We start from the raw sequence: 55,795 nt of genomic DNA on the forward strand, positions 1-55,795 counted from the left end.
CTGCCACGGGGCCCACGCCGGCACCTGCCACGGGGCCCACGCCGGCACCTGCCACGGGGCCCACGCCGGCACCTGCCACGGGGCCCACGCCGGCATCTGCTGCGGGGACCTGGGGCCCGCGCTGGTGCCTATCGCGGGGACTGGAGTCCCACGCCCCCACCCCGGCCGGCGTGGGGTGGATTGTCCTGGGGGGATGTTTGCCGGTGGTGGTTGGCGTGGCAGGTGGGAGGTGTCGTCTTGGGGGATGGGGTTTACCTCCGATGTATTTGAGGGCGTTAATTCGTGTATGTGAATGCAGCCATCGGAGCGGTAAAGTCGCTTCACAGGCATCGACCACCCCCAGGGGGTGTCTTTCGAGGTCACGGATCGGATGTATCCGTCTTGTCACACTTGACATGCTCTGCCCGATCGCACGAGCATCATGAATCGAGACATCCGATGTATATGAGAAGGATGCGGTGTGAAGCTGCTGCGAGTAGGACCTGTCGGCCAGGAGCGTCCGGTGGTCATGGATGACGCCGGTCACCTGCGCGACATCGGGGAGCCCGAGATTGACGGGGCTTTCCTCGCTTCCGGGGGAGTGGCGCGCGTCCGGGACGCGCTCGAGCGTGGTGCCCTGCCCGTCGTCGACGCCGAAGGGCTGCGGATCGGCGCCCCGATCGCTCGTCCGGGAAAGATCGTTTGCATCGGCCTGAACTACAGCGACCACGCCGCCGAGTCCGGGCAGGATGTCCCGGCCGAGCCGGTCGTGTTCATGAAGGCCGCGAACACCATGGTCGGCCCGTACGACGAGGTGCTCGTGCCCAGGGGCAGCGTGAAGACCGACTGGGAGGTGGAGTTGGCTGTCGTGATCGGCCAGGAGGCCCGCTACCTGGGCAGCCGGGAGGAGGCGCTCGGCGTGATCGCCGGGTACGCGATCTCCAACGACGTCTCCGAACGCGAGTTCCAGCTCGAACGCGGTGGGCAGTGGGACAAGGGCAAGTCGTGCGAGACGTTCAACCCGCTGGGCCCGTGGCTGGTGACGGCGGACGAGGTGGGCGACCCGCAGAGCCTGCCGCTGCGCCTCTGGGTGAACGGTGAGCTGCGCCAGGACGGCGACACCAAGAACATGATCTTCGACGTGGCCGAGATCGTGCGCTACCTGAGCCAGTTCATGGTCCTGGAGCCGGGTGACGTGATCAATACGGGTACGCCGGCCGGCGTGGCGATGGGCATGCCGGGGCAGCCGTACCTGCGTGAAGGTGACGTGATGGAGCTGGAGATCGAAGGGCTCGGGCGGCAGCGCCAGATGGTGGGGCAGGCATGACGACTCCTGGCGCGTACCGGATCGTCGGGATGGAGACGCACGACGTGCGGTTCCCGACCTCGCGCGAGCTCGACGGCTCGGATGCGATGAATCCGGATCCCGACTACTCCGCGGCCTATGTCGTGCTCACGACCGATGACGGGTTCGAGGGGCACGGGTTCGCCTTCACGATCGGGCGTGGCAACGACATCCAGACCACGGCCATCAGCGCGCTCGAGCCGTACGTGATCGGCAAGGACGTCGAGGACCTCGGCGCGCTCTACAAGGACATGGTCAACGACTCGCAGCTGCGCTGGCTGGGGCCGGAGAAGGGCGTCATGCACATGGCGATCTCCGCCGTGGTCAACGCCCTGTGGGACCTCAAGGCCAAGCGGGCGGGCAAGCCGTTGTGGCGGCTGCTGTCCGAGATGTCCCCCGAGGAGATCGTCGACCTCATCGACTTCCGCTACCTGAGCGACGCGCTGACGCCGCAGGAGGCCCTCCAGATCCTGGAGAGCCAGGAGGCGGGCAAGGAGGAGCGGATCAGCCGGCTCATCGAGGTCGGCTACCCCGCCTACACCACCTCCCCCGGATGGCTCGGGTACGACGACGACAAGCTGCGCAGGCTCTGCAAGGAGGCACTGGAGCAGGGCTTCAAGCAGATCAAGCTCAAGGTCGGCGCCGACCTTGAGGACGACCGGCGCAGGTTCAGGGTCGCCCGCGAGGTCTGCGGCCCCGACTTCCCGATCGCCATCGACGCCAACCAGCGCTGGGACGTCGGATCGGGCATCGAGTGGATCAACGCGCTGGGCGAGTTCCACCCCCATTGGGTCGAGGAGCCGACCAGCCCCGACGACGTGCTCGGCCACGCCGCCATCGCCAGGGGCATCGACCCCATCCCCGTGGCCACCGGCGAGCACGTCCAGAACCGCATCATGTTCAAGCAGCTCCTGCAGGCCAACGCCATCTCCTACCTGCAGATCGACTCGGCCAGAGTCGGCGGCGTCAACGAGAACCTGGCGATCCTGCTGCTCGCGGCCAAGTTCGGCGTGCCGGTGTGCCCCCACGCGGGCGGCGTCGGGCTGTGCGAGCTGGTGCAGCACCTGTCGATGTTCGACTACGTCGCGATCACCGGCTCCATGGACAACCGCGTGATCGAGTACGTCGACCACCTCCACGAGCACTTCGTGGACCCCGTGGTCATCCGCAACGGTCGTTACGCCGCACCGTCCGCGCCAGGCTTCAGCGCGGAGATGCACGCGGTGTCGATCGCCGCCCACACATTCCCCGGCGGCGAAGTATGGAGGGACGCGTGAGCCTGAAAGCGATCGTGACCGGCGGCGGGTCCGGCATCGGACTGGCCGTGGCCACCCTGCTCGCCGAGCGCGACATGACCGTTGCCTGCCTCGACCTCAATCCGCCGGGCGAGCCGTTCATCGGGATCAAGGTCGATGTCGCGGATGACGCACAGGTACGGGCGGCGGTGGCGGAGGCCGCCGAGCGGCTGGGCGGCATCGACGTGCTCGTCAACAACGCGGGCATCGGCGCTCAGGGCACCATCGAGGACAACCCGGACAGCGAGTGGCAGAGGGTGTTCGACGTCAACGTGCTCGGCATGGTCCGGGTCGCGCGGGCGGCGCTGCCGTACCTCAGGCAGTCAGAGCACGCCTCCATCGTCAACACGTGCTCGATCGCGGCCACCGCGGGCCTGCCAGAGCGCGCGCTCTACAGCGCGACCAAGGGCGCGGTGCTCTCGCTGACCCTCGCGATGGCCGCGGACCACATCCGTGAGGGCATTCGCGTCAACTGCGTCAACCCCGGCACCGCGGACACCCCGTGGGTCGCGAGGCTGCTCGACAAGGCCGACGACCCCGAGGGAGAGCGGGCCGCACTGAACGCCAGGCAGCCGATGGGCCGTCTGGTCAGCGCGGAGGAGGTCGCCGCGGCGATCGCCTACCTCGCCAGTCCCGAAGCCGGCGCCACCACCGGGACCGCACTCGCGGTCGACGGGGGCATGCAAGGGCTCCGGCTGAGGGCGTCCAACTAAGGAAGGTACCCCCCCATGAAGTTCGGATCGGCGGTCGCGGCGGCGGCCCTCTTGGCGGTCGTCACCGCGTGTGGCTCGGGCACGACAACAACCGGAGGAGGGAGCGGCGGCGGGAAGGTCGGCATCGACCACCCGCGGGCCGACTCCAACTTCTGGAACTCCTACATCAAGTACGTCCCGCAGATGGCCGGCGAGTACAAGGTGGACCTCATGCCACCCACGAACTCGCAGAACGACGTCTCCAAGCTGGTCAACAACGTGCAGGCGCTGGTGGGTCAGGGTGCCAAGGCGATCATCATGGCCCCGCAGGACACCGGTGCCATCGCCAACACGCTGCAGCAGCTGGAGAACAAGAAGATCCCCGTCGTGACCGTCGACACCCGTCCGGACAAGGGAAAGGTCTACATGGTCGTACGCGCCGACAACCGCGCGTACGGGACCAAGGCCTGCGAATTCCTCGGGGAGAAGCTGGGGGGCAAGGGCAAGGTCGTGCAGCTCCAGGGCGCGCTCAGCTCCATCAACGGCCGTGACAGGTCGGAGGCGTTCCTGGAGTGCATGAAGTCCAAGTTCCCCGGCATCACCGTGTTCAGCGAGCCCACGGAGTGGGAGGGCACCAAGGCCGCGTCCATGCTGCAGACCCGCCTGGAGCAGAACCCCGACGTCAAGGGCATTTACCTGCACGCCGGCGGCGTGCACCTGGCGCCGACGCTGCAGGTGCTGAAGCAGAAGAGCCTGCTCGTCCCGCCGAGCGACCCCAAGCACGTCTTCGTGGTATCGAACGACGGGATCCCGGAGGAGCTCGAGGCGATCCGCAAGGGCGACATCGACGCCACGGTGTCGCAGCCGGCTGACCTGTATGCCAAGTACGCGGTCTTCTACGCCAAGGCCGCGCTGGAGGGCAAGACGTTCAAGCCCGGCCCGACCGACCATGACAGCAACATCATCCAGCTCCCGAACGGCCTGGAGGACCAGCTCCCCGCGCCGCTCGTGACTAAGGACAACGTGGACGACAAGAGCCTTTGGGGTAATCAGATCAAGTGATGAAAAATCACGTTGAAGCCCGAAACGTCGTCAAGCGCTTCGGCCCCACCGTCGCGCTGAACGGTGCGGGGATCGCGATCGCCGAGGGCGAGACCCATGCGCTCGTCGGCAGGAACGGCGCGGGGAAGTCCACCCTCGTGTCGATCCTCACCGGGCTCCAGCCGGCCGATGAGGGCGAGGTGCTGTTCTCGGGAGAGGCGGCGCCCGCCCTCGCCGACCGCGACGCCTGGCGGCAGCGCGTCGCCTGCGTCTATCAGAAGTCCACGATCATCCCCGCGCTGACGGTCGCCGAGAACCTCTTCCTCAACCGCCAGTCGGCCAAGGGCGCCAAGATCAACTGGCGCGCGCTGCGGGCCAGGGCGCGCGAGCTGCTGGACACGTACGAGGTGGACGTCGACGCGCAGGCGCTGGCCGGCGACCTGACCGTCGAGCAGCGCCAGCTCGTCGAGATCGCCCGGGCGCTGTCGTTCGGGACGAGGTTCATCATCCTCGACGAGCCGACCGCCCGGCTCGACGGCCCGGCCATCGAGCGGCTGTTCGCGCGCATGCGCTCGCTGCGCGAGCAGGGCGTCACGATGATGTACATCTCCCACCACCTCGACGAGGTCTACGAGATCTGCCAGAGCGTCACGGTCTTCCGCGACGCGCGGCACATCGTGACCAGGCCGGTCGCCGAGCTTCCCCACGACGAGCTGGTCGCCGCGATGACGGGGGAGGCCACGACGGCGTACGAGTCCCGCTCCCGCACGCCTGGCGACCGGGTCGTGCTGTCGGGCGAGGGCCTCTCGCTCGGCGACCGCTACGCAGATATCGATATTTCCGTTAAAGCGGGCGAAGTCGTCGGCCTGGCCGGCTCCGCGAGCAGCGGCAAGGTCGGCCTGGCCGAGACCCTCGTCGGGCTCCGCAAAGCAGACTCCGGCACGGTCACGGTCAACGGCACCCGGGTCAGACCGGGCGACGTGCCCGCCGCCATGAAGGCGGGCCTCGGGTTCGTGCCGGAGGACCGCCACCACGAGGGATTCGTCCCGCTGCTCTCGGTGGGGGAGAACGCCACGTTCCCGATCGCCCGCAAGCTGGGCCGGTACGGGATCGTGTCGCCGGCCCGCCGACGGGCCAAGGCCGACGAGATGATCAAGAACCTCGACATCAAGACGGAAGGCCCTGATCAGCCGGTCGGCGACCTGTCCGGGGGGAACGCGCAGAAGGTCGTGTTCGCGCGGGCTCTCGTGGACGACCCGACGGTGCTGGTCGTGATCAACCCGACGGCCGGTGTCGACGTCAAGGCCAAGCAGGCCTTGCTCGGCGCGGTCGAGGACGCGGTCGGGCGGGGCGCGGGGGCCGTCGTGGTCTCCGACGAGCTCGACGACCTGCGGATCTGCGACAGGGTGCTGGTCATGTTCCACGGCAGGGTCGTCAAGGACGTGCCGCGTGGCTGGACGGACCACGAACTCGTGGCCGTGATGGAGGGCATAGAAGATTGACCACTATGACTGCGCCGGTTCCACGGGTGCGCCTGGCCAGGTTCCGTGACCTGACGCTGGTGCCGGTGATCGTGATCCTGCTCGTCGTGGGCGCGTTCCTCGACCCGACCTTCCTGACCGCGGGCAACCTCACGAACGTGCTCCAGCAGCAGGCGGCGATCTCGCTCGTCGTGCTGGCGGAGGCGATGATCCTCATCGCCGGCAAGTTCGATCTGTCGCTGGAGTCGACGGTCGGCACCGCGCCGGCCATCGCGGTGATGCTGGTGATCCCGGCGGCCGCGGGCGGGTTCGGCATCGGGCTGCCCGGCGCGCTGGTGATCCCGCTGGCCCTGCTGGTCGGCGCGGCCATCGGGGCGTTCAACGGTTTCCTGATCATCAGGTTCCAGCTGTCGGCGTTCATCGTGACGCTGGCCATGCTGATCATCGTGCACGGCCTCCTGCAGGGGCCGACCGAGGGCAAGACGCTGTTCGAACTCCCCGACTCGATCCTCTACCTGGGCAGCGCCATATGGCTCGGCCTGCCGGCGGCCATCTGGATCGCCGGTGCGCTGTTCGCGGCGGGCATCTTCGGCCTGGGCTACCTGCGGCTCGGCCGCGCGCTCTACGCGATCGGCGGCAACACCGACGCCGCCCGCGCCGCCGGCATCCGGGTGGATCGGGTGCTGTACGGGGTGTTCATCCTGGGCGGGACGCTCGCGGCGCTCGCCGGGATCCTGGAGACCGGCCGCCTCGGGGCGATCGGCAACAACCAGGGCGTCGGGTGGATCTTCATGGTGTTCGCGGCGGCGGTCATCGGCGGCGTGAGCATGGACGGCGGCAAGGGCACGATCCTGGGCGCGCTCACCGGCGTGCTGGTGATCGGCCTGGTGCAGAACATCCTGACGCTCATCGGCGTCTCCGGCTTCTGGCAGCCGGTGATCTATGGCGGGATCATCCTCATCGCGTTGATGATCAGCCGGATCGCGGGCGGAAAGGCACAGGATTGAACGGGATCGACGAACCTCCGGCCGGCTTGGACGGCGACTCGCCGGACGGGTCTCCGACCGGTCGTGACGGCGGTGTGTCGGCTGGGCACGGTGGCGGCGCGGCCGGTGATTCTCCGGGCGGGCATGATGGCGACGAGTCTTGGGTCCGGCGTGATGGCGACGAGTCGTGGGTCGGGCGTGATGGCGACGAGTCGTGGGTCGGGCGTGATGGCGGCGGGTCTTGGGTCGGGCGTGACGGTGGCGGGGTTGAGGTGTCGCGGCACGGCTTCGGTGGGGCGCCGATCGGAAACCTGTACCAGGGGGTTTCGGAGGAGCAGGCGCGGGCCACGGTCGACGCGGCGTGGGACGCCGGGGTGCGCCTGTTCGACACCGCGCCCCACTACGGGCTCGGCCTGTCGGAGCGCCGCCTCGGCGCCGCGCTCAAGGACCGTTCGGGTTACGTCCTGTCCACCAAGGTCGGCCGCCTGCTGGTGCCCGCCTCGTCATCGGGCGGTCGCGACGAGCAGGGCTTCGACGTGACCGCCGACCTCCAGCGGGTGTGGGACTTCTCCGGCGACGGCGTACGCAGATCCCTGGAGGAGTCTCTGGGACGCCTGGGGCTCCCGGCCGTCGACATCGCGCTCATCCACGACCCGGACGACCACATGGACCAGGCGCTGGCGGAGGCGTACCCGGCGCTGGCCGAGCTGCGGGCGCAGGGCGTGGTGAAGGCCATCGGCGTCGGGATGAACCAGTGGCAGGCGCTTCTGCGCTTCGTCCAGGAGACCTCCATCGACGTCGTGATGCTCGCGGGCCGCTACACCCTGCTCGACCAGTCGGGCCTGCCGCTCCTGGAGGAGTGCGCTCGTCGCGGGGTCAGGGTGCTGGCGGCGGGCGTCTTCAACAGCGGCATCCTGGCCACCCCGCGGCCGACCGGCACCTACAACTACGAGCCCGCACCGGCGTCGGTGATGGAGCGGGCGACGAGGATCGCGGAGATCTGCGAACGCCACGGCGCCACGCTGCCCCAGGCGGCCATGGCCTTCCCCCTGCGGCACCCGGCCGTCGCCTCGGTCGTCCTGGGCGCCCGCTCGCCCGAGGAGATCACCGCGAACGCCGCCCTGCTGTCCCGCCCGGTCCCGGAGGTGGTGTGGGACGAGCTGATGTCGGAGGAGTTACTGCCCAAGGAGTGACGGTGAGGCGCTGAGCCCGGCGGGGCTCAGGTGGGGATGTACAGCCAGGACTTCGAAGGCCCTGGCTCGTACGTCGAGTCGAGGCGTTTGGCCACGATCCCGGGCAGGCCCTGTTCGCGGGCGGCCTGACGGACCGGGCCCGCCTCGCCGGGCCACGACGGAGCGGTCTGCCAGTGCGCTCCCGCCAGCTCCAGCGCGTCCAACGCCGCCCGCCGCTCCGCGTAAGGCTGGTCGACCAGGGAGCGGCCGTCGTCGTACAGCAGGTCGTAGAAGACCAGGATCTCGGCGCCCCCGAGCGTGGCCACCTCCCCGTCCAGCATCGCCGTGCGGCTGCCGAACGACTCCGCGAGCCCTCGCAGCCACGGGTGCTCCCGCGCGGCCGTCGTGCGCCCGCCCTCGATGGGGACGAGCAGGCGGCGGCCACCCCACGCGAACTCGAAGGCGTAGGCCGAGACGTCCTTCGGGGGCTTGGCGCGTTCGGTCGGAAGCATGGGCTCGGGCGGCGGGAACGGGTCGCGGACCCGGGCGTCCATGCGGTGGATCATCCAGCTCTGGCCCCGGGTCCGGAACAGGACGAACCTCCCCGAAGCCCGCCCTCCGTGCAGGACGAACTTGACCTCGCGATCCGACCATTTCTCCGTCTCGTACGTGCCGGTGTCCCAGACGGTCATCGTGCCGCCGCCGTACTCGTCCTTGGGGATCTCGCCGTGGAACGTGAGGTACTCCATCGGGTGGTCCTCGGTGTGCACGGCGAGGTGGTTGGTGTCGGGGTCGGCGGGCAGGCCCTTGGGGACGGCCCAGGACACGAGGACGCCGTCGCGTTCGAGCCGCAGGTCCCAGTGGAGGGACCGGGCGTGGTGTTCCTGGATGACGAACGCGTTGCCGTCCCCGGAGGAGGGCGGCGACGGGGGGATGGGCTCCGGGGTGCGGCTGGCGTCGCGTTTGCTCCGGTATCGCTCCAGTTTGTCGGCCACGACAGGGGTACTACCCGCCCGTACTCTCCCGGACCACCAGCGGGGTACGGCATACGGATCCCGCTGGCCAAGGCGGGTTGGGTCCGTGCGGGAGACGATGGTCAGCTTGCCGTCGGAGTGCGGCGGGGCGCCGATCAGCAGGCGCACCATGGCGTCGGTGATGGACCCGGGCCTCTGCGGCGTCCTCTGGCCCGCTGCCGGCGGAAGCGTGGGCGAAGGCCTCGTCGACGATCCGGGCGAGGTCCGCCGTACGGTGCCGGCCGGCGTCAGGGGCTGGGTGGTCATCGTGGTTCCTGTGGGTCGGAAGCGGCCCGAGGGCTCGCACACGCGGGATGGCAGCGGGAGCGGTCAGGGGCGGTGCGGCCGCCGTCGCGTGCGCGGCTGCGGCGCGGTAGCGGTCGGCGGCCGGTCCGGTGACCTTCTCGCCGGCGGCGATGCGCTCGCCGGCCTCGGTGAGTGCCGGTCCGGGTCGTCATCCTTTCGGTCCGTAGGCCGACATGAGGATGTGCACGACGATGAGGACGACGATCCAGAGCATGGCGCGCCTGGTCGGTGGGGGGCCGCCGCGCAGCAGCGAAATGCCCAGGGGGATGAAGGCGACACAGAGGCCGCCCACGGCGATGAAGGACTGTGGTTCGGTGCCTTTGAGCGTCCCGAGCGCGAGCGCTGACATCAGGCCGAGTGCGATCGAACGGCCCAGCCCCAGGGCGCCGGAGCGGTAGGCGCCGATGGCCAGCACGACCCAGCCGAAGAAGGCCGGTCCGGACATGGCCCTGAACGGATGCCAGACTGTCTCCCGCCATGCCAGGTAGTAGCCGTCGATGCCGTTGAGCATGGTGTGCAGGCCAAGGCTGTCGGTCAAGTGAAAGGCCAGGTGATCGGTGCCGAACTGGAAGGTCCGGGTGAACAGGCCAACGATCACCAGGCAACCGCCCCACAGTCCCCACAGCGGGTTGGTGGCGGCGATCGTCTGTGCCAGCGTCATGACCGCCGGCCACAGCAGCACGAACCCGCTGGCGAAGCAGACGTAGGCGGCGGTGATGAGGGCGGGATGCTGGGTGTAGGCGACGAGCTGATAAGGGACGAAGTAGTAGAACGGGGAGCGCAGGAGAGTTCCGGCCATGATCAGAGTGGGGCCGCCGATCAGCGAGATGGCGCTCACCCATCGGCCGGGGAACGGGGGCCGGCGACCCAGGTTGGCAGCGGCGTTGGCGGCCCGCCGGTCGGCGTCGGTCTGCCGCCATCGCGTGAATTGTCCGCGAAGATCAAGGTTCATGGATTACCGCCCGTCTTGTCTGCTTCGGAGTGCTCCGGCTTGGTATGCCGGGGGCGCTCTAGCATGGTGAAGGGCAAGGCAGCGCACGCGCGTCTGGCTCAGGTCGCATCTTGGTCGGCAGGCACGAGCAAGGGATACGACCCCAGACGGAGGTGCATGTCCGACCGTGGGCAGATGCCGAGTGATCTGCTGAGGCGGTAACTTCCCGTCATGGAGTGGGCTCGGCGGATCGGTGGAAGGGGTGCTGCCGACGCGGCGGTGGCCGTCATCGTGGCGCTGACCGTCGGATACGCCATTGTTGACCCGCCCGGGCCGTCGTCGCCGTGGCCCGCTTGGTCGGCTTGGCCGGTGGCGGCGGTCGTGAGCTTTCCGGCTGCGGTCCGGCGGCTCTGGCCGCGGACCATGCTCGCTCTGGCCTGCGCCGCGAGCGCTGCGGTGACCGTGGTCGGCGCCGTCGCGGCAGGCATGATCTGGCTGACTTTCGTGCCGACCGTGCTCGTGCTGTACCTGGTGGCCGCCACCGCCTCGGCCGTCTGGTCGGTGACGGGCCTGGCCGCTTGCACGCTCGCCGCGGTGACCGCAATTCTGATCTTCTACGATCAGGTGCTCCCCGGCCTCGCGCCCGCGGCGTCGCCCACCGAGATGCCGCCGTACTGGCCGGTGGAGATCGGTGCGACCGGCATCTTCCTGGCCGCCGGGTGGGCCACGGGAACGGTCGTCCGCTGGAAGCGGGACACGACCGCCCGCCTCGTCCGCCACCTCGCCGAGGCCGCAGTGGCCGACGAACGCAGGCGCATCGCCCGCGAACTGCATGACGTGATCGGCCACAGCATGAGCCTGATCGCCGTCAAGGCCACTGTGGCCAACCATGTCGCCGACGTGCGTCCGGAGGAGGTACGCGCCGCGCTGGCCGTCATCGAGCAGACCAGCCGTAGCACGCTCGCCGAGATCCGCCGAGTGCTCGGCCTCCTGCGGTCCGACGGCGATCTGCAGGAGACCGATGTGCCTGTTCCCGGCATGGCGAACCTGCCCGAACTGGCCGCCCATGCCCGCTCGGCCGGGGTCGAGGTGGACCTGACTGTCCGCGCAGAGGCCGAGCTGTCACCCGCGGTCGCGGTGTCGGTGTATCGGATCGTGCAACAGGCCCTGACCAACGTTGTCACTCACGCGGGGCCCACCCATTGCTCGGTCACCGTGGACGTCGATGGGTGGGCAGCCGTTATCGAGGTCGTCGACGACGGCCCTCGCCATGGCCGCCCGCCGCGAACGGCTCCCGGCGGACACGGTCTGATCGGGATGCGCGAACGGGTCAAGATGTACGGAGGTACGTTCAGCGCAGAATTCCGGCCCGAGGGAGGCTTCCGCGTGGCGGCTCGACTGCCCTACAACCCGAACGGCACCGTGACATGACCACCGACACCGGCCTGCACGATCCGCCCCCGCCCATCCGAGTCCTGCTCGCCGAGGACCAGGTCCTGATACGCGACAGCCTCAAGATCCTCATCGACGCCACACCAGGACTGGCCGCCGTCGGAGAGGCGGGCACCGGCGCCGAAGCCATACTCCTGGCCCGTCGGCAGCGACCGGACGTCGTCCTCATGGACGTGCGGATGCCGGACATGGACGGCATCGAGGCGACCAGGCGCATCTGCGCCGACCCTGACAGTGCCGGCATCCGCGTGCTGATTCTCACCACGTTCGATCAGGACGAATACGTATACGCGTCGCTCAGAGCCGGTGCCAGTGGATTCCTCGTCAAGAGCGCCACAGCGACCGAGCTCTTGGCCGCCATCCGAGTCGTCGCCGCCGGCGAAGCGCTGCTCGCGCCCACCGTGACCCGTCGGCTTATCGCCGAATTCCTGCGCGGTCCTCACCCCGTCCCGGTCATGAGAGATCTCAGCGACATCACCCAACGCGAGCGTGAGGTGCTCACCCTCGTCGGCAGGGGAATGTCCAACTCCGAGATCGCCGAGCACCTTCACCTCACGGTCGGCACGGTCAAGACCCACATCAGCCGCCTCCTGGCCAAATTGCACGCCCGCGACCGAGCCCAGCTCGTCGTTGCCGCCTACGAAGGCGGGCTCATCACCATCTCGGACGGTCGGCGGTAACCAGTCGGCCCCCTTCACAAACGGCGGCCCTACCTTTGCCCGTCTATCCGTACCGTCCTCTGGAGAAGCCAATAGCGGCCTGGAGGCGGCGAGCACATGGCCCGCCAGGCCACCCTGCCCGACGTCCCGATGGGCGTCGTCCTCAGCGAGCAGGGCGGCACCAACCCCTGGTAGCGGGTCAGTCGAGATCGAGCGCCTTGCGCAGCCACGACTCCACGCCCGCCACGTGCACGGTCGCCCAGGACCGGGCCACGTCGGCCTGGCGGGCGGCGATGGCCTCGTAGATCGCGGTGTGCTGCTCCCGCGTCTTCTGCATCGCCCCCTCCTGGGTGAGCCCGCGCCAGATCCTGGCCCGAGTGGTCGGACCTGACAGGCTCTCGATGAACGAGCAGAGGACGCTGTTCCCGGAACCCCGCGCGATCCGCTGGTGGAACTGGAGGTCGTTGGCCACCAGCTCCTCGACCGTCGGCTCCGCGGGCAGGGACTCCAGGATCACGCGGAGTTCCTCGATGTCGGCGTCGGTCATCAGCTCGGTCGCCATCGCCGTCGCGGCCGGCTCCAGGATGCGCCTGACCTCGAAGAACTGGATCACCGTGTCGTCGCGGTGCAGGTCGAGCACGAACGACATGGTGTCCAGCAGCAGCCGCGGCTCCAGGCTGGTCACGTACGTGCCGTCGCCCTGACGTACGTCGAGCACGTTGATCAGGGACAGGGCGCGCACGGCCTCGCGCAACGAGTTGCGCGACAGGCCGAGTCGCTCGGCGAGGTCGGCCTCCTTGGGCAGCCGGTCGCCGGGGGCCAGCTCGCCCGAGAGGATCATCTGTTTGATCTTGTCGATGGCCGCGTCGGTGACCGCCACGCTTCTCTCCCTAGACATCGGATGTCTAGGAGTCTAGAGCCTGGAAGCGGACGGGATCGACACCGGGGACCCGGCGAACTTCGCCTCTGGCCTCCAGAGCGCGCAGATGCGCCGCGGCCTCCCCGGCCGCCATGCCCTTCAGCATCGGGGACAGGTCGTCCCAGGGCCTGTTCCACGTCATCATCGCGGCGACCTCCCAGATGGTCAGCGGCTCCGGCCGCTGGGCCAGGAGGGCGCGCAGCCGTACGAGCTTCTCATCGTGATGGTGGCGGATCTGGGCGGCTCGCGCGGCCACATCAGGAAATATCCATTCGTGTGCGGGCAACGCGTCCAAGGGCCCCAGGTCGGCGACCCGGTCCAAGGAATCCAGGAAATCGCCCAATGGATCTACATCGTCCCGGTCATACGGATAAATCCCGACGTGGGGGGTGATGTCGGGGAGGACGTGGTCGCCGGTGAACAGCCGGTCGGCGTCCTCCAGATGCAGGCAGATGTGCCCCGGGGTGTGGCCGGGCGTGTGGACGGCCCGGAGTTTGCGGCCGGGCAGGTCCACCAGGTCCCCGTCACGTAACCGGCGGTCGGGCAGCGCCGGCGGGGTCGGGCGGCTCACCGCCTGCCGCGCCTCGCCAGGATCGGCCCCGGCCCGCCGGAGCATGTCGGACTGGAAGCTCTCATGCTCCTCGGCCGCGTAGTCGTGCATGAGCCTGACCAGCGCCGCGTCGTCCTCGTGCATCGCGATCCACGCGCCGGACACGTCCTTGACCTGCCCCGCGAGCCCGGCGTGGTCGGGATGGAAATGGGTGACGACCACCCCGCTCACCGTGCGCACGTCGATCCCGACCGCGGCGAGGCCGCCGCTGAGCGCGTCCCAGGCGTCCGGATGGTTCCACCCGGCGTCGACCAGCACCGGCCCCTTGGGGGACTCGAGGGCGTAGACGAGCGTGTAGCCGAGCGGGTTGCCCGGGATCGGCACCGGCACGCTCCACACCCCGCCGCCGAGATCCTGCGGCCGCTGCTCCGCGTACGGCCTACGTCTGCTCTTCATGCGCCCCCCGATCGGGTAATGAGTGTCACCGGCCGAGCCCTCAGCCGGCCCGCTCGAGAATGGTGGCCGTGGCCAGCGCCCCGCCGGCGCACATCGTGACCAGCGCGGTCGCCGAGTCCGACCGCTCCAGCTCGTGCAGCGCCGTGGTGATCAGCCGCGCGCCCGTGGCGCCGACCGGATGGCCGAGCGCGATCGCGCCGCCGTTGACGTTGACGCGGTCGAAGTCGGGCTCGTGCACGCCCGCCCACGACAGCACCACCGATGCGAACGCCTCATTCACCTCGAACCTGTCGATGTCGCCGATCGTCATCCCGGCCGCCGCCAGCACCTTGGCCGTCGCCTCCACGGGCCCGTCCAGGTGATAGTACGGCTCCGCGCCGATGAGCGCCTGCGCCAGGATCCGAGCCCTGGGCCGCAGCCCGTGCCTGGCGGCCGCCTCCTCGCTCATCACCAGCACCGCCGCGGCGCCGTCGGAGATCTGCGACGAGGTGCCCGCGGTGTGGAGGGCGCCCTCGGCGACGGGCTTGAGGTTGGCCAGGGTCTCGACCGTGGTCTCGCGTAAGCCCTGGTCCCTGCGTACGTCCCCGACCGGCACGATCTCGCGCTCGAACCGCCCGTCGGCCCACGCCTTGGCCGCCAGCCGCTGGGAGCGCGCCCCGAGCCAGTCGAGCCGCTCCCGCGTCAGCCCGCGCCGCCGCGCGATCCGCTCGGCCGCGGTGAACTGGTCGGGCAGGTCGATGCTCCAGTCGTCCGGCTTGGCCGTGGCGGGCCGCACGTTGCTGCCGAGCGGCGCCCGGCTCATGACCTCGACGCCGCACCCGATGCCGGCCTCGATCACGCCCGCGCGCACCAGGGCCGCCGCGAGGTGCACCGCCTGCTGCGACGATCCGCACTGCGCGTCCACCGTCGTCACCCCGGTCCGGTACGGCAGCCCGGCATAGAGCCACGAGTAGCGCCCGACGTGCCCGCCCTGCTCGCCCGCCTGGGTCACGCACCCGGCGAACACCTGCTCGACGGCCGCCGGGTCGAGCCCCGACCGCTCGACGAGGCCGTTCAGCGCGGTAGCCAGAACCTGTTGCGGTTTGTGCCCGGCCAGCCAGCCGGCTCGCTTGCCGATGGGAGTGCGTACGGCCTCGACGATCACAGGTGTGCCCACAGTCGCCTCCAGAACGATGCTCTGGCGAGACTGTAACGCGTTCTACTTTGTCGTGGAACCCTCCAGCGTCGACGGCAGCCCGAACGTCTCGAACAGGCTCTCCTCGAAGAACATGCCGACGTGCCGGATCTGCTCCCCGGCCAACGTCACCACCATGATCGCGAACTGCCCGTAGACGCCGTTCTCGCGGTGGTACACCGCGAACGCCGGCTGCCCGTTGGCGGCGATCGGGACCAGCTTGAGGTCGCCGGGGCCTTCGGCCGGGCACTGCGTCCTGGTGAGCTCCATGATCGCCTCGGGCCCCTGGTACCAGCCGACGAACGGCGGCATCTCCCAGACCGCGTCCTTGGTGAACAGGTGCACCAGGCTGTCGACGTCATAGTTCTCGAACGCCGCGACATAGCGGTCGAGCTGGGCCCGCTGCTCGGCCGACAGCGGCTCGACCGGGTCGTCGAGGCTCGGCTGCACCTCGTTGAGCTGGGCGCGGGCGCGTTGAAGGATGCTGTTGACGGCCGCGGTGGACGTCTCCAGCGCCTCGGCCACCTCGGCGGCCTTCCACCTGAGCACGTCACGCAGCACCAGCACCGCCCGCTGCCGCGGCGGCAGGTGCTGCAGCGCGGCGATCAGGGCGAGCCTGATGCTCTCGCGGCCGGCCACGATCGTGGCGGGATCGTCGCCGCCGACACCCGTCAGGGCGTCGGGCACGGGCTCCAGCCACGGCACCTCGTGGTCCGACACCAGGGGAGCGGTCGGCTCGGTGCTGGGGGCACTGAGACCGGTGGGCAGCGGCCGCCTGCTCCGGCTGTCGAGCGCGGTCAGGCAGGCGCTGGTGGCGATGCGATAGAGCCACGTGCGCAACGAGGAGCGCCCCTCGAAGCCCTCATAGGCCCGCCACGCGCGCAGATACGTCTCCTGGACGAGGTCCTCGGCGTCGTGCACCGAGCCCATCATCCGGTAGCAGTGCGCCAGCAGCTCGCGCCGCATCGGGTCAGCCTGTTGGAGGAACTCCTCGTTCGTCGGCTTGTCGGTCATACCCCCTGTATAGACGTTGCCACTGACATATCGGCGAGTTCTGATGGCGATTAAGACGAACCTTTTACGGACCCAAAGAAATGACCATGATGCGGTCAGCGGGGGACGGTGAGGACGATCTTGCCGGTGACCCGGTTCGTCTCGCCGAGCTCGTGCGCCTTGGCGGCCTCCGCCAGCGGCAGGGCGGCGGCGATCTCCGCGCGCAGCCTCCCCGCCTCGACCAGGGCCGCGAGCGCGCGCATCGCGGCGTGGTCGGGCTCCACCAGCATGGCCTCCGAGCGGATGCCCAGCTCGGCGGCCTGCCGGTGCAGGTCGGGGTCGAGCTCCCGGAGCACCAGCGAGACGATCGTGCCGCCCTTGCGCAGGGTGCGCAGCGAACGCGGCCCGTAGTCGCCGCCGATGGTCTCGAGCACCACGTCCACGTCCCGCACGACCTCGGCGAAGTCCTCGCTCCGGTAGTCGACCAGCTCGTCGGCGCCCAGACCGCGCAGGAACTCGTGCTTGGCCGCGCTGGCCGTCCCGATCACGTACGCGCCGCGCGCCTTGGCGATCTGCACCGCCAGGTGCCCCACCCCGCCGGCGGCGGCGTGAACGAGCACGCGCTGGCCGCCCTTCAGCCCGGCGACGTCCACGAGCGCCTGGTACGCGGTCAGCCCCGCGAGCGGGATCCCGGCCGCCTGGACATGGTCGACGGCGGCGGGCTTGCGCACGAAGTGGCGGGACGGCGCGGTGACGTACTCGGCGAAGGCGCCGTGCGCGTCCGGGTACTTGAGCATGCCGAACACCTCGTCGCCCGGCTTGTAGAGCGCCTGCCCGACGCCCGAGTCCTCGACCACGCCCGAGACGTCGTAACCGAGCACGAACGGCAGCCTGTCGCGCAGGAAGCCGCCGCCCGCGCGGGTCTTCCAGTCGGTCGGGTTCAGCCCGGCCGCCTCCACCCGCACCAGCACCTCGGTCGGGCCGGGGACGGGCCGCTCGACCTCAACCGTCTTCAGAACCTCAGGGCCGCCCAGGACGTCCTGGCTGATCGCTTTCATCTTCATGGGACCCAGCCTGCTGGTTCGGGGACCGGGCCCGCGAGTGGCCCAAAGGTCATGATGTGTAAAAATCGGGCCATGCATCGCGTTGCCGTCCTCGCCGTGGACGGGGTCATCCCGTTCGAGCTGAGCGTGCCGTCCAGGATCTTCCGCGCCGCGCAGGGGCCCGGCGGCGAGCCGCTGTACGACGTGGTCACCTGCACGGTCGACGGCCGCCCCGTGGCCACGGCCGCCGACTACTCCATCGCCGTCGAGCACGACGCGAGCGTGCTGGCGAGCGCGGACACGGTGGTGGTGCCCGCCGCGGAGTGGTTCGCCGGGCTCACGGACGCGGACTCGCTGCCCGCCGGGCTGGCCGCGGCGCTGGCCCGGATCCGCCCCGGCACCCGGATCGTCTCCATCTGCATCGGCACGTACGTGCTGGCGGCGGCCGGGCTGCTCGACGGCCGTCCGGCGACCACGCACTGGCGGGACGCCGAGCGGTTCGCCGCCGCGTTCCCGAAGGTGCGGATGGACGCGGACGTGCTGTTCGTGGACGACGGCGACGTGCTCACCTCGGCCGGCGCCGCGGCCGGGGTGGACCTCTGCCTCCACCTCGTCCGCCGCGACCACGGCAGCCGGGTCGCCAACCAGGTGGCCAGGGCCTGCGTGGTGCCGCCGTGGCGGGACGGGGGCCAGGCGCAGTACGTCGAGCACCCGGTGCCCGAGCCGTCCAGCGTCGGCACCGCCCCCACCCGGGCCTGGGCGATGACCCGGCTGGGCACGCCGCTCCGGCTGGACGACCTGGCCGACCACGCGGGGATGAGCAGGCGCACGTTCACCCGGCATTTCCGGCAGGAGGTGGGGCTGAGCCCGGGGCAGTGGCTGACGCAGCAGCGGATCGCGCTGGCCAGGCAACTGCTGGAGAGCACCGACCTGCCGGTGGACCGCGTCGCGGACCGCGCCGGCTTCGGGACGGCGGCGTCGTTCAGGCAGCACCTGCAGGCGGCGGTGGGGGTCTCGCCGCACGCGTATCGGCGCACGTTCCACATGAGGTGATCGGCCCACCGGACACCACTTGGGTGGCCCACTGTGCGCGCCGTAACGGCGGCGCGCCACTGAAGGGTCAGCGGCCGTTTCCTGGAGGGCCCTCAGCCGTAGTGCGGCGGGTGGCTTGCCCGTGCGCAGCCGTAACGTATGGGTTTGCTTCTGAACCGAAGTACGGCGGGGTCAGATGTCGGCGAGAAGTCTGGCGGCGGCGGTTTCGATGCGGCGCTGGATCTGGTCGTAGGTGCGGCGGCCGCGGAGCATCTCGAGGAGCTCCTGCACCCACACGCTGGCCAGCGACCCCGCGAGGTCGGCCTGCTCCTCGGTGGCGTCCTCGAGGGTCAGGCCGTCGGCCGAGACCCGCAGCAACAGCCCCGTGATGCGCTCCCCGAACGGCGTCTGCACCTCAGCCATGATCAACGAGCGGATGAGCGCGTCGGCCAGCTCCGGCTCGCGCATCAGCCCCCGGGTCGCCCGCATCAGCACGTCCACCGCGCGGCTCGACGGCGTGGTGGCCCCGGGCGGACGGCGCTCGATGCTGCTCTCGAGGAGGTCGATCTCCTCGCCCACCACCGCCACCACCAGGTCCATCTTCGACGGGAAGTAGCGATAGAGCGTGCCAAGCGCCACGCCCGCGCGCTCGGCCACCGTGCGCATCTGCATGGCTTCGACCCCGCCGCGCGAGGCCAGCGCGGCGGCGGCCTGGACGATGCGCTTGCGGCGTTGGTGCTGGCTACGCGTACGGACGCTGTGCGTGCCCGGCGTGGGGTGGCTCTCCATGGTCCCCTCGGTGTCGCTGGAGGGCGCGGCGTGCGTGGTACGCATAAGAACACGTTATCTGATTTCTCGATGACGTGGCTTGTTACTCGCGGGTCACAAAGAAGCCCTATAGCCCCATGTCTGTGGCATTACAGCCGTATGTCGCGACTTATCAGGATAGGTGGGCACTGGACAGATATTAGAATCTGTTCTAGTTTGCGATTCGGCTGACCGAGCGCTTGGTGGAGACTCCGGATGGCGGCGAACACGTTGGCGGCCCTGCTCCGTGCACGGGCCGATGACGATCGACCTGGGCTGATGTTCGAGGACACGACGTGGTCATGGCGCGAGCACGTGGCGGCCTGCCGCGCCGCCGGGGCCTGGCTGTCCGGGCGCGGCGCGGGGTTGCACGTGGGGGTGCTCAGCGAGAACGTTCCAGGGCTGGTGTTCCTCGTGGGCGGGGCGGCGCTGTCCGGGCACGTGGTCGTCGCGCTGAACCCGACGCGCTCGGTCGACGAGCTGATCCGCGACGCCCGCGCCACGGACGTGGACCTGCTCCTGGCGGACATCCCGTACGCGGGGCTGGCCGGGCCGCTGTCCGAGGCGCTGGGAGTGGAGGCGCTGCCGCTGCCGGACGCCTCGTCGTCTCCCCCGGACGCCGCGTTCGGCGAGGATGCCGCGCCCGAGGATCTCGTGATGCTGATCTTCACCTCGGGCACCTCCGGCCGCCCGCGCGCCGTGCGGATCACGCAGCGCAAGATGGCCGTCCCCGGGTTGAGCCTGGGGGCGCTGCTCACGCCGTCCGACGTCGTGTACTGCTCGATGCCGCTGTTCCACTCCGGCGCGCTGATGGCCGCCTACGCCCCGGCCGTGGTGTCGGGGGCGGCGCTGGCGCTGCGGCGGCGGTTCTCGGCGTCGGGTCTGCTGCCCGACATCAGACGGTACGGCGGCACGTACCTGCACTATGTGGGCAAAGCGCTCTCCTACGTCCTGGCCACCCCCGAGCGCCCCGACGACGCCGACAACCCGCTCAGGATCGCGTTCGGGAACGAGGGCAGCGCGGTGGCGACGAGGAGGTTCGGGGAGCGGTTCGGGTGCCGCGTGATCGACGCCTTCGGCTCCACGGAGACGGCCATCTCGCTCACCCCCGACCCGTCCGGGCCGCCTGGATGCCTGGGGCGGCTGCCCGACGGCATCCTGATCCTCGACCCCTTGACCGGCCGTCCCTGCCCGCCGGGCCGCATCGAGGACGGCCGCCTGATCAACCCGGACGAGGCCGTCGGCGAACTGGTCAACGTGCGCGGGCTGGGGCTGTTCGACGGCTACTACAACGACCCCGAGGCGGACGCCGAGCGGATCAGGGACGGCGCGTTCTGGTCGGGCGACCTGGCGTACGCGGACGGGGACGGCTACGTGTTCTTCGCGGGCCGTGGCACCGAACGCCTGCGCGTGGACGGCGAGAACCTGGCGGTCGCGCCCATCGAGGCGGCGCTGAGGGAGTTCGCGGGGGTGGTCGAGGCGGCCGTCTACCCGGTGCCCGACCCGGCGGCGGGCGACCAGGTCATGGCGGCGCTGGTGCTGGAGGGGGCCTTCGACCCGGAGGCGTTCACGGCGTTCCTGGCGGCGCGCCGCGATCTGGGTGCCAAGTCCTTACCCCGATATATCCGCCTTTCTGATCACTTGCCCCAGACGCCCTCCCACAAGGTCGTCAAGCGGGTCCTCGCCCGCGAGGGCTGGCGCACCGCAGACCCGGTCTGGGTGCGGTCGGGCTCCGGGCTCCGGCCGCTGACCGACTCGGACGTCAAGGGGATCGAGGAGGAGTTCGTACGGCACGGCAGGCAACACCTCTTGGAGACGTGAATGGACTTCAACCTGGACGAAACCCAGCAGGACCTGCGGAAGCTGGCGGCCGAGGTGCTCGCCAGGGAAGGGGACGAGGAGCGGCTGCGGCAGGCCGGGCTCATGAGCGTGTGCGTGCCGGAGGAGGCCGGGGGAGCCGGGCTGGGGCCGGTGGAGATGGCCGTGGTGCTGCGGGAGGTGGGAGCGCGGGCGGCGCCGGTGCCCGCGTTGCCCGCGCTGGTGAGCACGCTGGCCCTGGCCCGCTATGGCACCCTTGACCAGCAACGCCGCGAGAACGGGATGACCCTCGCGCTCCGCGAGCCCGGCAGGGCACTGGCCGACCCGCCTTCGACGGCCGCCCGGGCCGTGGACGGGGGCTGGGCGCTGACCGGGCGCAAGGTCTCGGTGCCGTACCCCGGCGACACGGTGCTCGTCACCGCCGACGAGGGCCTGTTCCTGGTGGAGTCGCCGGCCACGACCCCCGAGTACACCTCCACCGGCGAGCCCGCCGCCACGGTCGTGCTCGACGGAACCCCGGCCGAGCGGATCGCGGGGGCCGACGCGGTCACCGGGGCCCGGCGGCTGTTCATGGCGGCCGTGGCGGCCCAGGCCGGCGGCGTGCTGGCGGGCGCGCTGGAGCTGACCACCGAGTACATCAGGACGAGGAAGCAGTTCGGCCGGGCGCTGGCCGAGTTCCAGGCCGTGACCATGCAGATCGCCGACGTCTACATCGCCGCGCGGGCCCTGGACGTGGCCATGTGGTCGGCGGTCTGGCGCCTGGCCGAGGACCTGCCGGCCGACGAGGACCTGGCGCTGGCCGCGTACCACGTCAGCGAGGCCTGGAAGGCCCTCTACACCTGCCAGCACCTGCACGGCGGGCTCGGGCTGGACGTCACGTACCCGCTGCACCGCTATTTCGCGCAGGCCAAGCACCTGTCCCACCTGCTCGGCGGCGCCGACGCCCAGCTCGACCTGATCGGAGCGCTCCTCTGATGCTGATCGACCTGACCCCAGCCCAGCGCGCCCTGCGCGACGAGCTGCGCGAGTACTTCCAGGGCTGTCTCACCGACGAGGACCGCAGGAAGATCGCCGAAGATCCGTTCGGCGGGGCGTACATGGAGCACTGCCGTCGCCTCGGCCGCGACGGCAAGCTCGGCCTCGGCTGGCCCAAGGAGTACGGGGGAGGCGGCTACGGCCCCCTGGAGCAGCAGATCTTCGCCAACGAGATAGCCCGGGCGGGCGTTCCGTACCCGATCATCACGGTGCAGACCGTGGGGCCCACGCTCATGCAGTACGGCACCCAGGAGCAGAAGGACCTCTTCCTGCCCCGCATCCTCGCCGGCGAGTGCCACTTCGCCATCGGCTACAGCGAGCCCGAGGCCGGCACCGACCTGGCCTCCCTGCGCACCACGGCGGTGCTCGACGGCGACCACTACGTCGTCAACGGCCAGAAGGTCTTCACCAGCGGCGCGCACTACGCCCAGTACATCTGGCTGGCCGCCCGCACGAACCCCGATGCCAAGAAGCACAAGGGCATCACCATGATGATCGCCTCCACGGACGACCCCGGCTTCTCCTGGACGCCGATCGTCACCATGGACGGCCGCCACCACACAAACGCGACCTACTACAGCGACGTACGCGTGCCCGTGGACATGGTGGTCGGCGAGGTGGACCGGGGCTGGGACCTGATCGTCAACCAGCTCAACCACGAACGCGTCACCCTCGGCCCGGCCGGGAACCTCGGCCAGACCTACGACCGCTTCCTCGCCTGGGCCCGCCGCACCGGGGTGGCGGACAATCCGGACGTACGGCGGGCGCTGGCCAGGGTGTGGGGCTTCTTCCGCACCAACGAGCTCCTGAACTGGCAGGTCGCCGCGAACATGGACCTCGGCTGGCTCGGCGCCCCCGACGCGTCGGCCACCAAGATCTACGGCTCCGAGCGCATGCAGGAGGTCGGCAGGATCGTCGGCGACATCCTGGCCAGGTACGGGGACCCGTCGGATCCGGAGACGGCCGAGCTGCTCGAACGCACCGATCACGGGGTGAAGGGGGCGGTGGTGCTGACGTTCGGCGGCGGGGTGAACGAGGTGCAGCGGGAGCTGATCGCCATGCTCGGCCTGAACCTGCCGAGGCCGCCGCGATGACCCCTCCCCTGAGTGATGAGGAGCTGCACGAGCTCGCGGGCAAGCAGGCGGCGCTGGGGGAGGTACGCGGGACCCCGGCGCAGGACCCGGTGAACGGCCCCATGATCCGGCACTGGCTGGACGCCATGGGCGACGAGAACCCGGCGTACCTGGAGAAAGGGGTCGCCCCGCCCGCGATGGCCCAGGTGTGGACGATGCCGGGGGTGCGCCGGTCGGCGAAGGACCGTTCGGCGGTGGACGACATGATGGCCGCGCTCGACGCGAGCGGCTACACGGGCGTGGTGGCGACGAACTGCGAGCAGACCTACCACCGGTACGCGCGGGTCGGCGAGCGGCTCACCCCCGCCACGCGGTTCTCGGACCTGGCCGGGCCCAAGCGGACGGCGCTGGGGGTGGGCTTCTTCGCCACCTGGAAGGTCACCTGGTACGGCGAGGACGAGCAGCCGGTCGCCGAAATGCTCTTCCGAGTCCTGAAATTTCGCCCACGCACCAAGGCGGCTCCCGCCGCCGACCGGCCGGCGTACCCGCTCCAACCGGCGATCAACCAGGACACCGCCTTCTTCTGGGAAGGCGTACGGCAAGGGGAGCTGCGCATCCAGACCTGCGCCGACTGCGGCCACCACCGCCACCCGCCCGGCCCGCTGTGCCCGCAATGCCGCTCGGCCAACAGCTCCCACCTGGTCGCGAGCGGTCACGGAACCCTCTACAGCTACGTCGTGCACCACCACCCGCCGGTGCCGGGCCGGGAGACCCCGTTCGTCGTCGGCGTGGTGGAGCTGCCCGAGGGGGTACGGATCGTCGGCAACGTCGTGGACTGTCCGATCGAGGAGGTGGCCGTCGGCATGCCGTTGTGCGTGACGTACCGGTCGATGGACGACCAGCTCGTCCTGCCGATGTGGGCGCCTTCGAAGGAGGACGCGTGATGCGTACCGAGATCGGGTCCGCGCTGCCGGAGCTGGCCATCGACCTCACCCCCACCTTCGTCGTCTCCACGGCGCTGGCCACCATGGACTTCACGCCGGTGCACCACGACGTCGGCAAGGCCCGCGCCCAGGGTTCGAAGGACATCTTCCTCAACATCCTGACCACCATGGGCCTGGTCGAGCGGTACGTCACCGACTGGGCCGGGCCCGAGGCCGTCATCGAGCGGGTCGCCGTCAAGCTGGGCGTCCCGGCGTACGCGGGGGACCGGCTGTGCTTCAACGGGACGGTCGTGTCGCGCGAGGAGGGCCGGTTGACGGTCGAGGTACGCGGCCAGGTGAGCCTGGGCGACCACGCCACCGGGACCGTCACCTTCGCCCTGGCCGAGGAGGGAAAGCCGTGTTGAGCGGGCGTACTGCCGTCGCGGGCATCGGTGCCACCGAGTTCAGCAAGGAGTCGGGGCGTTCGGAGCTGCGGCTGGCGGCCGAGGCCGTACTGGCGGCGCTGGACGACGCCGGGCTCTCACCCGGCGACGTGGACGGCATGGTGACCTACACCCAGGACTCCAACCAGGAGATCGCCGTCGCGAGGGAGGCGGGGATCGGGGACCTGACGTTCTTCTCGCGGGTCGAGTACGGCGGCGGCGCGGCCTGCGGGACCGTGGCGCACGCCGCCATGGCCGTGGCCACGGGGATGGCGCGGACGGTCGTCTGCTACCGCGCCTTCAACGAGCGCTCCGGCCGCCGCTTCGGCCAGCCGAACAGCCGCCTGACCGGCGAGCCCACCTCCCAGGGGCTGGAGATGAGCTGGCACGTGCCGTACGGGTTGATGACGCCGGCGGCCTGGGTGGCGATGTTCGCCCGCCGGTACATGCACACGTACGGCGCGACCTCGGAGGACTTCGGCCGGGTGGCGGTGGCCATGCGCCGTCACGCCGCCACCAACCCCGCCGCCTGGTTCTACCGGCGCCCCATCACGCTGGAGGAGCACCAGGCGTCCAGGTGGATCGTCGAGCCGCTGCACCTGCTCGACTGCTGCCAGGAGAGCGACGGCGGCGTGGCCCTGGTGGTCACCTCGGCCGAACGCGCTCGTGACCTCCGCAGATCACCCGCCCTGATCACGGCTGCCGCCCAGGGCGCGGGATCGGGCCAGATGATGATGACCAGCTACTACCGCGACGACATGACCGGCCTCCCCGAGATCGCCGTGGTAGCCCGCCAGCTCTGGGACATGTCCGGTTTATCGCCAAAAGACATCCAGACCGCAATCCTGTACGACCACTTCACCCCGTTCGTCCTGGCCCAACTGGAGGAGCTCGGCTTCTGCGCCCGAGGCGAGGCCCCGGACTTCCTCCGGGACGGCACGATCGAACTGGACGGCCGCCTGCCCGTGAACCCCCACGGAGGCCAACTGGGGGAGGCCTACATCCACGGCATGAACGGCATCGCGGAAGCCGTCCGCCAGATCCGGGGCACAGCCGCCAACCAACTCCCAGCCGTCCGAAACGTCCTGGTAACCGCGGGAACCGGCGTCCCAACCAGCGGCCTCATCCTCTCCTCCGACTCGTAGGTGGGCCTGCGCTCACCCACAGTGAGACTTGAAGGGCAGGAGTTGCCCGGGGTCTGACTCGCTCACCCACTGGCGTTGTTGCTCGGAACGGGATTTGTCGATCTCGGGCGGCTCTTGCACCGCATGCTCGGTGGGGCGGTGTGGATGGCTGGTGTCGCTTTGCTTGACGTGATGAATCCTTCACGAGTTCCGACGCACACCCATCCAGCGGAGGACACCACGCAACGCCTCCACGCCGAGCTGCTGCGAGATGCTCTCGCGCAGGAGGACATCGCCGCAGACGTACATGACGGTTACGGGCTCGCGTTGGTGTCGTCTGGGTGGGGCTGGCGGTGTGGTGCGACGGCCACCGCTTCTGGTGGCGCACCGGCTGGGACCCCGAGCACAAGCGAGCTGTCTACGTGCGGCATCCGGCCATCGAACCCGTACGCGCCGCCCGTCGCGCCGCCTTCCGGTGTGCAGATCTACGTGCCAACCAGACGATCAGTGACCTGACATCCGCCGCCGGCCCCGGGGGGAACGTCGTGAGCGGGGGCAGCCTGGCCGCACAGGAGGCGATCCAATGAGCACCCGGGTTGAACCCAAGGAAGAGCAGAAGACCGGAGCGCCCCAGATTCTATGGAAGCCGTCACCGGGATCGGCGACTTGCGAGAAAGGTTGGGTCGGCAAGCGGCTGCTGTTCTCGATCGTCGACGAAAAGTACAAGCTCACCCTGCATCATCGGCTCCCCGGGCGTGACGGTCTCCCGATGGACAGCGAAAGATTCGACGTGAACGACAGCACCACCACAACCCAGGCGCGCGCCAAGGCGCACGCGCGTGCGACCGTGATATGGCTGGAATTCCTCCGCGACGTCGCAACGCCTCGGGCGTAAGCGAAACGGCGTCCAACACGCCTTCGCCCTGATGAACGTAGACCCCCTGGAGGCGCGAGACACATACCTAAGGCCGCAAGGCCCGGACAGCGCCATTTGTACGTCTCCGACTTCATGTACAACCCGGCAGTGGTGACGTACCGACGAGCAGGGCCCCGGCACGAAAGCCGGGGGCCTGTGTCCTGCCAGACCCTAGGCGGCCGGCACCATCGCCTTCAGGGAATCCTCAAGGGCATGCTTGCCGGTACCGCTCCCCAGAGGCTCCCATTCGTCGTCCGAGAGTGGAGCCACCAGGCCAATCCTGGGGTACCCCCATTTCAATAATCTGCGACCCCGCCGGTGGGGATCGCTCGCCGTGCGCGCAGGTCAGGGGATCTTTAGGTCGCTCGACAAGGCTTTAATAAAAACTAACATGCCGCATACAACGGCGGCTGAAAAGCTAAGTACAACCCAGGTCTCCGAGCCCGTGGCAAACCATGCCACGGTCGGAACCATTAACACGAATAGTAGGCTCAAGGATATGAGGATATAGTCCGGCAGTAGAATCAACTTAGCCCACATAAAATAAAGGAGGCCCATGGCTACAATGCCGGCGATCAAAACTATGGTTGAATCCTCAAGCACAGGTTGAGCGTCTGTGTGCCGTGAAGGAATCACTCGCTCATCGGTAGTGAACTGCGTGACAGTGACTACCGGCGTGGGTGCAGCCTCAGATGCGGCAACGTCCTTGTCGTGTTCGTACGCTAATACGGCCACGACCACACCCACTATTGCGATGACCAGCGCTAACACGGCCGCTATTTCGGCGAAAACCGTGAGCCGTCGTGGTCTGGGAGATCCTTGCGTCATGCGTGTCCCTCGTGCCCGGAGTGGCAGCTTGCCTAGGCGTCAACAGTCTAACGATCCAGCTGGCGGAAGCGTCTCTGTCAGGCGGAATGATCACGGACGGCCAGCGGCCGGCACGTGGCTACCAGGCACGATGCGGTGATCAGGGCTCCGGACGGACCACCCTCCGCATGAGCGCCCGTGCCATAGACCAATCGAAGAAATTAAAGACTGGACTGGCGCTCCCGTGTTTGGGCACAAAAAGGCCCCCGTCCATCCGGGGGAGGGAACCCAGACAGGCGGGATATGGAGGAGGTTTGCCATCGGCCACCTTGCCCCATAGAAGCACCTCAGATCAATTCTGAGAGCCCTTGGGTTGCTCCGGAATGGCAACCGGAGAGCTCAAATCACGCCCCCAGGGACGTTTCAGGGCCTGGTAGAAGAGCTTAACGGATGCCTTGACCAGACCCGCAGAGTTGGCAACCGCAGCGAACGCGCGACCGCACCCACTGGGCTTGAAGGAGCCCCGTCGTACTTCGGAATCGGGGGTTGAGCAGCATACGAACGAAAAGTCGCGTTTAGCGGCCGTTCTGGCGTGTTTGACCTGCAGAATCATGAGATTCAGGGGGTCGCCTGAGCTGTTGGCGAATCAGAATTCGATCTTGTGTCTGGTCTGCTCTGGTAGATGAGTCCTACTTTCGAGGCCCATGCCAGTTGAGTTCTTAAGCGATGAAGAGGCGGCCGCGTACGGCCGCTACGTAGGGGCACCGATGCGGGCCGAGCTGGAGAAGATGTTCTTCCTCGACGACGCAGACCAGAAACTGATCGGGCGCCGCCGTGGCGATCAGCACCGGCTCGGGTTCGCCCTGCAGCTGACCACAGCCCGGTTCGTGGGCCGGTTCCTGCCCGACCCGCTGGAGGTCCCGGCCGAGGTGATCGACTACCTGGCCGACCAGCTCGGCGTGGTGGACGTCTCGCAGATCAAGCAGTACACCGAGCGGCGCCAGACACAGTTCGACCACCAGGACGAGATCAAGAAGGCGTACGGGCTGCGGGAGTTCTCGGCGGTCGAGGCGGAGTTCACCACGTGGGTGGATGCGCGGGCGTGGAACACCGGGGACGGCAAGAAGAGCATCTTCGTCGACGGGGTGAGCCGGCTGCGCACCAACAAGGTGCTGCTGCCGGGGGTGACCACGCTGACGCGGCTGATTGCCCGGGTGCGCGATGAGGCGACCGAGCGGCTGCATGAAACGCTGCATGGGATCTTGTCGCCGCGGCAGCGGGCGATCCTGGCCCGGTTGCTGGCGGTGCCGGAGGGGGCGCGATCGTCGGATCTGGAGCGCTGGCGTAAGGGCCCGTCGGTGCCCTCAGGCCGGAACATGGAAAAGGCGCTGGAGCGCGCCGGGGAGATTCTCAGCGTCGGGCTTGGGTCGATGGAGCTGCCACCGGGAGTGCCACATCGGCGGATGGGGTATCTGGCCCGGTACGGGATGACCGCCACGGCAACCACGCTGCGCCGGCACGGTTCTCGCGTCAGCTGGCCACGTTGCCGGCCACGGTCATCTACCTGGAGGGCAAGTCGGTCGACGACTGACTGGACCTGCTGGATCTGCTGATGACGACCGAGCTGATCGGCAAGGCCGCGAGCGCCACCGACAAGGAGCGCGCCCGCCAGCACCCTAAGCTGGCCCGTCATTCGGCCACGCTCGCGGTCGCGGTGGAGACGCTGCTGGAGGTCACCGAGTACGGCGAGGAGTTGCGGCTGGAGCAGGTGTGGGAGGCGATCGATGCGATCGTGCCGCGCCGGGAGCTGAAGGAGGCGGTGGCCGCGGTGACCGGGATGGTGCCGCCACCGGACGCCGACGCCGATGGGCAGATGCGGGCGCTGCGCAGGACTTCCTCGACCGCTTCCGCTCCGTCTCGTGCCTCGCCGACCACCCCGATCTCCGTGCCGGAGCCGAGGATCGTCTTCAGATGCCGGCGCACCATCGGGTCGTCGTCGGCCAGCAGAACCCTGATCACGTCTGTCGAGACTGCCATTCGTCATCGTGCGCCGTGGTGCCCGGCCCGTCCCCGGGCCGGGGACCATCGCGGTGGTCAGCCGCCGAGCCCGCGCCAGAAGGCGCATCGGTGCTCATCACTGAGGTCGGCCGGACCGATGCCGCCCTGCCCTGTCGGCTTCAGGCTGAGGACGCTCTGGCCGGACGGCGTGAACGCGGGCCAGGCGGGCGCGCCGGTGGCCTGGGGCTTGCCGGTGTGGGCGAAGGACGTCCAGTAGCCGATCATCTGCTCCGCCAGCCGCCACTGCTCCGGCGTGAGCCCGTCCCATGGCTCGCCGTCCAGGTCGAACAGGTACGGCAGGTCGCTGGCGTGGTGGGCGCCCAGCGGGAATTCCGAGGGGGTGCCGGTGATGTTCGGGGCGTTGGCGTCGGCGAACTCGTAGGCGTACACCGTGGTGCGGGCGGCCATCGCCTCGTCGCCCTCCAGGGTCGGGCAGGCCCAGGCGCGGTCACTGCTCACCGTCGCCCAGGCCAGGCCGGGCGAGGAGAAGTCGGTCAGCGGATATTCCTTCAGCACCTTGTCGGCCTGCTCGCCGAACGCGTTCTTCATCAACGTCGGGTAGTTCTCGGCGGTCACCGGGAACCCGGCCTGCGCGGTGCCGGCGACATAGCCGTTGCCCTCGCTCTTGGTGCCGCCGGAGATCACCGGCACACGCAGGAACTTGCCCGCGCGCAGCGCCCGCGCCGGCTCCAGCGGCAGCAGCGACGAGCCGTAGGGGGGATTGGCGAAACTCTTGTTCACCTTCATCAGCTCGGAGACCGGCTTGGCCCGCAGGCACTCCAGCTCCTCGCCCGCCGCGCAGCCGAGCTGCTTGGCCGCCGCCAGCGCGACGCTCTGGCTGCTCTTCAACGAAGGGAACGGCGTCACCGCCGGCACGTCCGGAACCGGGATGTAGGTACCGGCCGGAAAGTTGAGCGTGCACGACCCTGACTGGATGACGGCCTTGTCGATCAGGCCGCGCGCGGCCGGAGAGGTCAGCAGCCCGCAGGTGCTGAACCCGCCGGCGGACTGACCGAACAACGTCACGTTGCCCGGGTCGCCGCCGAAGGCCGCGGCGTTACGCTGCACCCACTTCAGGGCTTCGAGCTGATCGGCCAGCCCGAACGTGCCCGAGCCGGCCAGTCCAGGCAGCGCGAGGGAGCCGAACGCCCCGAGCCGGTAGTTGGGCGTCACCACAACCACCTCGCCCTGGTCGGCCATCCGCCGGGCGTTGTACATGCTGCCGTAGCCGTCGAGGAAGCCGCCTCCGTGCAGCCACACCATCACCGGCAGCCGCTCGCGCGACGGCTTGGCCGGCGCGGTGACATCGAGGAACAGGCAGTCCTCCCCACCGATCTGCTTACCTTGGTCCACCTGCGTGCACGGCCGGCCGGGCTTGGTGGCGTCGGCCACTCCCCGCCATGGTGCGACCCGCACCGGATCCTTCCAGCGCAGCTTCCCCACAGGCGGCTGCGCGAAGCGGATCCCCGAGTACGTCCTCACTGTGCCGTCGTCCGAGCCCCGGATCGGGCCCGAGTCCAGCTGCACGATCGACGGCCGCGGCGCCGGCGTCACCTGTGGCTGCGCGGCAGCTTGGGTGACACACGCGGTCATGGCGACACAGCCGCCGCCGACCAGAGCGAGCAGCCGCCGCATCGACGGCCCCGCTATTGACATGGCAAAACGCGATCTCTTTCCGATCATGCGGCCAGCTTCGCGCCGGCCCAGGGCTCGCCGCGACGTGCGAACGTTCCGGGCTCGCGATCGATTGTTGCAAATCGGCCTGACCAAAGATCCGGCATCTGAGGGGTGGGGCATCGGGATGACATGGCCCCACCAGCTGACCCGGGTTCTGCAGTTGACTCCCGAGAAAGACCAGGACCTCGCTGGATCTTCGGTCACCACCATCCAACTCACCGCGACCGCGTTCGGATCAGCCACAGCGGGAGTGATCACCAATGTCGTCGGATTCTCCGACACGGCAGGCATCGTCGGAAGACAGAGCGCCACTCGGTGGCTGTTCGGGCTCTTCACCCTCGCACCCGTGATCGCAGTCCTCACAGCGCGGCACGCCCGCCGCTGAACCACGACTTCGGCGTTATCCGGGGTAGTTGAGCGAACGCTCTGGTCAGAGACTCGGGGATGGGTAAGGCACGTCAGCCACGTAGGAGTTCTCCGAGTTGTGCTTCTCGGTCCTCGCGCGTGCGTTGAAGGGCTTGGCGGAGGCGTTCGGCGGGGACTTCGAACGCTGCAAAGTGGCTGGGATTGCCGTACTGGTAGGGCCCGCGCACTGGGGGCCGCCAGTCGCCGTCGACCATGGCTCCGCGCTGGAGCATGTCCCGGTCGAAGAACGGCGCGGACGCCCAGCGACCCCGGTCCGGCTGGTCCGAATCGCTCTCCCCGATTTGCTCGCCGCTCATCTTGTCCTCGGCCCGCCCGGCGAGCTCCCAGCCCCGGTAGGTGTCGGGGTGCCACCCGAGGGCGGCGGCGATCTGGGCGCGGCTCTTGCCCACTCGAACGCGCAGATGCACGATCCGCTCGCCGTCGCGCAGGTCACACAGGTCGAGAGGTTCGGCCAAGCCGACCGCACGAGCCAGCCGCGGCAGGACCGGAGCGCGAGGGCGGCGGGTGCCGGCCAGGTAGAAGTTCACCGCCCGCTCCGACAGGCCGGCAGCGGCCGCGATCTCCGCCACCGTCAGCCCCTGTGCTTCCCGAGCGGCGCGCAGGCGCAGGCAGTCGTACCCGTAGTCGGCACATCTCCACTCCCGATGCCCGGCGAGCGCGACGCTTCTATCAGGGAATGTTCGACTGGCCGGTGAACGCCATTGACGAGACGTACGCGCTCATCGGTGACGACGGCGGGCGGCCGACGGGCGGGATCGGACAGGCCGGTCCTCACAACCCTTACACCGGGATCGTGACCCGACCTGACCCGGTCCGGCACCGCGACGCCGGCCTCTGGTCGCCGGTCCACGCCGAACGGGCGGCCCTGGCGGCCAACCCCGGCGCCCGGCGGCCGAGCTGTCGGGAGCGCGGGTGACGGTCTCCATTACGGGGTAGTTGACCAGCAAGAACGCGTACTGTGACGGAGCCGGCGCGGGGGTTGGCATGGATTACGAGCAGTTCTTCAAGATCGTGGAGCAGCAGATCGGCGGGGGGAGCCAGGCCGTGGAACGGGCTGTGCAGGCCACGCTCCGAACCCTCGCCGAGCGGCTCTCGAAGGGGCAGAGCCGGGATCTCCAAAGAGAGCTGCCTCCCGAGTTGATGCCCTGGCTCTACACCGACACGGACGCCGATACCTTCGACGTGGACGAGTTCCTGCGGCGCGTCGCCGAACGCGAGGGTGTGGACCTCGACACAGCAGACCGGCACGCCCGTGCGGTCTTCTGGGCGATCGGGCAGGCCGCGAGTCCCGACGAGATCGCCGACATGGCGGCCGAACTCCCGGACGACTTCGAGCCCCTGGTCGCGGAGGCCCAACGGCGGTTCGTCGAGATCGTGCCGGTCGAGGAGTTTCTGGCCAAGGTCGCGAAACGGACCGGGCTCGACCCCGAGGGCGCACGCCGGGCCACCGAGGCGGTGCTGGAAACGCTCGCCGAGCGCATCGCTCCGGGCGAGGTCGACGACCTGATCAGCCAGATCCACGTCCACCTGCACCCGCCGCTGAAGCGCGGCAAGGCCGCGGGCCCCGGCCGGGCGGCGCGCATGTCCGTGGACGAGTTCGTGCAGCGGATCGCCGAACGGGAGGGCGCCTCGCCGGCGATGGCTCGCGAGCACGCCCAGGCCGTCTTCGGTGTGCTGCGCGAGTCGATCTCCAGTGAGGAGTACTTCGACGTGACCGCGCAGTTGCCCAACGAATACTGGCAACTGCTGCCCCGCCCATAGGGATCTCCTCCGTCCCGGACCACCTTCAGGTCGCCGAACGCACAGGGTTGATCGCCGCCCGCCGCCGAGGCGTGAGGAGCGCCGGTCAGAGGCGGACGTCGCGCCGCTCAGGCTCAATGTGGCCCGCGTCGGCTGCACAGCAGGCCCGTTGTTCCGGGCCGGCAGCAACGGCGCCGGCGGGCCGCTGTCATACGACGCCGCCACCACGGGGAGTGTCCATCGAGCCCGTCGGTCGCCGCCGCCACGCCTCCACCGAGACCACCTGGCTGTACGCGCTGCCGGACGACAAGGTCGCCGACGCCGCGACCAAGCCATCCACTGACGACGAACCGCTCAGGACCATCGCACCCTCTTGCACCATCAGCACAGGTCAGAGATGGGTTCGTTGGATTTTCCGCGATTGCTACCGGGACCCCTGCAAGAACGCATCGTCCAGATGCGTCCAGAACGGAATGTCACGCCAAGCCGCTTCGGCCCGGCCTACTAACGCGACTTTTCGTTCGTATGCTGCTCAACCTGGATCAGGCGCCCTCACCTTACTTGACGGCCGGTTAGTAGCCTTGCTTGCCTTACGACAGGTAAGCAAGGAAAGGATCATCGCCATGCCCGCCAAGCACACCCACACCTTGGACGTGCCCGGTGCCCGCCTCCACTACCAGGTGCGCGGGCAAGGGCCGGCGCTCCTGCTGATCCCTGGGAGCAACGGCGACGCCGACCTGTACGACGCCGTCGCGGACCGACTTGCCCCTCGTTACACCGTCATCAGCTACGACCGGCGAGGGTTTTCCAGAAGCACCGTCAACGGATCGTTCGACAACAGCGCCTGGGGCGATACCCACGTCGACGACGCGCGTTGCTTACTACGGGCAGTCGCAAGGGGGCCGGCGCAGGTCTTCGGCAGTAGCGCGGGCGCGGTCATCGGACTCGCCCTGATCAGCCAGAGCCCCGACCTGGTCACCAGGCTGATCGCCCATGAGCCGCCCCTGGCAGAGGTGCTGGCCGATGCACCGAGGTGGCGGGCGTTCTTCCAGGAGGTGTACGACACCTACCGACGGGACGGCGCGGAGCCGGCGATGCGGATGTTCATGACCGGTATCGGCCTGGACGCGCTCCAGCGGCCGGCTCACATCGACGCCGAACTGATCCACCGCCTGTCGGCCAACATCGGCTTCTTCCTCGATCACGAAGTACGGCAGGCACCTGGCTACCGTCCCGATCTGGTGACCCTCGACGCCCAGCGGGAGCGGATCGTGATGGCCGGCGGCCGGGACTCCCGCCAGCACTTCGCCTACCGTCCCAGCCTTGCCTTGGCCGACCGCTGGGGGAAACACGTGATCGATTTCCCGGGCGACCATACCGGCTACTGGTCCCAGCCCGACGGGTTCGCCGCCACCCTCATCAACGTTCTGACCGGACCGACGACCAGTGGCCCACCCGCTCTCGAAAGTTAATTGATCTCAGGCCCGGCACACAGTTAGGGCCAAGTCCTTTCCAAGTCGGGTTCCGTACTGTCGCGCTGGCACTCAAGAGGAAAGGACGATCAAATGACCTTCAGTTTCGGCCGCAGTCGGGCGGCGCGCGCCGGCGCGGGAGCCGCGGCGGCGGCGATGACCGCGGCATTGGTCTGCATGCCCACCGTCGCCAGAGCCGACGGGCCGTCGATCACGGTGGAGCTGACGCCCACCGGCTCCACGCGCTATTACGAATCCTGCACCGATACGGAGACCTGGGGCGTGGCCGCCGGTAGGGAGAGCGCCGACTTCGTCAAGGGGAACTATCAGGTGTGCAACTATTCCACCAGCGGCGTGGCCTTCAACCCGTGGGCGAATGGACTGGGCACCGCGTACAACTCCACCGCGAGGGACCACGTCATCGAGCAGTCCCATGGGGAGTGGTTCCCCCGGAGCCTGAAGTCCCTCTGCACATACTGGATGCCCGCCGGCCCGAACCGTTCGGCGCAGATCTCCGAGATCGTGCAGACGTACCAGGTCAAGCTGATCTACAAGTACGCCGATGGAAGCATCAAGATCGCCGACACCACTCAGGCGACGTATTCCGGCAACAAGAGCGTCTCGTGGAACCCCGGGTGCTGGACGAGATGACGCCGTAGGAGCGACCGGTCGCGTCAGGTCCCCGGTTTGAGCTCCTGAAGGATGGCCTGGCCGGCCGCGCGGTGTTCGGCGGCCGTGGGCGGGTCGCTCTCGTCGAGGACCGCGGCGATCCCCTCGTGGGCCAGCGCCTCCGCGTACCGGTACCCCAGCTTCGGGGCCAGCTCCAGCGCCTGCCGGTGCAGGCGCAGGGCCTCCTCGGGCAGGCCCGCCAGGCGGCAGGTCTCGGCGTAGCCGTTGAGGAAATGGATCTTCCAATGCTCCTCGAACAGCTCGTCCAGCAGCGTGAACGCCTGACGGTGGCTCGCGAGCGCCTCCTCGTAGCGGCCCATCTGCCGCAGCGCGACGCCCATGCAGTTGAGGCACCACGCCTCGTTGTGCTTGTGGCCGTCCTCGCGGGCCAGCGTCAGCGCCTGTTCCAGATGCTCCAGCGCCTCGCCGGGCGCCTCGGGGGCGATGGCCACGCCGAGGGTGATCCTGGCCGTCAGCGTGGGCGGCCAGGCGGGGTCGGCGTGCGGCATGTCCAGCGCCACGCGGGCCAGCCGCGCCGCCTCCTCGTGGTGTCCCAGCTGCAGCATCGCCCAGGCCTCGTACGCGGTCGCGTGGGCCGTGCCCATCGGGCAGCCGGCGTCCGCGTACAGCTTGCCGGCCAGCCGGAAGAGGTCGAGCGGCTCCTCGACGTAGCCCTCGTCCCACCTCAGGTAGCCGCGGCGCATGGTCAGCTCGGCCTCCGACCTGGTGTCCCCGGTCTGGGACACCAGCGGCGCAGCCGCCTCGTACGCGGCCTCCGCCTCCGCCATCCGGCCCGCGTTGTACCGGGCGAAGCCCAGGTCGCTGTGCGCCTCGGCCAGCTGCACCGGATCGCCCAGGCGCTGCGCGGCCACCAGCGACCGCTCGAACAGGACGTTGAGGTGCGTCGTGCCGCAGCGCCGCGCGAAGAACGCCCGCATGAAGCGCGGCAGCTCGCACACGTGCGCGTCGGCTCCGGCCGCGACGGCCGCCTCGAAGACGGCCATCAGGTTGGTGTACTCGGTGGCGAACCAGTAGAGGGCCGCGTGCTTGCCGGCGAACCGCGGCAGCTCGGCAGGGGGCCGGCCCGCGGAGACCTCCCGGATGGGGGACAGGTACGACATCGCGGCGTCACCGGCGGCCGCCGCGTGCACGTAGTAGTCGAGCACCCGGCCCAGCGCCTGCTCCAGGTCCGCCGGTGAGTCCTGCTCGGCTGCGGCCCGGCGCGCGTGCTGGCGCACCAGGTCGTGCAGGCGGTAGCGGCCGGCCGCCGGCTGCTGGACCAGGTGCGCGTCGAGCAGGTCCTCCAGCATCGCCCGGGCGCTGCGCAGCGGTATGTCCGCCAGCGCCGCCGCCACGTACTCGTCGAAGGTCGCGCCGGGCATCAGGCCCAGCAACCGGAAGAAGCGGCGCTGCGTCCGGTCCAGCTGCCGTACGGACATGGCGAACGCCGTGTCGAACTCGGTGGCCCCCTCCGCCATCCGCTCGACGAGGATGCCCACGGTCCAGCCCGGCCGGTGCCGCAGCCGGGCCGCGGCCAGCCGCAGGGCCAGCGGCAGCTGGCCGCACAGCCGTACCACCTCGGCGGCGGACTCCGGGTCGCGGGCCAGCCGGCTGTCGGGCCCGCCCGGGTCGCCGCTGGCGCGGGCCAGCAGCTCGGAACTCTCCTGCGGGGTCAGCACGTCCAGCGACACCGGGGGCACCTCGTCCAGGCCCAGCAGCCGGTTGCGGCTGGTGATCAGGGCCACGGAAGGGCCGGCGCCGGGCAGCAGCGGGCGGACCTGGTCGGCGTCGGCGACGTTGTCGAGGACCACGACGGCCCGCCGGTGGGCCAGCTCGGAGCGCCAGCAGGCGGCCAGCGGCTCGATGCCGCCCTCCTGCGGGATCTTCTCCGAGGGGACGTCGAGGGCGGCGAGCAGGGCCCGCAGCGCGGGATCGGGACCGAGCGGCTCCCGTCCGGCGGTGAACCCGTGCAGGTCCAGGTAGAGCTGCGCGTCGGGGTAGTCGGCACCGAGCCGGTGCGCCGCGTGCACCGCCAGGCAGGTCTTGCCGACGCCCGCCATGCCGTCGATGGCGACCACCCGGCTGCTGTCCACGCCGGCGAGCACGGCGGCGAGCTGGGCTTCGCGCCCGGTGAAGTCGGGCACGTCGCGCGGCAGGTCGTTGCGGGGCGGGCGCGGAGCTCCCGCGGGTGGCGACGGGGGCTGGACCTGGCGGCTGGTCTTCGGGGGCGCCGGCAGGGGGTTGGAGGCCCGTTCCCACAAGGGACGCAGCGGGCGGGGGTCACGTTTGAGGAGCCGGCAGAGCGCCACCACCGCGGGCCAGGGCGGCAACGTCTGGCCGCTGAGGTAGCGCGACAGCGACGACGAGCTGAGGCCGGCGTCCCGGGCCAGGGCCCGCACGCCGCGCTCCGACAGCTCCTGGAGCAGGCGCAGGCGGGCGGCCAGCTCGTCCTTCGGGTCGGCCTTCGCTGCCTTCTGGTGCACAGCCACCGTTCCCTGTCTTTCTGTCCCACACCGGCGGAAACTTCTCGAAGGCGGTCACCGCTGGTCAGAGCCACATCAACTGTCCCAGAGTGTCCCATGGACGTCGTCATCGTAGCCCTCCACAGGCTGTCATGGAGCCACGCCCCCGAGGGAACGGGGCACAGACCTGAAAGAGGAAAACCCGATGCAGCCTCGTATGCAGAACCCCGCCATGATCCTGTCCGGCGCGATGCAGCCCATTCAGGACATCTTCAAGGCCGTGCACTCCGGCGGGGTGGAGGGGCAGACGCTGGAGCTGGTGCACCTGCGGGTCAGCCAGATCAACGGCTGCAGCGCCTGCGTGGACGGCGGCGTGAAGACGGCCCGCAAGTCCGGGGTGAGCGAGGAGAAGCTGGCCACGGTCGCCGCCTGGCGGGAGACCCCGTACTTCACCGATGAGGAGCGGGCGGCGCTCGCGCTGGCCGAGGCCGCCACCCGGCTGGCCGACCGCGCCGACGCGGTCAACGACGAGGTCTGGGACAGCGCCGCCACCTACTTCGACGAGAAGCAGCTGGCCGCGATCGTCCTGATGATCGGTGTCACCAACATGTTCAACCGGCTCAACGCCACCACCCGGCAGATCGCCGGCGCGTGGGGGTAGGGCAGGCCGCTCCCCGGGCGACAGGCACTGATCCGTCGCCTCGCAAGACAGATGACTCGCGGACAAGGAGATTCCCACCATGAGCGAAACGAAGACGACCACCAAGAGCGCCGCGGCCGGCAGCAAGTTCGACGGGTTCACCGACGACGAACGGGCCGCGATGAAGGAGCACGCCCAGGAGCTGAAGAAGGCCGCGCGCCGCGGTTCGGGCGCGAAGGCCGACACAGAGCGGGACGTGCTCGAGAAGATCGCCGAGATGGCGGAGGCGGACCGGGTCATCGCCGAGCGGATCCACGCCATCGTCAAGGCCGACGCCCCGTCCCTGACGGCGAAGCTCTGGTACGGGCAGCCCGCCTACGCGAAGGACGGCAAGATCATCTGCTTCTTCCAGCCCGCCCAGAAGTTCAAGACGAGGTACGCGACCCTCGGCTTCAACGACCCGGCGAACCTCGACGACGGCGCCATGTGGCCGACCGCCTTCGCGCTGACGGAGCTGACCGCCGCCCACGAGGCGAGGATCAGCGCGCTCGTGCAGCAGGCGGCGAGCTGAGGCCCCCTTACCGGGTCACCCCCACTGGCCGACCTGGTAGTCGCCGGCGGGCTGCTGGGTGATGACGTTCATGCGGTTGAAGGTGTTGATGGCGGCGATGAGGGACACCAGGGCGGCGAGCTGGTCCTCGTCATGGTGCTTGGCGGCGTTCGCCCAGGCCTCGTCGGTGACGCCACCGGCGGCGTCGGCGATGCGGGTGCCCTGCTCGGTCAGTTCCAGGGCGGCCCGCTCGGCCTCGGTGAAGACCTTGGCCTCACGCCAGGCCGCGATCAGGTTGAGGCGTACGGAGGTCTCGCCGGCGTGCACGGCCTCCTTGGTGTGCGCGTCGAGGCAGACGGCGCAGCCGTTGATCTGGCTGGCGCGGATCTTCACCAGCTCCTGCGTCGCGGCCGGCAGCGTCGATTCCTGCACGGCCTTGCCCGCCGAGCTGAGGTACTTCAAGAACTTGGTCGCGACGGGGTTGCTGTAGAAGTCGAAGCGGGCTTCCATGGCGGTCTCCTTGCCGTGTTCGCTGTTACGTCCCACTGACGGAACAGCTCGGCGAAAGGTGACCGCCCGGCGAAGGGGATGCGCGTCACGTTCGACGATCGGCTCGACGGGGTGAGTTGCCGAGCCGATACGACGACGCGCCTCAGGGGTGGAGGAACGCGGGCATCGAGAAGAAGACGATCATGGCGATCGCCACGCAGACCAGGAACCCGACGACCTCCCAGGCCCAGTCGAAGTGCCGGTTCTGGCGGCGGCGGGGCTTCTCGGGCCGGGCGCTGTACTCCGGGCGCTTCTTGGGCACCGGACGGGCGCGGATCGGGCGCGGGGCCAGGAGAGAGGGCTCCGGGGCCCGCGAGGCGAAGGTCCCTTGGGGTTCCTCGTCAGGTGGAGCAGGGGTTCTCCTGCTCGATGAGGAGGAGGGCCTGGGGAGGGTGGGGGGCTTCGGGGGCGCCTTGTCGTACAGGGGCAGGCGGTAGACCGGTTCGGCGGGCCTCACGGGCTCGGCCGGCTTGGGGGTGCGCCTGGCCGGCTCGGACTTGGCGGGCTTGGTGCGCCTGGCCGACTTGGGGCGGGGGCGGAAGAGGGGCGCCGCGTCGCGGGCCGGCTCGTTCGTCCGCGGCGGTTGCTGGAGCGGGCGGGCGGGGCCCTTGTGCACCAGTACGTCGGGGTGCGGGTCCCTGGGGGCCAGGATGTCGCCGTCGTCGTCATCCGAGAACGGCCTCGGGACATCTCTGGGCAGGATCACGTCGCCGGTCGCGAAGGGCTCAGGGGTGTCCCTGGGTAAGATCACGTCGCCGGTCGCGAAGGGCTCCAGACCGCCGAAAGGCTCGTCGGGCGGGTCCTGGAAGAACGGATGGATGTGGGGCGGCACTGGGGTCCTCCCTGTGAAGGGTGGAGCTGTTTGTGGTGTGCCGGGCTGGTCGGGCCGCGTGCCGTCCACCGCCGCCAGAGGATCTCTGAGAGACGGGGTGGGGCCCAGCGGATCGTGCAGACGCTGGGCGGAGGCCAACGGGTCCCTGAGGGGGGAGCGGGCGGTCGAGGCCGTGCCGTCGCCGAAGAAGGAGACCGGAGTCGAGCTCCGGCCCTCTCCGAAGAACGAGCGTGGCGTTGAGGACGGGGCTTCTCCGAAGGGGACGTGCGAGGCCGGGAATTCTCCGCGGCGCGGTGCGGACTCCGGGGAGTTGTTCAGTGCGGGCATCGGGGCCGTGGTGGCGGAGTGCTCGGGCACGTGCGACGGCGACGGCGGCGTCAGCAGCTCGGCCGGGAAGATGACCGTGCTGGTCGCCGGGTCCTCGTCAGCCAGGGGCTGGGGCCACATCGGCGGGCTGGGCCAGCGGGGCTTGACGAAGAGAGGGCCGGGGCTGGCGGAACGGGAGCCCGCGAAGTGGATGCGGAGGGCTCCGGGCGGCTGCGCCCAGGGGAGGCGGCCGATGATGTCGGCGAGCGGGGCCACGCCCAGGGCGCCGTACACGTCGGCCACCGGCTTGGGCACGCGGACCCCGGTGGAGGACAGCGCCGTCACCAAGGCGTGCCGGAAGTGGTGGGCCGCCCCCACCGCCAGTTCCTCGGCGGTGTCCGGGGCGACGTCGAGTACCCACGCCAGCTCCGCCTTGCTCATCCCGCAGACCGCGCACAGCACCAGCACTTCACGCTGGTGTGGTCGCAGCTCGCGGAAGGTGCGCTCGACGAGGGCGGAGGCGGGGTCGATCAGCGGATCGATGGAGGGGGGCGCGAAGACGATGTCCCGCCGGTGGATCTCGCGGCGGGCGAACGCGTAGAGAGCGGCGCGAGGCGCTTCGGCGGCGGAGGGAACGCCGGCGACGCTGGAGAACAAGGTCACCAGTACGTCGGACGCGGAGCCTAGGTCGCCGAGCTGGTCAGCGCAGTACGCGAACAGCCCAGCGGCATGGCGGTCGTAGAGCTCTGCGATCAACTCGGCGCGTCGGCGCTGATCGGTGAGCGGCTGAGACACGGGGCCGGATCCTCTTGCTGTGAGCGGACGCTGAGGGTGAGGGGCTGAAGTTCGTGAATTTCGTTCGGGGTGTTCGTCAGGACTTTGTGGAGGTATAGGTCAGAAGTTCGTGGAGGTAATCATGCCAAGACACCACGGTCCGGCGCACTACCACTTCAACATTTGGGGTAAATATCCAGCTCAACTGAAGCGTTTCAGCTGGATCCCAGGACGACACGGTGGTCCGGAGCGCCGTAGTCTGTGCTGCGATAGATCATGCGGCGGTCGTGGCACGGGGGCTGCGGCCCCTGCCACAGAAGCCTGAAGCGAAAGTTCGCGCGTGATCACATTCGACGCTGTCACCAAACGCTACCCAGACGGAACGATCGCCGTGGACCGTCTCGACCTCGAGGCGCCCACGGGAGAGATCACCGTGCTCGTCGGCCCCTCGGGCTGCGGGAAAACCACATCCCTCCGGATGATCAACCGGATGATCGACGCCTCCGAGGGCCAGATCCTCCTCGACGGCACGCCGGTGCAGGGCATCGACCCGCCGACGCTGCGGCGCGGCATCGGGTACGTCATCCAGCAGGCCGGCCTGTTCCCGCACCGCAAGATCGTCGACAACATCGCCACGGTCCCGTACCTGCTCGGCTGGGACAAGAAGAAGGCCCGCTCCAGAGCCATGGAGCTGCTCGAACGGGTCGGCCTCGACCCGGCGCTGGCCGGTCGCTACCCCTTCCAGCTCTCGGGCGGGCAGCAGCAGCGCGTGGGCGTGGCCAGGGCGCTGGCCGCCGACCCGCCCGTGCTGCTCATGGACGAGCCGTTCAGCGCGGTCGACCCCATCGTGCGTACGAGCCTGCAGGACGAGCTGCTCAGGCTCCAGTCCGAGCTGAACAAGACCATCGTGTTCGTCACGCACGACATCGACGAGGCCATCAAGCTGGGCGACCGCGTGGCGGTGCTGCGGGTGGGCGGCAAGCTGGCGCAGCTCGCCGCTCCCAAGACGCTGCTGTCCGAGCCGGCCGACGACTTCGTGAAGGAGTTCCTGGGGCACGACCGGGGGATCCGGCGGCTGCAGTTCATCTCGACGGACGGGCTGCGGCTGCGTACCGACCTGACCGACACCGCGGACGACCCGTGGCGGCTGGTCATGGAGGACGGCCGGCCGACCGGGTGGGTCTCCCGGGAGCGGCCCGACGAGCTGGAGCCGTACGGGACGTTCGTGTACGGGCGCGACTCCATGCGCACAGCCCTCGACGCGGCGCTGCTGTCGCCGTCCGGCTGCGCGGTGGCCGTGGACGAGCAGGGCAAGGTCGTCGGCGTGGCCACCAGGGAGACGCTCGACAAGGCGCTCGCGGAGGCGGCAGATGGCTGACGGCCCTCCTTCCCTATGGGAATGGATCGGGCGTAACTGGGATACCGGCCGGGTCGACAGCATCAAGAACCTGCTCCTCGACCACCTGACCATGTCCCTCGTGCCGATCCTGTTCGCGCTGGTCGTCGCGCTGCCGCTGGGGCTGGCCTGCGTGCGCTGGCGCTGGCTCTACCAGCCGACCGCCGGCTTCATGAACGTCGTCTACGCGCTCCCCTCACTGCCGGTCTTCATGCTGCTGATCTCGGTGACCGGGCTGTCGCAGACCACGGTGATCATCCCGCTGACCTTCTACGGCATGGCCGTGCTGATCCCGGCCGTCGTGGACGGGCTCGGCTCGGTGCCCGACCACGTGCGGCAGTCGGCGGTCGCGATGGGGTTCACGCCGCTGCGCAGGCTGCTCGCGGTCGAGCTGCCGATCGCCGTCCCGGTGGTGCTGGCGGGCCTGCGGGTGGTCGCGGTCTCCAGCATCAGCCTGGTCAGCGTGGGTGCGCTGATCGGGCAGGGCGGGCTCGGCGGGCTGTTCACGCGGGCGTACCAGAACCCGTTCATGCCGCCGGTGATCGTCGGGATCGTGCTGATCGTGGCGCTGGCGCTGGTCGCCGACGGGCTGCTGGTGCTGGCGCAGCGGCTGCTCACTCCATGGGTACGGGCCCGAAGGGGGCAGGGATCGTGAGCTGGCTCACCGACTTCTTCGGCTGGCTGGCCGACTTCTTCGGCAACGGCGCCAACTGGTCCGGCCCCGACGGCATCCCCATGCGCCTGCTGGAGCACCTGGAGTTCTCGGCCCTGGCGCTGGTCCTGGCCGTGGTGATCGCGGTGCCGCTGGGCCTGCTGATCGGCCACACGGGCCGGGGCGAGGTGCTGGTCGCCGTCACCGCGAACCTGGCCAGGGCGCTGCCCACGCTGGGCCTGCTGGTGATGTTCGTGCTGCTGCTGGGCACGGCGTCGAGCCTGCCGGTGATCGTCCCGCTGGTGCTGCTGTCGGTGCCGCCGATCCTGGTGAACACGTTCGAGGGCATCAAGGGGGTCGATCCCGAGCTGCGCGACGCCGCGTACGGGATGGGGCTGCGCGGCGGGCAGGTGCTCGGGCGGGTGCTCGTCCCGGTCGCGCTGCCGCTGATCCTGCTGGGATGCCGGCTGTCGGCGATCCAGGTCGTGGCCACCACCACCGTCGCCGCGTACACCGGGCTCGGTGGTCTGGGGCGGTTCGTGATCGACGGTTTCGCGACGAAGGATTACGAGAGCGTCGTCGGCGGTTCAGTACTGATTGTGCTGTTTGCCCTGATGGTCCAGATATTGTTCACGCTTGCCCAGAGGGTGACGGTCTCCCCGGGCGTGAGCCAGCGGCTGAAGGTCCGATAGTCTCCTGTATTACCTCCCGCTTAGAAGGGAAAAGCAAGATGGGACGCAAGTACGGCATCGCCGGGGTGTTCGTTTCGGCGATGCTCGCGCTGGCCGCCTGTGGCGGTGGCGGCGGTGGCAACACTGGGGGCAACCCGCTCGACACCTCGAGTGCCGCCCCCAGCGGTTCGGCTTCGAGCGGGGGCGGGGGCAAGGCCGTCGTCGGGTCCTTCGACTTCGACGAGAGCGTGCTGCTCGGGTCGATCTACGCCCAGGCGCTGCAGGCCAAGGGCGTGCAGGTCGAGGAGAAGCCGCGCATCGGCAGCCGCGAGGTCGTGATCGACCAGGTCAAGAGCGGTGGCCTGACCATCGTGCCCGAGTACAACGGCAACCTGCTGGCCTTCGTCGACCTCAAGAACACGGCCGCGACCACCGACGAGGTCAACGCCGCACTGAAGGAGAAGCTCCCCGCCGAGCTGGAGGTGCTCGACTCCTCCCCGGCCGAGGACAAGGACAGCCTGTCCATCTCCAAGGACACCCAGACCAAGCAGTCGCTGAACACCATGGAGGACCTGGCCAAGGTCTCCAAGGACTTCGTCGTCGGCGGCCCGCCCGAGTTCAAGAAGCGGTGGGAGGCGCGGTTCAAGGAGGTCTACGGGATCGAGTTCAAGCAGTGGAAGCCCACGGGCCCGACCACCGCTGACGCGATCAAGGACGGCACGATCCAGGTCGGCAACGTGTTCACCACCGACCCCAAGATGACGGCCAACAACCTGGTGCCGCTGCAGGACCCCAAGAACATCTTCCCCGCCCAGAACGTGACGCCGCTCCTCAACAAGGCAGCCGCGACCGACACGATCAAGACCACGCTGAACGCCGTCTCGGCGAAGCTCACCACGCAGTCCCTCCTGGACATGATGCAGAAGATCTCCGTCAACAAGGACGAGCCCGGCACCGTGGCCAAGGAATGGCTGACCACCAACGGCCTCGGCTGACGCCTTTTTCCGGTGCGGGTCCCCGCCGTCCGGGGGCCCGCACCGCTAGGTTCGTGCCGTGAGCGAGTTCACGGAGGCGATGGCGCAGCTCGCGGCCGGGGTGGCCGTGGTGACCGTACGCGATGGGCGCGACGACCTCGGCACCACGGTGTCGGCGCTGATGTCGGTCTCGCTGGAGCCCCCGCTCCTCCTGGTGAGCCTGGCCAGCGGCGGCTACCTCAACGAGGTCCTGCTCCGGCAGGACCGCTGGGCGGCCTCGCTCCTGTCGTCCGGCCAGGCGGCCATCGCCAGCCGCTTCGCCACCGCCGGCCGGCCCAGCGCCCGGCTGCTGCTGGCGGGCACGCCGCATCACCGGGGAACGCACTCGGACGCGCTGGTGGTGGAGGGCGGGGTGGCCGCCCTGGAGGCCGAGACCACCAAAGTGGTCCCGGCCGGGGATCACACCCTCTTTATCGCCACCGTCCTCGCGGTCCCCTACGTCGAGGCCGCTCTCCAGCCTCTGGTACGGCTCCGCTCCCGCTACCGCCCGATCGGGTCGTGAGCGCTCAGCGGATCACGTACCACGTGGGGAGGAGCAGCGGGCCCGCGGCGGGGAGACCGAGCTCGGCGGACAGGCGGGCGAGGGGGCCCCACGCGTCCAGGCGCAGGCGGGCCAGGGCGGCGGACTTGTCCTCGCTCGAGTCCGGCCCGCGCAGCCGCTCCAGCGGGTTGAGCCGGGGGTAGGCGCGTACGGGGGCGTCGTCGGGGAGGCCGGCCCGCTTCCTGGCCAGGACCAGCGCGTCCTCCAGGCCCCCCAGCTCGTCCACGAGCCCGCTGGCGTGCGCGTCGGCGCCGGTCCAGACGCGGCCGCGGGCCAGCTCGTGCGCGCGTTCCCGGGTCAGGTCGCGGCTCGCGGCGACCTTGCCCACGAAGTCATCGTAAATACGGTCGAGCCAGGCGTTCACGCGGTCCCATTGCTCGGGGGAGAAGCCGCGAGATGTGGAGAACATTCCCGCGTTAGCCCCGGACGCCACCATTTCCGAATTTATGCCGATTTTTTCGAGCATTTCCGCGACGACGGGCTTGCCGCCGTACACGCCGATCGAGCCCGTCAGCGTGCCGGGCTGGGCCACGATCACGTCGGCGGCCATCGCCACGAAGTAGCCACCGGACGCCGCCAGGTCGCCCATCGAGACGATCACCGGCTTGACCTTGCGCGTGAGGGTCACCTCGCGCCAGACCGTGTCGGAGGCCACGTACGAGCCGCCGGGGCTGTCCACCCGGAACACGACCGCCTTGACGTGCTCGTCCCGCCGGGCCGCCCGGAAGGCGGCACTGATCGTGTCGGAGCCCATCGCCCCGCCCCCGCCGAGCGGGCTGCGCCCGCTGCGGCCGGTCCTGATCATGCCCGTGCCGTGGATGAGCGCGATCCCGTCCGCCGTCGGGTGCGGCAGCTTCCGCACGGCCGCGCCCCTGGCGTACCTGGACACGTACAGCAGGTGCGAGTCGTCGCCCGCCGCCTGCTTGACCTGCTCGTACACCTCGTCCCGGTACGCCAGCCCGTCGACCAGCCCGGCCTCCAGCGCCTCGGAGGCGGTGAACGGGCCGCGGTCGATCAGCTCCCGCACCTTGCCCGGGTCGAGCCGGCGCCCGTCGGCGATGCCCGCGCTGAGGCTGTCGGTGACCGACTCGACGATGCGGCCCATGGACTCGCGGTGCGGCTCGGTCATGTGGTCCTGGGTGAAGGTGTTGACGGCGGTCTTGTACTCGTGCCGCTGCCCGGCCTCGTACCCGACGCCCAGCTTCGTCAGGGCCCCCTTGACGAAGCGCTGCTCCAGCGCCACCCCGGTCAGCCCGACGTCGCCACTCGGCTGCAGGTAGACGCGCTCGAACGCGGTGGCCAGGTAGTACGGCACCGTACCGCCGCCGAACTCCCCGAACGTCTCCGAGAACGCGACGGTCAGCTTGCCCGACGCCCTGAACTGGATCACCGCCTGGCGCAGCTCCTGCACCATGGCCAGGCCCAGCGGGTTGCCCCCGATCCTCACCACCAGCGCCTTGACCCTGGAGTCCTGCCTGGCGCGCCTGAGCCCGGACAGGACGTCGGACAGGCGCGTCTTGCGCATGGACAGCACCGCGGCGAGCGGGTCCGCCGGCGGGCCCTCGGTGAGGCCCTCTGTGAGATCGAGCTCCAGCACCAGCGGGGCCGTGCGCCGCTGACGAAGCTTGTCGACGGTTTCGAAGATCGCCTTTCCTGCCTCCATGAACACACCCTAAGCGACCCAATACGAAATGCGTTTAGGGATCTTTGCCTGAGGTGTCCACCCCTTGGCGGCATAGTTCTCCTATGAGTTCGGTCACCAAGCCCGCCCACGTCTTCGGCCGTGATCGTGAATGGGCGGGCCTGGTCAGGTTCGCCACATCGCCCAGCCCCGACGTGCGGCTCGGCATCGTGAGCGGGAGGCGGCGCCTGGGCAAGACCTACCTCCTCGACGCCTTGATCCGGGAGGTCGGCGGATTCTTCTTCGCCGCCACGGACGAGATCGAGACCGAGGCGCTGGCCCGTTTCGGCCGGGCCCTGGCGCCACACACCGAAGGCGGGCGATACGCGTTCGCCAACTGGAACGAGGCGCTGGAGCGGCTGTTCTCCGTCGTTCCGGAGGGGCTCATCGTGAGCGACGAGTTTCCTTACCTGAGCAGGGTCTGCAACCGGCGTGGAGCGATGGTTCGCCGTACGCGGCCTCGAAGATTTCGGGCGCCGGCTGCTCGATCCTGGTGCGCGGGGATGACCACGGCGACGAACGCTGGGCGCTGACCTGCCGCTGGGAGATCCACCCCGACGGGCATGCCGAGGTGGCCGAGCTGATGGACTGGTTGGCCGCCCGGCTCCACAAGAACGAGTCCTTTTTCGGGTACCAGCGCTGGTACGAGCACGATGAGCCGGAGTTGCTGAGCGTCCGCGACGGGAAGGTTGTGGCGCGTCGCGATGGCGCGTTCGGGCCGCCGTTCTGGGCTGAACCTGACGAGGAGTGAGAGACCGACCGCCGTTCCGCGGGTCTTTCATCCACCACGATGCCATCCACCGCCTGCGACATCACCGACGCCGCCAACGCCATCGCCGCTGAAGGCCGCCCCGTCGATCCCGACGACCTGGCCACCATCTCGCCCTGCATCACCCACGTCATCCGCCGGCTCGGCAACCGGACACCCGCCGCCCGCCTTGATCTTGAGTCCCGCGTCCTGTTCGCCCCATGGCCCGGCGAACCGCCACTTGGGTGAGGCCGGCTGCGGGAATGACGCTGGCGACAAGTAGTGGTATGCCCGTCGCCTTCCCGCCTCCACGTGCACGACAGCTAGCCTGTTCGGCAGGGCTTTGGCGGGTGCAGGGCCCCGGCGAGTGAGGGAGACGATGTCGGCGACGCGACTGCTGGTCCTTGGCGTGGTGCGGCTGCACGATCAGGCACACGGCTATCTGGTGGGCTCCGAACTGGAGTCGTGGGAGGCCGGGCAGTGGGCAGGGCTCAGGTCGGGCTCGATCTACCACGCGCTGCGTCAGCTGGCCAAGGAAGGTCTTCTGGACACCAGCGAGGTGCACGAATGGCCGGGCCGCGTCGATTACGCCATCAACGAGAAGGGCGAGGCGGAGTTCCTCGGGCTGCTCAGAAGCGCCCTCAGGGTGCCCGATCGGCGTCCGGAGCTGCTCAACGCAGCCCTTGTGCTGCTACCCGCGCTGCCCGAGGAGGAAGTGATCGCGCTGCTCAAGGAGCGGGTACGCGCTCTGGAGGGCGAGCGGGAGCAGATCGTGGCCACGGCCCAGGAGGGAAAGCGCCCAAGGAACGTGAGAGAGCTGTTCACCCTGCGTGCGGCGCAGGCGGCGGGTGAGGCGGCGTGGATCCGTGACCTGATCGGGCGGCTGGAACGCGGTGAGGAGCCGGCCTGATCAGCCGGAGACCGGTTTGACGGCGGGAAGGTGGATCAGCCATAGTTCGATACCCAAATTTGGTTAACCAAATTTGGGTATCTCGAAGGAGTTTCATGCGCATCACGACAGCGGTACTTCTGGCGCTCGTCTCGATCCCCGCAACCTCGATCCCGGCAGCGGCGAACGCCGCCTCCGCCTGCCGGACGGTCAGCGCCGAGGTGGCGGTGACCTCCAGCGGCCCCGCCGACCAGCGCGTCGCCGGCACTCTGTGCCTGCCGCGCGGCCGTGCCACCACCGTTCAGCTGCTCATTCCCGGCGGCTTCTACGGCCAGGCCTACTGGCGCATGCGCGGCGACCGGCAGCGCCCCTCGTACGTGGAGACGATGACCGCCGCCGGGTACGCCACGCTGGCCATCGACCGTCTCGGCACCGGGGCGAGTTCCTACCCGCCGAGCGCCCGCTTCGGGCAGGACACCCACCAGATCGTCATCCGCCAGCTCATCCGGCAGTTGCGCGAGGGTCGTCTGGGCGGTGGCCGGTTCGCCAAGGTCGTTCTGGTCGGCCACTCGCTGGGCTCGACCCTCGCCCGCACCGTGGCCGCCGAACATCCGGCGGAGGTGGACGGCGTCATCCTGACCGGCGAATCGAGCGTGCCGAACGAGGCCGCGTTCGAGCAGATGGGCGCGGGAATCTATCGCGCCGCCGACGACCCCCGCTTCGCTGATCGCGGGCTCGACGACGGCTACCTCACCACCCGGCCCGGCCTGCGGGCCACCTGGTTCTACCACCGGCCCAACGCCGACCCCAAGGTCATCGCCGCCGACGAGGCCACCAAGACGACGGACGTCTTCCCTCCCGGCGACTCCTACACCCCGCCCTCGATCAACAAGCAGATCCAGGCCCCCGTACTGATCGTCAACGGCGAGCATGACCAGCTGCTGGCCGGAGCCCGTTCCTCCTCCGCCGCGCTGCACGCCCAGGAGGCCCCCTTCTACGGTCCCCGCGCCAAGCTGGAGACCGTCCTGGTCCCCGGCACCGGGCACGTGCTCAATGGCCACCGCACCGCGCCCCACTGGTTCGCCCAGACACGCGAGTGGGCCGACCGCCGCGTGGGCGGAGCGGCGCGATGAGCCAGGAGCCGATCGACAGCCCGACCGGGTGGGTGGCCAGGCACGTGAAGAGCTACACCGAGTCCGGCGGCGCTCGCGGTCACCTCTTCCACGGCGCCCCCACGCTGCTGATCACGACGATCGGCCGCCGCTCGGGACTTCCCCGGCGCACCGCCCTCATCTACGGCCGCGACGGCGACCGCTACCTCGTGGTCGCCTCCAACGGCGGCGCCGCCGACCATCCGCTCTGGTTCCACAATCTGCTCGCTCAGCCGCAGGTCAAGGTGCAGGTCGGGGCCGAGGTGTTCGATGCGGTGGCCCGCCCGGCGGCCGAGGACGAGCGGCCCCGCCTGTGGGAGACGATGACCGGGATATGGCCGCGCTACATCGGCTACCAGCGAGAGACGCCAAGGCAGATCCCGATCGTGGTCATCGAGCGGGCGGCAATGCCAGACCTCGGCAGCGATGCTCCTGCCCATCTCGTTGACCGCACGCACGAGGTCGGACATGCCCTTGGCCAGTTTTGAGATCGTTTTCTATGTCTCAAATCCCAAGTTTCACGATCATTGGGCTGGACCCCCACCCGGCCTTTCATAAGCGGTCGTCATCTTGAGCCGCTGATCGTTGCATGGCCTATGACCTGGGTGGCCTCGTTGGAGACAGTGTCCACAACGAGGCCGTGGTGGTCGGGGACCGCCGATCAGCAGGGACCGATTGTTGCCGGAATGCCCGGAGAGCGAGAGCCGCTCCGCCTGCCGCCTCAGTACTGTGACTTCGCATGACCGACACCGAGATCGCGATCACCGCAGACCTGGTCCGCGACCTGCTGCAGGAGCAACATCCAGACCTTGCAGGGCTGGCCATCCGCGAGGTGGCGGGCGGCTGGGGCAACCAAATGTGGCGGCTCGGGGACGAGTTGGCCGTGCGCATGCAGCGCATGGACCCTACGCCGGAGCTCCAGCTCAAGGAGCGGCGGTGGCTACCTGTGCTGGCCCCGCGCCTGCCGCTCCCGGTGCCGACCCCGGTGCGGTTCGGCGAACCGTCCGAGCGCTTCCCCAAGCACTGGACCGTGATGACGTGGGTTCCCGGCGAGCCGCTGGACCACGGCTCGATCAGCCGCGGCGCCCACGCGGCCGACACGCTGGCGGGCTTCCTCAGGGCGCTCCATGTGGAGGCGCCCGCCGAGGCCCCGGCCAGCTCGGACCGCGGCGCTCACCCCAAGAGGTGCACGGACGGCTTCGAGCGGTTCTTGCAGGCCATTGACCCCGACGCCGTCGGCGATGTCCGCGCCGTCCGGGCCGTCTGGGCCGATGCCGTCGCGGCCCCCGAGTGGGAGGGCCCGCCGATGTGGCTGCACGGTGACCTCCATCCCGCGAATGTCGTCGTCTCGGACGGGACGCTCTCGGGCGTGATCGATTTCGGTGACTTGTTCGCCGGCGACCCCGCGTGGGACCTCGGCGCCGCGTGGGTGCTGCTCCCCGCGGGCGCGGCCGCACGGTTCTTCGACGCGTACGCGCACGCGGACGAGGCAACGATCAGGCGCGCCCGCGGGCTGGCCGCTATGAAGAGCCTCTTCCTGATGCTCATGGGGCAGAACGGCGATCGGGGCCTTCCCGGCGGGAAGCCGAACTGGGGACCTGCAGGCAGGGCGGCACTTGATCGTGTTCTGAAGGGCGTTTGACGCACACTTCTTGAACTTGTTCTCGATCTTGGTTGAGGGGCATGCGGCAGCCCACCTTCGTGGGTTCATCGATCAACGCGCGTGGTGGGGATGCCAAGGTTCGCCGCTCGGTATCGGTCTTGGACGGGGCGATCCGAAGCGGAGGCACGATTGGGCCAGTGGACGGGAGTCGGTAGCCGGTCCACCAGTTCCTCCAGGGTGGGCGTCAGCCGGCCCACCGCTTCGCCGGTCAACGGGTGGGGTGACCGGCGAGCGGAGCGAGCGGGGTTTTCGGGGCGGTGTCCAGCAGGCTGACCACCCAGTAGGGCAGCGGGTGGGTGGGCCGTCTAGTAGTGGGTGCGCAGGGCCGCGTACACGTCGATGCGGGGTGTTGTGGCCTCGGCCTCCGCGCTCGTGTACGTGATCGGCTTGCCCGTGCGCTTCAAAGCGTCCACCATGCTGTCCACCCCGGCGCGTGGCCGCTTCTGGTGGAGGAGGGCCAGGGAGCCGGCCACGTGTGGCGCGGCCATGGAGGTGCCGTTCAGCGTCGCGTACGTGTTGCCCGCGATCGCACCCTTGATCGACACCCCGGGCGCGAACACGTCCAGGAGCGTCCCACGGTTCGAGAAGGCGGCCACCGCGTCCTGCTTGTCCGTGGCACCGACCGCGACCGTGTTGGAGACGCACGCGGGCCACGACACCGCGGACTCGAAGCCGTTGTTGCCCGAGGCGACCACCGTGGCGGTGCCCTTGGCGAGGAGCTTGTCGACCTCGGTCTTGAAGTCGGCCCCGTCGCCCGTGTCGCAGGCCTCGGTGTACTGGCCGCCGCCCAGGCTCAGGTTGACGGAGGCGATGTTGTACTGGTCCGCCAGCAGGTCCGCGTACGCCATGCCGGTCAGGACCGACGAGTCGTACGCCAGGATGCAGACGGGGCGGCCGGCGCAGTACGGGGAGTTGTCGAAGCGGCTGAACACCTGCACCGGCACGATCTGGGCCTTGGGTGCGACGCCGCTGGCCGGGAAGTCGGCGGTGGCCTGGCCGGCGGCGATGCCGGCGACGTGCGTGCCGTGGTAGCACAGGCCGTACTGCGGCTGCGGGGCGCCCGTCATGCAGGCGGCCGTCTCGGCGTTGGCGGCGCCGTCGCCGATCTGGAACTGGCTGCCGTTCGGGCACAGCGGCGTGGAGTTGTCGGCCGGGTCGGTGGCCGAGAAGCAGGCCTGGGCGACGATGCGATTGCCGAAGGCGGGGTGGTCGTTGTCGATGCCGCTGTCGATGATCGCGACGGCCGTGCCCTTGCCGGTGAAGCCCTTGCGGTGTGCCCGGTCCGCGCCGATCAGCGGGATGCTCTCGACGAGCGAGGGCTCGTTGAGCCTGTCCTTGCGGATCGAGACCACGTCGGACTGCTCGGCGATCTGCTCGAGCTCCGCCCGGGTGCCCCGGTAGACGAAGAAGTCGAGCTTGCCGGCCACCTCGGAGGGCGGCTCCGCGTAGACGTTCTTCTTGTCCCGCTTGACCTCCTCCGCGCTGGACTGGACGGACCGCACCTGCGCGGGCTGTTGCACGCGGACGATGGCGCGGTGCTCGCCGGTCGCGGTGATCGCTGGGTCGATCTTGGACTCGGGGTCGGCCAGGGCGGGTGTGGCGACCAGCGCGGCCGAGGTGGCGGCTAGTGCGATGGCGCCGGCCAGCAGAGACGAGAGTCTCAACTGTTCCTCCGGGGGTTGAGGGAGCGAGGGGGTTGAGGAGGGTGAAGAGCGTGAGGGGAGTGAGGGGGTGTTTGTCGTTAAGAGTAACGATTGGTGTAATCACGCAGCGAAAAGGGCCGGATCCCGCCGATCCGGCCCTTGTGGCCGGCACCCCGCCGTCCGGCCCTCGCAGCCGGACCCCGCCGTCCGGCCTTCCCCGCGCCGATCAGGCGCGGGCGCCCGCGGTGGCGCGCTCGGCGTCGATCCGCGTGGTGGTCACTGAGGTGCCCGCCGCGTCGTAGCGGATGGGCGTGCCCGTCTCCTGCAGCCGCTGCAGGCTCTGCGCGACCGTGAAGGCCGGGTACGCCTGCTTCATCAGCGCGAACATCCCCGCCACGTGCGGCGCGGCCATCGAGGTCCCGCTCTTCTCCGCGTACGTGTTGTTCGGCACGGAGGAGTTGATGTTCACCCCTGGCGCGAACAGGTCGAGCAGCGGCCCCCGGTTGGTGAAGGAGGCCAGCGCGTCGGAGTCGTCGGTGGCGCCCACCGTGACCGCGTTGGAGATGCAGGCGGGGGTGGCGACGCCGTTCGGGAAGCCGTTGTTGCCCGCCGCCACCACGGGGGCCACGCCCAGGCCCACCAGCGTGTCGAACTCGGGCTTGACCGCCGCGGCGGACGCGTCCGTGTCACAGGCCTGGGCGTACGGGCCGCCCCCGCCGAGGCTCATGTTCACCGAGGCGATGTTGTGCGTCTTGGCCACCCGCGCGATGTACTCGAGCGCCAGCTTCTGGTCGGAGGTGTAGCTGAGGAAGCACGGCGCGGAAACGCCGCCGATCAGGCAGGTCATCGGGTTGTCCACGCGGCTGAAGACCTGGACCGGGAGGATGCCCGCCTCGGGGGCGACGCCGTTGGACGGCGCCCCCGTGGCCAGCCGGCCGGCCGCGATGCCGGCCACGTGCGTGCCGTGGGAGCAGGCGTTCGCACCCCTGATGACGCACTGGGCGGTCTCGGCGTCCGCCGCGCCGGGACCGGTCTGGCTGGGCTGGTTGTTCGGGCAGAGCGAGACGGCGCCGTCGCTGGCGTCGGAGGAGGAGAAGCACGCCTCGTCCACGATCCGGCCGGCGAAGAACGGGTGGTCCCGGTCGATCCCCGTGTCCAGGACGGCGACGGTGGCGCCCCGGCCGGTCCAGCCGGCCTGGTTCGCCCGGTTCGAGCGGATGACGGCGGTGCTGACGTCAAGGGTGGGCATGCGCAGCTCGTCCTTGTAGACGGACTGGACGCGGTTGTCCTTCTTGAGCTTGGCCAGCGTGGGGCCGTCCACCTCGGCCACGAAGAAGTGCGGTGACTGCGCGGACTCCAGGACCCGGCTGCCGTCCGACGCCTTCTCGATGTCGCGCGCGACGGCCTCGACGCTCTGCCCGGGCTTGAGCTGGATGATGGAGCGCACCCTGGACTTCGCCTCGACCTCCGCGGCCAGCGACGGGCTGATGATCGGATCGCCCGAGTCGGCGTGGAGCGCCGGGCCCGTACAGAGCCCGGCGACTGTTGCGGCCAGCGCCGTGGCGCCGGCCAACAGAGTTCGTAGCCTCACTTGTTCCTCCGAGAGCTCCTGGCTCGCTTACAGCCGCATACATCCCCACCTGCGACAACTGTGATGTCGGTGGTCTATGTAGCCCAGAGAAACGTTGGAGGCTTTTTTGCCTTCCTGCGGCCCTAGCCGCCTAGCACTGGCTATTTGACGGTTTTCGCCGCCTTCCGCAATGCCGCCGCGGTCGACTTGCCGTTCAGCCGCACCTTCTCGGCGGTGGTCAGCTTCTTGGTGCTGTTCGTGCCGTGCGCCCAGTTCAGCCAGGACGTGAGCAGCGCGCTGTCCAGCTTGGCCTTGCTCGCCTTGGTGCTCTTCAGCACCCGGTACGCCTTGCCGAGCGAGGACGCCTTCGTGACCTCGGGGAACACCTTGCTCGACTTGCCGATCAGCTTGAGGTAGCAGGTGAGCGTGGCGTCCGGGATCGTGCCGCTGCTGCGGTGGATCTCCACGGCCCACTGCTTGGCCGACAGCTTGGTGGCGTTCGTGCCCCGCGTGCAGACCTGCGCGGTGGTCTTCGG

General features: G+C 69.6%; 57 protein-coding genes (1 of these 57 cut by a window edge). 38 read left to right on the forward strand and 19 right to left on the reverse strand.

Annotation, left to right across the window (positions count from 1 at the left end; genetic code table 11):
- Positions 1–460 precede the first annotated feature (460 nt).
- From ACWDX9_RS03275 to ACWDX9_RS03305, 7 genes are all read left to right on the forward strand, one after another.
- A complete protein-coding gene (locus ACWDX9_RS03275) occupies positions 461–1,306 on the forward strand; it encodes a fumarylacetoacetate hydrolase family protein (protein ID WP_397371505.1) in 846 nt (281 codons plus the stop codon).
- Positions 1,303–2,601: an L-fuconate dehydratase gene (locus tag ACWDX9_RS03280; RefSeq protein WP_449948404.1), complete on the forward strand. Its 1,299-nt coding sequence runs from the start codon at positions 1,303–1,305 to the stop codon at positions 2,599–2,601. The genes ACWDX9_RS03275 and ACWDX9_RS03280 overlap by 4 nt, the downstream gene beginning before the upstream one ends.
- On the forward strand, positions 2,598–3,332 hold the full coding sequence (locus tag ACWDX9_RS03285) for an SDR family NAD(P)-dependent oxidoreductase (protein ID WP_449948407.1): 735 nt from the start codon (positions 2,598–2,600) through the stop codon (positions 3,330–3,332). The genes ACWDX9_RS03280 and ACWDX9_RS03285 overlap by 4 nt, the downstream gene beginning before the upstream one ends.
- 15 nt (positions 3,333–3,347) lie before the next feature.
- Positions 3,348–4,373: a sugar ABC transporter substrate-binding protein gene (locus tag ACWDX9_RS03290; protein WP_449948410.1), complete on the forward strand. Its 1,026-nt coding sequence runs from the start codon at positions 3,348–3,350 to the stop codon at positions 4,371–4,373.
- The gene (locus ACWDX9_RS03295; protein WP_449948413.1) at positions 4,373–5,854 is read left to right on the forward strand and encodes a sugar ABC transporter ATP-binding protein; all 1,482 of its coding nucleotides are present in this window, start codon (positions 4,373–4,375) and stop codon (positions 5,852–5,854) included. The genes ACWDX9_RS03290 and ACWDX9_RS03295 overlap by 1 nt, the downstream gene beginning before the upstream one ends.
- Positions 5,855–5,859: 5 nt before the next feature.
- Positions 5,860–6,840, forward strand: a complete 981-nt coding sequence (locus ACWDX9_RS03300; RefSeq protein WP_449948416.1) for an ABC transporter permease — start codon at positions 5,860–5,862, stop codon at positions 6,838–6,840.
- A 251-nt stretch (positions 6,841–7,091) separates the two neighbouring features.
- The gene (locus ACWDX9_RS03305; protein ID WP_449948419.1) at positions 7,092–8,012 is read left to right on the forward strand and encodes an aldo/keto reductase; all 921 of its coding nucleotides are present in this window, start codon (positions 7,092–7,094) and stop codon (positions 8,010–8,012) included.
- A gap of 26 nt (positions 8,013–8,038) precedes the next feature.
- Here the strand turns inward: ACWDX9_RS03305 and ACWDX9_RS03310 are convergent, their stop codons facing one another.
- Both ACWDX9_RS03310 and ACWDX9_RS03315 read right to left on the reverse strand, forming a co-directional pair.
- The gene (locus tag ACWDX9_RS03310; protein WP_449948423.1) at positions 8,039–9,136 is read right to left on the reverse strand and encodes a DNA polymerase ligase N-terminal domain-containing protein; all 1,098 of its coding nucleotides are present in this window, start codon (positions 9,134–9,136) and stop codon (positions 8,039–8,041) included.
- A gap of 322 nt (positions 9,137–9,458) precedes the next feature.
- Positions 9,459–10,262 (reverse strand): hypothetical protein, encoded by an 804-nt coding sequence (locus ACWDX9_RS03315; RefSeq protein WP_449948426.1) that lies wholly within the window; start codon positions 10,260–10,262, stop codon positions 9,459–9,461.
- A gap of 258 nt (positions 10,263–10,520) precedes the next feature.
- Between ACWDX9_RS03315 and ACWDX9_RS03320 the strand changes: the two genes are divergently transcribed.
- A complete protein-coding gene (locus ACWDX9_RS03320) occupies positions 10,521–11,672 on the forward strand; it encodes a sensor histidine kinase (RefSeq protein WP_449948428.1) in 1,152 nt (383 codons plus the stop codon).
- On the forward strand, positions 11,669–12,373 hold the full coding sequence (locus ACWDX9_RS03325; RefSeq protein ID WP_449948431.1) for a response regulator: 705 nt from the start codon (positions 11,669–11,671) through the stop codon (positions 12,371–12,373). The genes ACWDX9_RS03320 and ACWDX9_RS03325 overlap by 4 nt, the downstream gene beginning before the upstream one ends.
- Positions 12,374–12,551: 178 nt before the next feature.
- Here ACWDX9_RS03325 and ACWDX9_RS03330 read toward each other — a convergent pair whose 3' ends face one another.
- The 5 genes from ACWDX9_RS03330 to ACWDX9_RS03350 all read right to left on the reverse strand — a co-directional run bounded on the left by ACWDX9_RS03330 (position 12,552) and on the right by ACWDX9_RS03350 (position 17,502).
- Complete coding sequence (locus ACWDX9_RS03330) at positions 12,552–13,232, reverse strand: FadR/GntR family transcriptional regulator (RefSeq protein WP_449948434.1); 681 nt, start codon at positions 13,230–13,232, stop codon at positions 12,552–12,554.
- A gap of 25 nt (positions 13,233–13,257) precedes the next feature.
- The gene (locus tag ACWDX9_RS03335; protein WP_449948437.1) at positions 13,258–14,277 is read right to left on the reverse strand and encodes an MBL fold metallo-hydrolase; all 1,020 of its coding nucleotides are present in this window, start codon (positions 14,275–14,277) and stop codon (positions 13,258–13,260) included.
- Between the two features lie 40 nt (positions 14,278–14,317).
- Entirely contained in the window at positions 14,318–15,433 is a 1,116-nt protein-coding gene (locus ACWDX9_RS03340) for a steroid 3-ketoacyl-CoA thiolase (RefSeq protein WP_449948440.1), read from the reverse strand.
- Between the two features lie 42 nt (positions 15,434–15,475).
- Positions 15,476–16,465, reverse strand: coding sequence for a sigma-70 family RNA polymerase sigma factor (locus ACWDX9_RS03345; RefSeq protein ID WP_449948443.1), 990 nt, complete (start codon positions 16,463–16,465; stop codon positions 15,476–15,478).
- Between the two features lie 95 nt (positions 16,466–16,560).
- Complete coding sequence (locus tag ACWDX9_RS03350; RefSeq protein ID WP_449948723.1) at positions 16,561–17,502, reverse strand: NADP-dependent oxidoreductase; 942 nt, start codon at positions 17,500–17,502, stop codon at positions 16,561–16,563.
- A 78-nt stretch (positions 17,503–17,580) separates the two neighbouring features.
- On the opposite strand from ACWDX9_RS03350, the gene ACWDX9_RS03355 reads away from it, so the two are divergent.
- The gene (locus tag ACWDX9_RS03355) at positions 17,581–18,540 is read left to right on the forward strand and encodes a GlxA family transcriptional regulator (protein WP_449948446.1); all 960 of its coding nucleotides are present in this window, start codon (positions 17,581–17,583) and stop codon (positions 18,538–18,540) included.
- Positions 18,541–18,711: 171 nt separating this feature from the next.
- Here the strand turns inward: ACWDX9_RS03355 and ACWDX9_RS03360 are convergent, their stop codons facing one another.
- On the reverse strand, positions 18,712–19,308 hold the full coding sequence (locus ACWDX9_RS03360; RefSeq protein WP_350729801.1) for a TetR family transcriptional regulator: 597 nt from the start codon (positions 19,306–19,308) through the stop codon (positions 18,712–18,714).
- Between the two features lie 234 nt (positions 19,309–19,542).
- Between ACWDX9_RS03360 and ACWDX9_RS03365 the strand changes: the two genes are divergently transcribed.
- The 8 genes from ACWDX9_RS03365 (at position 19,543) to ACWDX9_RS03400 (ending at position 26,637) form a co-directional block, all read left to right on the forward strand.
- Complete coding sequence (locus ACWDX9_RS03365) at positions 19,543–21,147, forward strand: AMP-binding protein (RefSeq protein ID WP_449948448.1); 1,605 nt, start codon at positions 19,543–19,545, stop codon at positions 21,145–21,147.
- Positions 21,148–22,119: an acyl-CoA dehydrogenase family protein gene (locus ACWDX9_RS03370; protein ID WP_449948450.1), complete on the forward strand. Its 972-nt coding sequence runs from the start codon at positions 21,148–21,150 to the stop codon at positions 22,117–22,119.
- A complete protein-coding gene (locus ACWDX9_RS03375) occupies positions 22,119–23,273 on the forward strand; it encodes an acyl-CoA dehydrogenase family protein (RefSeq protein ID WP_449948452.1) in 1,155 nt (384 codons plus the stop codon). The genes ACWDX9_RS03370 and ACWDX9_RS03375 overlap by 1 nt, the downstream gene beginning before the upstream one ends.
- Positions 23,270–24,196: a bifunctional MaoC family dehydratase N-terminal/OB-fold nucleic acid binding domain-containing protein gene (locus tag ACWDX9_RS03380; RefSeq protein WP_449948455.1), complete on the forward strand. Its 927-nt coding sequence runs from the start codon at positions 23,270–23,272 to the stop codon at positions 24,194–24,196. Before ACWDX9_RS03375 ends, ACWDX9_RS03380 begins: the two co-directional genes overlap by 4 nt.
- A complete protein-coding gene (locus tag ACWDX9_RS03385; RefSeq protein WP_449948458.1) occupies positions 24,196–24,600 on the forward strand; it encodes a MaoC family dehydratase in 405 nt (134 codons plus the stop codon). Before ACWDX9_RS03380 ends, ACWDX9_RS03385 begins: the two co-directional genes overlap by 1 nt.
- A complete protein-coding gene (locus tag ACWDX9_RS03390; protein ID WP_449948461.1) occupies positions 24,597–25,763 on the forward strand; it encodes a lipid-transfer protein in 1,167 nt (388 codons plus the stop codon). Before ACWDX9_RS03385 ends, ACWDX9_RS03390 begins: the two co-directional genes overlap by 4 nt.
- A 320-nt stretch (positions 25,764–26,083) precedes the next feature.
- The gene (locus ACWDX9_RS03395; RefSeq protein ID WP_449948463.1) at positions 26,084–26,329 is read left to right on the forward strand and encodes a hypothetical protein; all 246 of its coding nucleotides are present in this window, start codon (positions 26,084–26,086) and stop codon (positions 26,327–26,329) included.
- On the forward strand, positions 26,326–26,637 hold the full coding sequence (locus tag ACWDX9_RS03400; protein ID WP_449948466.1) for a hypothetical protein: 312 nt from the start codon (positions 26,326–26,328) through the stop codon (positions 26,635–26,637). Before ACWDX9_RS03395 ends, ACWDX9_RS03400 begins: the two co-directional genes overlap by 4 nt.
- A gap of 366 nt (positions 26,638–27,003) precedes the next feature.
- Here ACWDX9_RS03400 and ACWDX9_RS03405 read toward each other — a convergent pair whose 3' ends face one another.
- Positions 27,004–27,429, reverse strand: a complete 426-nt coding sequence (locus ACWDX9_RS03405) for a hypothetical protein (RefSeq protein ID WP_449948469.1) — start codon at positions 27,427–27,429, stop codon at positions 27,004–27,006.
- Positions 27,430–28,169: 740 nt separating this feature from the next.
- On the opposite strand from ACWDX9_RS03405, the gene ACWDX9_RS03410 reads away from it, so the two are divergent.
- Positions 28,170–29,078 (forward strand): DUF4158 domain-containing protein, encoded by a 909-nt coding sequence (locus ACWDX9_RS03410; RefSeq protein ID WP_449948472.1) that lies wholly within the window; start codon positions 28,170–28,172, stop codon positions 29,076–29,078.
- Positions 29,079–29,154: 76 nt separating this feature from the next.
- On the opposite strand, the gene ACWDX9_RS03415 is transcribed toward ACWDX9_RS03410, so the two are convergent.
- Positions 29,155–29,484 carry a response regulator transcription factor gene (locus ACWDX9_RS03415; protein ID WP_449948475.1) on the reverse strand — a complete coding sequence of 110 codons (330 nt, stop codon included), beginning with the start codon at positions 29,482–29,484 and terminating at the stop codon, positions 29,155–29,157.
- A gap of 75 nt (positions 29,485–29,559) precedes the next feature.
- Positions 29,560–31,179 (reverse strand): carboxylesterase/lipase family protein, encoded by a 1,620-nt coding sequence (locus ACWDX9_RS03420; protein WP_449948477.1) that lies wholly within the window; start codon positions 31,177–31,179, stop codon positions 29,560–29,562.
- Between ACWDX9_RS03420 and ACWDX9_RS03425 the strand changes: the two genes are divergently transcribed.
- Positions 31,178–31,585, forward strand: coding sequence for a hypothetical protein (locus tag ACWDX9_RS03425; protein WP_449948480.1), 408 nt, complete (start codon positions 31,178–31,180; stop codon positions 31,583–31,585). The two genes, ACWDX9_RS03420 and ACWDX9_RS03425, sit on opposite strands and share 2 nt — an antisense overlap.
- Positions 31,586–31,658: 73 nt before the next feature.
- On the opposite strand, the gene ACWDX9_RS03430 is transcribed toward ACWDX9_RS03425, so the two are convergent.
- Positions 31,659–32,234, reverse strand: a complete 576-nt coding sequence (locus ACWDX9_RS03430; RefSeq protein WP_449948725.1) for a helix-turn-helix domain-containing protein — start codon at positions 32,232–32,234, stop codon at positions 31,659–31,661.
- Between the two features lie 68 nt (positions 32,235–32,302).
- Between ACWDX9_RS03430 and ACWDX9_RS03435 the strand changes: the two genes are divergently transcribed.
- From ACWDX9_RS03435 to ACWDX9_RS03450, 4 genes are all read left to right on the forward strand, one after another.
- Entirely contained in the window at positions 32,303–32,542 is a 240-nt protein-coding gene (locus ACWDX9_RS03435) for a hypothetical protein (protein WP_449948482.1), read from the forward strand.
- A 68-nt stretch (positions 32,543–32,610) separates the two neighbouring features.
- Complete coding sequence (locus tag ACWDX9_RS03440; RefSeq protein WP_449948485.1) at positions 32,611–33,387, forward strand: DUF2267 domain-containing protein; 777 nt, start codon at positions 32,611–32,613, stop codon at positions 33,385–33,387.
- Positions 33,388–34,019: 632 nt separating this feature from the next.
- Entirely contained in the window at positions 34,020–34,838 is an 819-nt protein-coding gene (locus tag ACWDX9_RS03445; protein WP_449948729.1) for an alpha/beta fold hydrolase, read from the forward strand.
- Between the two features lie 93 nt (positions 34,839–34,931).
- Positions 34,932–35,489, forward strand: a complete 558-nt coding sequence (locus ACWDX9_RS03450) for a hypothetical protein (protein WP_449948487.1) — start codon at positions 34,932–34,934, stop codon at positions 35,487–35,489.
- Positions 35,490–35,512: 23 nt separating this feature from the next.
- Here the strand turns inward: ACWDX9_RS03450 and ACWDX9_RS03455 are convergent, their stop codons facing one another.
- On the reverse strand, positions 35,513–37,990 hold the full coding sequence (locus tag ACWDX9_RS03455; protein ID WP_449948490.1) for a tetratricopeptide repeat protein: 2,478 nt from the start codon (positions 37,988–37,990) through the stop codon (positions 35,513–35,515).
- A gap of 184 nt (positions 37,991–38,174) precedes the next feature.
- Here ACWDX9_RS03455 and ACWDX9_RS03460 point away from each other — a divergent pair, with 184 nt between their 5' ends.
- Complete coding sequence (locus tag ACWDX9_RS03460) at positions 38,175–38,630, forward strand: carboxymuconolactone decarboxylase family protein (protein ID WP_449948493.1); 456 nt, start codon at positions 38,175–38,177, stop codon at positions 38,628–38,630.
- Between the two features lie 79 nt (positions 38,631–38,709).
- Positions 38,710–39,180: an iron chaperone gene (locus ACWDX9_RS03465; RefSeq protein ID WP_449948495.1), complete on the forward strand. Its 471-nt coding sequence runs from the start codon at positions 38,710–38,712 to the stop codon at positions 39,178–39,180.
- A gap of 15 nt (positions 39,181–39,195) precedes the next feature.
- Here ACWDX9_RS03465 and ACWDX9_RS03470 read toward each other — a convergent pair whose 3' ends face one another.
- Both ACWDX9_RS03470 and ACWDX9_RS03475 read right to left on the reverse strand, forming a co-directional pair.
- Entirely contained in the window at positions 39,196–39,669 is a 474-nt protein-coding gene (locus ACWDX9_RS03470) for a carboxymuconolactone decarboxylase family protein (RefSeq protein ID WP_449948498.1), read from the reverse strand.
- A 142-nt stretch (positions 39,670–39,811) separates the two neighbouring features.
- Positions 39,812–41,641 carry a hypothetical protein gene (locus tag ACWDX9_RS03475; RefSeq protein WP_449948501.1) on the reverse strand — a complete coding sequence of 610 codons (1,830 nt, stop codon included), beginning with the start codon at positions 41,639–41,641 and terminating at the stop codon, positions 39,812–39,814.
- Positions 41,642–41,960: 319 nt separating this feature from the next.
- Here ACWDX9_RS03475 and ACWDX9_RS03480 point away from each other — a divergent pair, with 319 nt between their 5' ends.
- From ACWDX9_RS03480 to ACWDX9_RS03500, 5 genes are read left to right on the forward strand one after another with little or no spacing between them, the layout of a single operon-like run.
- Positions 41,961–42,998: an ABC transporter ATP-binding protein gene (locus ACWDX9_RS03480; protein WP_449948504.1), complete on the forward strand. Its 1,038-nt coding sequence runs from the start codon at positions 41,961–41,963 to the stop codon at positions 42,996–42,998.
- Entirely contained in the window at positions 42,991–43,671 is a 681-nt protein-coding gene (locus ACWDX9_RS03485) for an ABC transporter permease (protein ID WP_449948506.1), read from the forward strand. Before ACWDX9_RS03480 ends, ACWDX9_RS03485 begins: the two co-directional genes overlap by 8 nt.
- A complete protein-coding gene (locus tag ACWDX9_RS03490; RefSeq protein WP_449948509.1) occupies positions 43,668–44,360 on the forward strand; it encodes an ABC transporter permease in 693 nt (230 codons plus the stop codon). The genes ACWDX9_RS03485 and ACWDX9_RS03490 overlap by 4 nt, the downstream gene beginning before the upstream one ends.
- A gap of 38 nt (positions 44,361–44,398) precedes the next feature.
- The gene (locus ACWDX9_RS03495) at positions 44,399–45,334 is read left to right on the forward strand and encodes an ABC transporter substrate-binding protein (RefSeq protein ID WP_449948512.1); all 936 of its coding nucleotides are present in this window, start codon (positions 44,399–44,401) and stop codon (positions 45,332–45,334) included.
- A 58-nt stretch (positions 45,335–45,392) separates the two neighbouring features.
- Positions 45,393–45,875: a flavin reductase family protein gene (locus ACWDX9_RS03500; RefSeq protein ID WP_363976399.1), complete on the forward strand. Its 483-nt coding sequence runs from the start codon at positions 45,393–45,395 to the stop codon at positions 45,873–45,875.
- 4 nt (positions 45,876–45,879) lie between these two features.
- Here ACWDX9_RS03500 and sppA read toward each other — a convergent pair whose 3' ends face one another.
- Positions 45,880–47,577, reverse strand: coding sequence for a signal peptide peptidase SppA (sppA, locus tag ACWDX9_RS03505; RefSeq protein WP_449948514.1), 1,698 nt, complete (start codon positions 47,575–47,577; stop codon positions 45,880–45,882).
- Between the two features lie 83 nt (positions 47,578–47,660).
- On the opposite strand from sppA, the gene ACWDX9_RS03510 reads away from it, so the two are divergent.
- From ACWDX9_RS03510 to ACWDX9_RS03540, 7 genes are all read left to right on the forward strand, one after another.
- Entirely contained in the window at positions 47,661–48,128 is a 468-nt protein-coding gene (locus ACWDX9_RS03510) for a hypothetical protein (RefSeq protein WP_449948516.1), read from the forward strand.
- Positions 48,089–48,346 (forward strand): hypothetical protein, encoded by a 258-nt coding sequence (locus ACWDX9_RS03515; protein WP_449948519.1) that lies wholly within the window; start codon positions 48,089–48,091, stop codon positions 48,344–48,346. The genes ACWDX9_RS03510 and ACWDX9_RS03515 overlap by 40 nt, the downstream gene beginning before the upstream one ends.
- 39 nt (positions 48,347–48,385) lie before the next feature.
- Positions 48,386–48,592, forward strand: a complete 207-nt coding sequence (locus ACWDX9_RS03520; protein WP_449948522.1) for a hypothetical protein — start codon at positions 48,386–48,388, stop codon at positions 48,590–48,592.
- Between the two features lie 130 nt (positions 48,593–48,722).
- A complete protein-coding gene (locus ACWDX9_RS03525; RefSeq protein ID WP_449948525.1) occupies positions 48,723–49,253 on the forward strand; it encodes a PadR family transcriptional regulator in 531 nt (176 codons plus the stop codon).
- A 95-nt stretch (positions 49,254–49,348) separates the two neighbouring features.
- Complete coding sequence (locus ACWDX9_RS03530) at positions 49,349–50,365, forward strand: alpha/beta hydrolase (protein WP_449948528.1); 1,017 nt, start codon at positions 49,349–49,351, stop codon at positions 50,363–50,365.
- On the forward strand, positions 50,362–50,871 hold the full coding sequence (locus ACWDX9_RS03535) for a nitroreductase family deazaflavin-dependent oxidoreductase (protein ID WP_449948531.1): 510 nt from the start codon (positions 50,362–50,364) through the stop codon (positions 50,869–50,871). Before ACWDX9_RS03530 ends, ACWDX9_RS03535 begins: the two co-directional genes overlap by 4 nt.
- Positions 50,872–51,122: 251 nt before the next feature.
- A complete protein-coding gene (locus ACWDX9_RS03540) occupies positions 51,123–52,025 on the forward strand; it encodes an aminoglycoside phosphotransferase family protein (protein WP_449948535.1) in 903 nt (300 codons plus the stop codon).
- Between the two features lie 326 nt (positions 52,026–52,351).
- Here the strand turns inward: ACWDX9_RS03540 and ACWDX9_RS03545 are convergent, their stop codons facing one another.
- The 3 genes from ACWDX9_RS03545 to ACWDX9_RS03555 form a co-directional block, all read right to left on the reverse strand.
- Complete coding sequence (locus ACWDX9_RS03545; protein ID WP_449948539.1) at positions 52,352–53,710, reverse strand: S8 family peptidase; 1,359 nt, start codon at positions 53,708–53,710, stop codon at positions 52,352–52,354.
- Positions 53,711–53,915: 205 nt separating this feature from the next.
- Positions 53,916–55,280: a S8 family peptidase gene (locus ACWDX9_RS03550; RefSeq protein ID WP_449948542.1), complete on the reverse strand. Its 1,365-nt coding sequence runs from the start codon at positions 55,278–55,280 to the stop codon at positions 53,916–53,918.
- 140 nt (positions 55,281–55,420) lie between these two features.
- On the reverse strand, positions 55,421–55,795 hold the final stretch of the coding sequence (locus ACWDX9_RS03555; protein WP_449948544.1) for a S8 family peptidase. Its footprint extends 1,524 nt past the window's final position; only the last 375 of its 1,899 coding nucleotides appear in the window; its start codon lies off the right edge, out of view — the gene reads right to left on this strand; it ends in the stop codon at positions 55,421–55,423.

The sequence above is a fragment of the Nonomuraea sp. NPDC003201 genome (assembly GCF_053590415.1).

Coding starts and splice junctions, on each gene's coding strand:
- ACWDX9_RS03520 (WP_449948522.1), top strand. CDS start 48,386: ATGCCATCCACCGCCTGCGACATCACCGACGCCGCCAACGCCATCGCC.
- ACWDX9_RS03295 (WP_449948413.1), top strand. CDS start 4,373: ATGAAAAATCACGTTGAAGCCCGAAACGTCGTCAAGCGCTTCGGCCCC.
- ACWDX9_RS03335 (WP_449948437.1), bottom strand. CDS start 14,277: ATGAAGAGCAGACGTAGGCCGTACGCGGAGCAGCGGCCGCAGGATCTC.
- ACWDX9_RS03535 (WP_449948531.1), top strand. CDS start 50,362: ATGAGCCAGGAGCCGATCGACAGCCCGACCGGGTGGGTGGCCAGGCAC.
- ACWDX9_RS03290 (WP_449948410.1), top strand. CDS start 3,348: ATGAAGTTCGGATCGGCGGTCGCGGCGGCGGCCCTCTTGGCGGTCGTC.
- ACWDX9_RS03450 (WP_449948487.1), top strand. CDS start 34,932: ATGACCTTCAGTTTCGGCCGCAGTCGGGCGGCGCGCGCCGGCGCGGGA.
- ACWDX9_RS03510 (WP_449948516.1), top strand. CDS start 47,661: ATGAGTTCGGTCACCAAGCCCGCCCACGTCTTCGGCCGTGATCGTGAA.
- ACWDX9_RS03310 (WP_449948423.1), bottom strand. CDS start 9,136: ATGGTGCGCCTGCTGATCGGCGCCCCGCCGCACTCCGACGGCAAGCTG.
- ACWDX9_RS03355 (WP_449948446.1), top strand. CDS start 17,581: ATGCATCGCGTTGCCGTCCTCGCCGTGGACGGGGTCATCCCGTTCGAG.
- ACWDX9_RS03410 (WP_449948472.1), top strand. CDS start 28,170: ATGCCAGTTGAGTTCTTAAGCGATGAAGAGGCGGCCGCGTACGGCCGC.
- ACWDX9_RS03375 (WP_449948452.1), top strand. CDS start 22,119: ATGCTGATCGACCTGACCCCAGCCCAGCGCGCCCTGCGCGACGAGCTG.
- ACWDX9_RS03495 (WP_449948512.1), top strand. CDS start 44,399: ATGGGACGCAAGTACGGCATCGCCGGGGTGTTCGTTTCGGCGATGCTC.
- sppA (WP_449948514.1), bottom strand. CDS start 47,577: ATGGAGGCAGGAAAGGCGATCTTCGAAACCGTCGACAAGCTTCGTCAG.
- ACWDX9_RS03325 (WP_449948431.1), top strand. CDS start 11,669: ATGACCACCGACACCGGCCTGCACGATCCGCCCCCGCCCATCCGAGTC.
- ACWDX9_RS03460 (WP_449948493.1), top strand. CDS start 38,175: ATGCAGCCTCGTATGCAGAACCCCGCCATGATCCTGTCCGGCGCGATG.
- ACWDX9_RS03485 (WP_449948506.1), top strand. CDS start 42,991: ATGGCTGACGGCCCTCCTTCCCTATGGGAATGGATCGGGCGTAACTGG.
- ACWDX9_RS03420 (WP_449948477.1), bottom strand. CDS start 31,179: ATGTCAATAGCGGGGCCGTCGATGCGGCGGCTGCTCGCTCTGGTCGGC.
- ACWDX9_RS03540 (WP_449948535.1), top strand. CDS start 51,123: ATGACCGACACCGAGATCGCGATCACCGCAGACCTGGTCCGCGACCTG.
- ACWDX9_RS03425 (WP_449948480.1), top strand. CDS start 31,178: ATGGCAAAACGCGATCTCTTTCCGATCATGCGGCCAGCTTCGCGCCGG.
- ACWDX9_RS03300 (WP_449948416.1), top strand. CDS start 5,860: ATGACTGCGCCGGTTCCACGGGTGCGCCTGGCCAGGTTCCGTGACCTG.
- ACWDX9_RS03385 (WP_449948458.1), top strand. CDS start 24,196: ATGCGTACCGAGATCGGGTCCGCGCTGCCGGAGCTGGCCATCGACCTC.
- ACWDX9_RS03360 (WP_350729801.1), bottom strand. CDS start 19,308: ATGGAGAGCCACCCCACGCCGGGCACGCACAGCGTCCGTACGCGTAGC.
- ACWDX9_RS03470 (WP_449948498.1), bottom strand. CDS start 39,669: ATGGAAGCCCGCTTCGACTTCTACAGCAACCCCGTCGCGACCAAGTTC.
- ACWDX9_RS03280 (WP_449948404.1), top strand. CDS start 1,303: ATGACGACTCCTGGCGCGTACCGGATCGTCGGGATGGAGACGCACGAC.
- ACWDX9_RS03525 (WP_449948525.1), top strand. CDS start 48,723: ATGTCGGCGACGCGACTGCTGGTCCTTGGCGTGGTGCGGCTGCACGAT.
- ACWDX9_RS03435 (WP_449948482.1), top strand. CDS start 32,303: ATGTTCGACTGGCCGGTGAACGCCATTGACGAGACGTACGCGCTCATC.
- ACWDX9_RS03380 (WP_449948455.1), top strand. CDS start 23,270: ATGACCCCTCCCCTGAGTGATGAGGAGCTGCACGAGCTCGCGGGCAAG.
- ACWDX9_RS03370 (WP_449948450.1), top strand. CDS start 21,148: ATGGACTTCAACCTGGACGAAACCCAGCAGGACCTGCGGAAGCTGGCG.
- ACWDX9_RS03440 (WP_449948485.1), top strand. CDS start 32,611: ATGGATTACGAGCAGTTCTTCAAGATCGTGGAGCAGCAGATCGGCGGG.
- ACWDX9_RS03365 (WP_449948448.1), top strand. CDS start 19,543: ATGGCGGCGAACACGTTGGCGGCCCTGCTCCGTGCACGGGCCGATGAC.
- ACWDX9_RS03400 (WP_449948466.1), top strand. CDS start 26,326: ATGAGCACCCGGGTTGAACCCAAGGAAGAGCAGAAGACCGGAGCGCCC.
- ACWDX9_RS03315 (WP_449948426.1), bottom strand. CDS start 10,262: ATGAACCTTGATCTTCGCGGACAATTCACGCGATGGCGGCAGACCGAC.
- ACWDX9_RS03350 (WP_449948723.1), bottom strand. CDS start 17,502: ATGAAAGCGATCAGCCAGGACGTCCTGGGCGGCCCTGAGGTTCTGAAG.
- ACWDX9_RS03465 (WP_449948495.1), top strand. CDS start 38,710: ATGAGCGAAACGAAGACGACCACCAAGAGCGCCGCGGCCGGCAGCAAG.
- ACWDX9_RS03345 (WP_449948443.1), bottom strand. CDS start 16,465: ATGACCGACAAGCCGACGAACGAGGAGTTCCTCCAACAGGCTGACCCG.
- ACWDX9_RS03530 (WP_449948528.1), top strand. CDS start 49,349: ATGCGCATCACGACAGCGGTACTTCTGGCGCTCGTCTCGATCCCCGCA.